The organism is Flavobacterium aquidurense, assembly GCF_002217195.1.
Taxonomy (GTDB): Bacteria; Bacteroidota; Bacteroidia; order Flavobacteriales; family Flavobacteriaceae; genus Flavobacterium; species Flavobacterium frigidimaris.
Genome location: NZ_MUGR01000037.1, coordinates 1 through 57,671 on the forward strand (window position 1 = coordinate 1; position 57,671 = coordinate 57,671).

Sequence of the window (57,671 nt, forward strand, 5' to 3'; positions counted from 1 at the left end):
TGTCCAGACGGTAGGATAGAAGTGGAAATCCTTTTTCTGGCTTCTTTAGCCAGGAAAAGATTGAAACGGATAGCGGGAAATAGCTCCTGAAAAAAACTGAAATTCTAATTTAGAAATTTCTAATTCTATAATACCTAACAGGTTTTAAAAAACCTGTTAGGATATGTTATTCAATATATTACTTCTTCGCAACAAATCTTGGATCAGATTCCATTACAGTGCCACAATTATCGCAGGTTCTAAGTTCTAAGGAATTATAGAAATGTTCGAAATGCGGCAGGAAATCTTTCTCGATATTGTGCAGTTCAAACAACACTTCATAAAGCTTATGATTGCAATTGTCACAATGCCAAAGTAATCCGTCTGTATATCCTTTTCCGACACGTTTTCGTTCGATTACCAAACCTATAGAACCTTCTGAACGAACTGGAGAATGGGGAATTTTTGCGGGATGCAGGTACATATCGCCGGCATTTAATTCCATTTCTTTACGTTCGCCATCTTCCTGAATGACCACTTTTATGCTTCCTTCTAATTGATAAAAAAGCTCTTCTGTTTCGTTATAGTGATAGTCTTTACGGGCATTTGGTCCTGCAACAATCATCACGATATAATCGCCTGAATCTACATAAATATTCTTATTTGCAACTGGTGGTTTCAATAAATGACGGTTTTCGTCGATCCATTTATTCAGGTTGAAAGGTTTTGCTATTGACATCTTAATTGGTACTGGGTTTCTATGAAGCTAAGTTAGTAAAAAGTGATCAGTTTACAGTCACAGTTTACAGTTACAATATTCTGAAAACTGTGACTGTAAACTGAAAACTATTGCATCTCTTTTATCAAATAAATATAAACAGGGAAATGATCGCTAAAACCAACTTCGGTTAAACTGTGCCGTAACGGATAACCTTTATATTGTCCTGAAGTCTGAATCAAAAATGGCCTGTTGAAAATGCCTGCTTTCCAGAATTTGAAGGTAGAAAAATCGGGTTGTATAAGAGACTCCGTGATTATAATCTGGTCAAAAATATCCCAGGAATCCCTAAAGGCAATTGTTCCCATGCCTTTTTTTGCCATTTCTTCGAACGGATTAAAAACTCCGAATTCGGGAACTTCACTCTTTTTTGCCTTTGCTCCCAAGGCTACTTTTACACTTCGGTTGAACGGACCGTCATTTAAATCTCCCATTGTAATCACTTTTGCATTAGGGTTTATACGCTGAAGCGAGTCGATAATTCTTCTGTTTAGATTTCCTGCCGCTTCACGAAACGGACTGCTTTTCTTTTCTCCTCCTGATCTCGATGGCCAGTGATTAACGATAATATGAATCTCTTCCCCTTCCAGAAAACCGGTTATTAGAAGTTGATCTCTTGTAAAAATTCGATTATTATTTTCTGTCTTTATTTCGAGTTCATCGTCTGTCTCTTCTTTATTTTCCTCTTTTACAATGGCGTTATTTTTATAGAGATACAAAGGTATATTCGAATAAGAAGTTGGTTTGAAATATTTCTTTTGGTACAATAATGCCACATCGATTCCGCGTTTATCAGGCGAATCAAAATGAATGATTCCATAATCAAAATTTTGCAATTTGGGTTCTTTGATCAGGTCCTCCAGAACGCCACGGTTTTCTATTTCAGAACCTCCGATTAATGTTGGCGCATTAGGATTTTCCGGAGTTCCTATTGCTGATAAAACCTTTGAAAGATTTTTTAATTTTTGCTCATACTTTTCTTTTGTCCAATGTTGCGCTCCGTCTGGTGTCCATTCGTCATCATGGGTTATAGGATCATTTATCGTGTCGAAAAGATTTTCGAAATTATAAAAAGCTACGGTATGAATCGTGTACTTTTTAGACTGCGCTTGTAAGGATGAAAAAAAAAGAAAGCCAACAAAATAAAACTGAAATCTGATAAACCTCATAAACTTTACTATTTTAAAAAGTTCAATTTAAGCAAATTAATCTATTTGTAGGATTTTTCCAATTATTTTATTTTTAAAAATCTCTATATTTGTTTATAATTAATAATGAATAAGCAAAAAAATATGAAAGCGAGTCAACATCTACACTTCAGAAAACACTTTTCTTTTTGTAAATTCCTATTTCTTATTTTTGCTTTACAATCATTCAACTGTCAATCCCAACAAAACATGATAACACCACCTTATTTACAAAAAGGAGATACTGTAGCTATTGTAGCCACTGCGAGAAAAAATATCGAAGACAACCTTAAACCAACGATTGACTTATTGCACAGTTGGGGTTTAGAGGCTGTCGTTGGCACCTCAATCGGGCTTGACTTTAATCAACTGGCAGGAACTGACGAACAACGCGCTGCTGATTTCCAGCATCAGTTAGACAATCCTAATATTAAGGCAATCTGGTGTGTTCGTGGCGGATATGGAACGGTGCGAATGCTTGATCTTTTAGACTTTACTAAATTTAAGCAGCATCCAAAATGGGTTATTGGCTTTAGTGATGTTACGGTTTTGCACAATCACCTGAATACTATGGGCTATAAATCGATTCATGGCATAATGCCCGTGACGATTCCGCGTGCTACTCCGGCAGCTATCAGCTCAATGAAATCGAGCTTATTGGGCGAACCCTTATCTTATACTATCGCACCGGACAAAATGAACCGTTTCGGGAAAGCAACCGGAGAATTAGTGGGCGGAAATTTATCTATTTTATACAGTTTATTAGGTTCACCATCAGCTATAGATTGCAAGGATAAAATTTTATTCATCGAAGATTTAGACGAATATCTGTATCATATTGACCGTATGATGATGAATCTGAGACGCAATGGATGCATTGAAAATCTAAAAGGAATCATCGTTGGCGGTATGACCAAAATGAAAGACAACGAAGTTCCGTGGGGCAAAAATGCTGTTGAAATCATTGATGATGTTACTAAAAAATACAATATTCCGGTAATCTTCAATTTTCCTGCCGGACATATCCAGGATAACAGAGCTTTGATAATGGGAAATACCATTTCGATTGATGTTAATTCGTCAGGAAGTACCGTTTCTTTTCAAAAATAATAATTTCTCGTTTTCTTCCAATTAAGAAGAATCCAAATACCACATAAAAATCTCGCAAAGACGCAAAGTCGCAAAGAATTAAATAAAACTTTGCGACTTTGCGTCTTTGCATGCAAAACAAACTCATAACTAATAACTCAAAACTCATAACTTAAAAATGGCTGAACATAACGATCTGGGCAAAAAAGGAGAAGAACTTGCCGTGGAATTTCTTGAGAAAGAGGGCTATACAATTTTAGACCGAAACTGGACTTTTCAAAAGGCCGAGATTGATATTATTGCGCAAAAAGAATCTATTTTGGCCATCATTGAAGTGAAGACAAGATCGAGTCTGGATTTTGGTTTGCCACAAGATTTTGTCAAACCTAAAAAAATTCAGCTTCTAGTAAAAGCAGTAAATGCCTACATAAACGATAGGGAAATAGATTTTGATGTAAGATTTGACATCATCGCCATTCATAAAAACAACGAATCATTTGCAATTGAACATCTTACGGATGCTTTTTATCATTTTTAACATAATTTTTTATTGTTATATTTGTAACAAATTGTTTTTTTATTTATATTTGTCGAGATTTATAACATCACTATTAACTAAACCAACACAATCAAGTTACAAAAAAAAGAAAAAAAGCTATGAAAACTGTTTCTTCAATCGTCGAAAATTACATCAAAACAAAACCTTTTTTATTAAATGCGCTATCGCTTGGAATCATCAACCTGACGTCGCTCTCCCGGAACATTATGACCGAACTGGAAAGTGAATTTGGCAAAGAAGTGAAACAAGGTGCTGTTGTAATGTCACTGAAACGACTCACGGAAGAATTAGATTTTAAACTGAACCATAAAATCAATAAAGTAATCAAGAATATTGGTGAAATCACGGTTCGTTCTGAATTGACAGATTACACTTTTGCAGCTTCTGAAACTGTTTTAAACAAACAAGCTGATTTAATTTCTGATATTAATGCTTTATCTGACATTTTCTATACCTCATCCCGTGGTGTAAATGAAACCAATATTGTGGTGAGCAGTAGTGTAAATCATTTAGTTGAAAAACATTTTATTCGCGAAAAACTAATTCAGAAATTAGACAATCTGGCTTCAATTACGGTAAAATTACCAAAAGAAAATATCGTTGTTCCTGGAATTTACTATTTCATTTTTCAACGTTTGGCCTGGGAAGGAATTATCATAAACGAGGTAATTTCTACTTCAAATGAGTTTACTATTTTAGTTGGAGAAGATCAGGTTGATGTTGCTTTTAAAGTAATCAAAGACTTGAAAAACTAATTCATATTAAAAATTACAAAGAATCAATTGTCGATTCTTCCTTATACAATCCTTTTATCATTTCTTCCGGAAAAGATGAAAGGATTTTTTTTACGCTTTCATTTATAAAATCAACATTGTTTATAATTCAAAATAAGAATATTCTTGACAAATGATTATCCGGATGATTTTTTTAAATAATACCCGTTAAAAACACACTTGCCTGACAAAAGGGCTATTCCCAAGACGTTTGGAGCTATATTTCATAAATTTTATTAAAAAAGACAGAATTAAGTTTTTTTTAATAATATTTGTTGCGAATAATATTTTTATATATTTGCTAACCAGTCAGGGAATCAGAGTATCAATTTTGATAGTATCATAATATAATTAGATTTAAATACGGACTAATTAAATTAATGTTAGAAGCGAAGAACCATAGCGACAAATTATTGGTGAGTGAGCTCAGAAATGGCAACGAAAAAGCATTTCGTCAGCTTTTTGATTTATACCATCAGGATATTTATGGTTACAGCATTAGTTTATTAAAATCAAAAGAAGCTGCAGAAGAAAATGTTCAGGATGTTTTTATGAAAGTTTGGCAACATCGCGAAAACTTAAATCCGGAACAATCTTTTAAAGCCTATATTTTTACAATTGCCAGAAATCAGGCATTTAATTCTTTGAATAAAGCAGCAAATGATGCATTACTAAAAGAAGCCATTTTTTATGAAAGCCAGAAATCTCATGATTATGGCGATTATTCGATTCGTGAAGCCGATTGCAAGAAGTTACGAAAAGAAGCCATGGGGCAATTGCCACCAAAACGAAAGAAAATTTTTAAGATGTCAAGAAAAAAAGGAATGACTTACGAAGAAATCAGTCAGGAACTCGGCATCTCTATCAATACAGTCCGGAATCAAATGAGCAAAGCATTAGAATCGATGCGGGTCTTTTTTCAGGTTCATGACGAGATTATCTAAACCAAAAAACCATTTAACCATTAAAATCACTCTTACCGGGTGATTTTTTTTTGGTTTAACCGCAAGGGACGCAATGGGTTTATGCAAGGTTCGCAAAGTTTAAGATCTAAAAAAAGCGTAATATAAAGTCGTAAATGCTCTGAATCCGAATTTACCTCAATCTTGTCTTTTCGACGAAGGAGACCCGAGTGATTTGTTTCTTCAAAAAAAAATTAAAAATTCAAAAAAATATTTTTTGTACAAACATCAACAAATTCAATACTTAACGAGTTTTTCACCTTCTTCCAAATGTTAAAATTCAAAAATTTATAACGTTTGAGTAGTACTCAACTTGCTTTCAACTGTATTATATAAAACCAAGTCCTAAAATCAATTCGTAATGAATTCAAATTCTGAAATAAGAGATCTTTTACAAAAGTTTGTTTTGAACCAATGCACACCCGAAGAAACAAACGAGGTAATTGCCTACTACAAAAAAAATAAGCTAACGGATGATTTTCCTTCTGTAGAGGATATTCAAAATCTTCTTGGCGAAATGCCTAAAATGGATCAACAAACGGCTGATTCTATTTTTGCTTCTATTTTAGCTAATACAAAAGAAGAGGAGACTGTAATAGAAATCAGTCCTAAGAAATCAAACTTCAGAAAACATATTGCAATCGCCGCTTCGGTTGTTGTTTTATTAGGAATTGGTTTTGCTTATCAAAAAAATGCTTTTAAAACTCAAACAGAGCAAAAATTCGATTTTAAAAGCACGGATATCGTATTGCAATTAGAAAATGGAAATACGCAAATTATATCTGAAAACAATAAAGTTGAAGTTAGAGACGCAGATGGAAACATAGTAGGAAATCAGGATGGAGACAAAATTGTTTACGACAATAATTCAGATTTAGAGAAAATAACCTACAACACGATTAAAATTCCGTATGGCAAAAAATTCCGATTACAATTGTCTGATGGAACAATGGTGCATTTAAATGCTGGAACAACTCTAAAATATCCGGTGAAATTTATTGCAGGCGAAAACAGGCAGGTTTTTCTGGATGGAGAAGCTTTTTTTGATGTTGCCAAAGACAAGAAACATCCTTTTATAGTAAATGCTGATGCTTTGAATATTCGTGTATTAGGAACTCACTTTAATGTTTCTAATTACCCTGAAGATGCTGCCACAGATGTTGTTTTGGTTGAAGGTTCTGTTGGAATGTATCGTTCAAACGAAGAATTTGATGCTACTACCAATACCATTTTAAAACCAGGATTTAGAGGAAGTTTTAATAGAGAAAATGCCCAGATTTCTACCAAACCTGTTATTACAGACATTTATACTTCATGGATCAATGGCGGTTTGACATTTAGAAATATGACTTTCAAAAATATCATCACAAAACTGGAAAGACGCTACAATGTTACGATTGTAAACAAAAACGAAAAACTGGCTAACGAAAAATTTAACGCGAGTTTTAGCGATGAATCGATAGAGAAAGTAATGAGTTATTTCAATGACATTCACGGCATCAATTACACCATAAAAAACAATCAAATACTAATTAAATAACCACTAAAACCAATGAAAAAATATGAGAGAATAAAAGTACAGGAATAAAAAAATCGGAAAGAGCTGCGAACAATTTCCGATTAACTAAGTGATTGAATATAACGAATTAACTACAATCAATTAACAAAATTATGAAAAAAAAATCAAAGAATGTTGGGTTTAAATACCCAATGTTCCAATATGACCTAAAATTGAAACTAACTACACTACTTATTTTGGTCGCCATGTTTAATATTCGAGGAAATACTTATGCCCAAAAAACAAAAGTAACCCTTGAATTAAACAATTCAACAATCGAGAAGGTTATTGAGACCATAGAACAAAAAACGGATTTCAGGTTTATTTACAAACTGAACGATATCGACTTAGACCGAACGATTTCTATTTCTGTAAAAGACCAGCCGATAAATGTTGTTTTAGATAAACTTTTTAAAGGAACCCCAACAGAATTTAAAATTCGGGATACTCAGATTATCTTAAAAAAACCGGAACTAAAAACACAAAACATTCTCTATCAAAAACAAACTGTATCCGGAATTATTACGGACGAAAATGGTTTGCCTTTACCCGGAGCTTCAGTTACTGAAGAAGGAACAAAAAATGGTATGGTTACTGATTTTGACGGAAAATATAAACTTACTGTAGAAAGTCCATCTTCTGTAATCATTGTATCCTTTGTAGGTTATAAAGAGAAAAAAGTAGTGGCCAGTCAAAATGTGATCAACATTCAGCTTATGCCAGATGCTACAGATTTGCAGGAAATAGTGGTTGTAGGTTACGGCACAACCGTTAAAAAAGATATTACCGGCGCTGTTTCTTCAATTGCTTCAAAAGACATGAATCAGGGCGCTATTGTAAACCCATTACAATTAATTTCGGGTAAAGCTGCAGGTGTCAATATTACTCAAATTGGTAACGAACCGGGTTCAGGACCTAGCGTTCGTATAAGAGGAATTGGCTCTTTGATTGGAGGAAATGATCCTCTAGTAGTCGTAGACGGAATTCAGGGAAATCTGGATTTGTTAAATCAGGTTCCGCCAAGCGAAATAGAAAGTATTGATGTTCTTAAAGATGCTTCAGCAACTGCTGTTTATGGTTCAAGAGGAGCGCCCGGAGTAATTATCGTAACCACCAAAAAAAATAAGGCAGGAAGAACAACATTGGAGTATACCGGATCTACTTCTTTAGATTTTATTCCAAAAAAACTAAATATGCTGAGTGCTGACCAATGGTGGCAAACTGCTCAGGCTGTTGGCGTTCCGGCATCTGCAAACCATGCTTCAGATACTGATTGGTATGGTCTTTTGACTCAAACCGGTGTAACACAAACACACAGTTTAGCATTTGGCGGAGGAACAGATAAATTTAGCTATAGAGCTTCTATAACAGCTATTTTACAAGACGGAGTAGTAATAAACACTGGGAATAAAAAATATATTGGCCGTGTTCAGGCAACACAAACAGCTCTTGATGATAAATTAAAATTGTCATTTAATTTAACTAACGGAATTAACAATACGGATAGCAGCATTGGGAATATTGGAACAGCTGCTTATATGTCAAATTTGATAACAAATGCTTATTTAATGCGACCAACAGATCCTGTTTTTAATCCTGATGGAAGTTATTTTACCGATCCAAATGTGTTTCAATATTTAAATCCTTATGCAGCTGCACAAACAGTTACTAATGAAAGACAAGAAGACAATTTATTTGGAAGCCTGAAGGCTGATCTGGATTTAGCTAAAGGCTTAACCTTTGGCTGGTTTGGCAGCTGGAGAAAAACAAACAGTTCTGTTGGATATTTCCTTCCGGTAGAATCGACAAATGCCTATGCAGTTAGTCAAAATGGATATGCTAACATTAAAAATGAAAAGCAAAACGAAAGATTGATGAATGCAAGCCTTACTTACAAGAGAACATTTGGCATTCACAGCATAAATGCATTGGCTTTATACGAATGGCAAAACCAAGCTTATCAGGGTAATTATACTCAGGCAAAAGGTTTTATAAGTGATAAAACTACTTACAATGCATTGCAGTTAGGTGATTTATCGAAAGTTACATCTGGAGATATAGAATCATATAAAAATGACAGAACATTAGTATCCTTTTTAGGACGTGTAAATTATTCATTACTGAATCGTTATTTATTTACCGGAAGTTTTAGACGAGATGGTTCATCTGTATTTGGTGTAAATAACAAATGGGGAGATTTCCCGTCTGCATCTGTAGCGTGGCAAATAAACAAAGAGTCCTTTATGGGAACCCAAAATTTATTTAATGAACTTAAATTACGTGTTGGATACGGTGTTACAGGTAACCAACAAGGTCTTTACCCTCAAAACTCTCTTTCATTAGTAGGCAGACAGGGATCAGCTTATTTTGGAGGTTCCTTAATTACTAATTTCGGTATTAGTCAAAATGCGAATGCTGATTTACAATGGGAAACCAAAAAACAAACCAACATTGGTCTTGACTTTGCTCTTTTAGACAATAGATTAAGAGGAACTGTAGATGTTTATGATGCTACAACAGATAATTTATTACTTGATTACACAGTACCACAGCCACCTTATGCCTATAATACCATCAAAGCAAATGTTGGAAGTATCTCCAATAAAGGTTTAGAGGTTTCTTTGGCATATGATCTTATCAGAACAGAAAACAGTACACTTACATTAGGCGGTAACGTTTCGTTTATGAAAAACAAAGTACTTAATTTAAGCGGAAGTATTAATGGCGTTCCTTTAAATACAGATTATGTGGGATGGGGAGCTCCAAACTCTTTCCTTGTTGAAGGAAAACCTGTAGGTGCGTTTTATCCTCTGCAACACACAGGCGTAAATTCTAATGGAGTAGAAACTGTATTGGATCGTAACGGAGATGGCGCAATTGATCAGGGTGTTACAAGCGCCGATCGTTATTATGCAGGAACTGCGTTACCAACTTATACGTTTGCTTTCAATCCAACCTACAGATACAAAAATTTTGATGTTTCTATGTTATGGAGAGGTTCAGGAGGAAATAAAGTTTACAATCAGCTTAATCAAACCCTAAGCATGCTTGAAAATACAGGTAAATCAAATCTTTTACAAAGCGGTGTTGATAAAGGCATTCGTACTTCACCATACGCATCAGACATATGGTTAGAAGACGGTTCATTTATACGATTAGAGAATGTTACAGCAGGTTACAGCTTCCGTTTTACGGATAAATATGTCGATTCGATCCGACTTTCACTTACTGGAAATAATTTATTACTAATTACTGATTATACAGGTATTGATCCGGAATTAAATATTAGCGGAAGCGGAAAATCTGAAGACAATTTTGGAGGTGATAAAGGAATTTATCCTCGTACCAGAAGTATTGCATTTGGTTTAAGTGTAAAATTTAAATAGTAAAAGAAATGAAAATTAAAAATATATTGTTGGCAGGTGTCTCTTTACTTGCCTTATTTAGCTGTACTGATGTTGATGAAAATGTATACGACAAATATGCCGCAGATGACTTTTACTCCACTCCTGAAGGAGCCAATAGTGCCTTAGCAGGTATTTATGCACAGATTCCGGGAGAATTTACAAGAGATGGAGCTACCGGTGTTGGTTATGCGGGTGCAGATAACGGCTGGTATGATATGAACTGTATGGCATCGGATGAACAGGTTATCCCACACAGAACAGATGGTAACTGGCAGGAAGATTATGCCCGTTTGCATAAACACACATGGTTACCAACAGAAGGTATTATAAACAATACCTGGAATTGGTTGTACAAAGGTATTTTCAATGCCAATTTAGCAGTAGGATTATTAGAAAAATCAAATGCCGAAACAGCAAAAATTGCAGAAGCTAAAGTATTGCGTGCTTTTTTCTATTATTTATTAATAGATGATTTTGGAGATGTTCCTTTTTATACAGACAACAATGTTACTGTAGATAAAATTCCGCAAGCCAGCCGTAAAGAAGTATATAACTTTATTGTAAAAGAACTTACTGAAAATGTAGAATTACTTTATGGTACAAAAGGAGGTGATTTTTATGGCCGTTTCAACAAATGGGCAGGATATACCTTATTGGCGAAAGTGTATCTTAATGCAGAGGTTTATACTGGTGAAGCAAAATGGAGTGAGTGTTTAGCAGCTTGCAATAAAGTAAGCGATGGTGGATTTTCACTACACTCTGGCGAAGCAAGTGCCTCTAGCCCACTTGGAAATAAATACTATGAGTTATTTGGGGATGTATCGCCACAGGATGAAACTATTTTATCCATTTTTGCAACTATAGATATTTTATCACGTAATGTTTATGCGGTTAGAAGTCTATCCGGACCAAACGCAAAAGCTTTATTTGGATATGACGGTTGGAACGGTACTATTGTTCCCAAAGAATTTTACCTGAAATATGCTGACAATGATATTCGTAAAAAACAATTTTTAGTAGGCGAACAGCCAGGTGGCGTTAATTATACATTAGATGTTCCGTCTTTAGATAATCCGGGAGCACCTCCACAAGCTGGTGTTCGTAATATTAAATTTTATCCGGCCGGATCAAATACGGGAGGCGGGGCTTCAAATGATTTTCCAATTTACAGATATGCCGATGTTATTTTAATGATGGCAGAATGTAATGTTCGTTTAGGAAATACAGGAACTGCAAAACCTTTTATAGACCAAATTCGAGTACGTGCGGGATTAGATCCATTAAACGCAAATCCAACTCTTGATGATGTTTATAACGAAAGAGGTTTTGAACTAAACTGGGAAGGACACAGAAGACAGGATATGATTCGTTTTAACAAATTTTTACTGCCAAATCAGTTCAGAGGGGAATCTCCTGCTTTCAGAAAATTATTCCCAATTCCAACATCTGCCTTAAATGCTAACAGAGGGTTAAAACAAAATCCAGGTTATCCGGGATAATAAAAAATAAACTATTATGAAAAAATATATAAATAAATTATTTGTATTAGGCACCCTGCTTTTTTTAGGTGCCTCCTGTGAAAGTGATGCAGAATTAACGACCTTAAAAACGGTACCTTTTCCAAGTAATATTGAAGCTTCTTCTACCACATTGGTTCTAAATGAAGAGACAGAAGATCAATCTGTAGAATTAATTTCATGGCCTGCTGTTGCATTTCCTGTTGGTACTCCTGTTACTTATGCATTGCAAATTGATATAATTCCTGACATTACCGGACCAAAGGCGTGGTTAAAATCGAAACGAATAGAAGCCGGTGAAGATGTTTTAAGCAAAGCTTTAATAGGGAGAGACTTAAACAAAATTGCTATAGACTTAGGCATTTTGCCTAATGTTGCGGGAAAATTAGTGGTTCGTGTAGAAGCCAGTGTAGATCATAAAGTGTACTCAGATTACATCACATTAACGGTTACTCCTTATGAAAAAAGTGTCGTTTTTGGTGAAATTTACATGCCAGGATTTTATCAGGGAGAATTTAATGTAGGAACTGCTGCGGCCTTAACTGCTATTTCAAAAGGTGTTTATCAGGGTTATGTTACACTTCCTGCTGGTAATGGTACTGATTTTAAATTGAATACTGCCAGAAACTGGGATCAATATTATGGTGCAGGAAATAGCAATAATGATTTAAAAAACGGAAGCGAACCCAATTTTCATCTGCCTGGAGCAGGTTCATACCAGATCAAAGTAAATTTAAATACATTAAAATGGACTTCTACTCCGTATGCTTGGGGAATTGCAGGAGATGCAACACATGCACCAACACCTGAAGATAAAGATTATGGATGGAATAACGCTATTCCGATGTCATATGACCATCAAACCAAAACATGGAAAATTACTGCCAATTTATTACCCGGAAGTGTAAAGTTCAAATTAAATAATAATTGGTCAGTTAATTACGGACCCGCAGATTCATCTACAAATACCGTTAATCTTGACAATGGAGGTGCTTATGGTATCAGCGAAGCAGGAACATATGAAATCACTTTTAAAATTGATGAAGTTGATCCTGTCTCAAACGGTTATCCGGCAACTGCAACATGTACAATAGTTAAAAAATAATCTATATCAGTATTTAAAATTACAGTTTAGATTAGTTTGAGTTGATACCTGCCTTTTTTGAGCGAAAGGCAGGCTATCTTAAAATTTTAGAGGTTATCATCTCAAAACAAACTCTGGACGTATTAAAAAAATTAAAATTATGAAATCAAATATAAACATCGTTTATGCACTACTGCTTACGTTAGCGTTTGTTTCCTGTAGTTCATCTGATAACGATTCAGATTCAAATACACCTCCTCCTTATCCGCAATACGGCGCCTCATTCGATAAAATGCCTAATAAAGAAGATGCCATTATTTATCAGGTAAATATCCGTTCTTTCAGTCAGGCCGGAACATTAAAAGGTGTTCAGGATCGCCTAACTCAAATTCAGGAATTGGGTGTAAATGTTATTTATTTAATGCCGGTTTTTCCGGTTGGAAAAGAAAAAGTTGCGGCAGGACTGGGTTCTCCTTATGCTGTAAAAGACTATAAAGCAATAAATCCGGATTTTGGAACTTTACAAGATCTTCAGGTGCTGGTTGAAGAAGCGCACAAAAAAAATATGGCTGTTATTTTAGACTGGGTTGCCAATCATACTGCATGGGACAATGCCTGGATTACCCAACATCCTGATTGGTATCAAAAAGATGCTGACGGAAAAATCATTATTCCTCCGGGAACCAATTACAATGATGTTGCCCAATTGGATTTTACCAATAGAGAAATGAAAAATGCTATGATTGATGCTATGGAATACTGGGTTTACACTGCAAATATTGATGGTTTCAGATGCGATTATGCTGATTTTGTCCCACAGGATTTTTGGACTGAAGCCGTTTCAAAACTAAGAAAAATTAAAAAAAATCAGAAAATATTAATGTTGGCAGAAGGTACAAACGTGAATCTATTTAGATCTGGTTTTGATTATACTTTTGGATTTAATTTTTTCAGCACTTTAGAAAAAGTATTTAAAGAAAATTTATCTGCAAGTACCATACAAAATGCAAATGCAGCAGAATATTCAACAAATTATAACGAGGAAAATAAAATTGTAAGGTACACCAGCAATCATGATGTCAACCTTTCAGAAGGAACTCCAATTGAGCTTTTTGGCGGTAAAAAAGGATCTGTAGCATCATTTGTTGTTGCCGCTTACATGAAATCTGTTCCGATGATTTATAACGGACAGGAAATTGGATATGCACAAAGAATTAATTATTTCGAAAAAACTCCAATTGACTGGTCAACTGCAGATCCGGAAATGCTGGCTCAATACAAGAAAATAATTGCTTTCAGAAACTCAAGTACTGCTATAAAAAAAGGAACTTACACCGGATACAGCAACGATGCTGTAAGTGCTTTTACAATGGTAAAAGATGCTGAAAAAGTTTTAGTCCTTTCGAATTTAACTAATAATGATGTAAAATATCTTGTATCTAATTCATTAAAAGGAACCTGGAAAGATGCTTTTACAGGAAATACAGTAACTGTTGGCAGTGAAATTACATTACTTCCTTTTCAATATTTAGTATTGAAAAACTAATACCAGTGCAACTTAAAAAAACAAAGTTAAGTTGGCTAAAAAACTAAAAAACATGAATTTTAAATTTCAAAAATCCCTTTTCCAAATTCGTTTGGGCAAAAAAATCGCGCTGTTACTTTTTGTCTGTGCCAACTCATTATGGCTTCAGGCGCAGGAAATAACTTCGCCAAACAAAAATCTTTCTTTAAAATTTGAATTAAAAGAAGGCGGAATTCCGTCTTACCAATTATCATACAAACAAAAAGCAGTTATAAAACCAAGTTCTTTGGGTTTAGAATTAAAAGATCTGCCTTCGTTTATGGATGGTTTTACCATTACAAATACAGCACAATCCTCTGTTGATGAAAATTGGAATCCTGTTTTAGGTGAAGAAAAAACAATTCGCAACAATTACAACGAATTGGTTGTCACTTTAGCACAGGCAAAAAATAACAACCGATATATTCGCATTCGTTTCCGTTTATTCAACGACGGATTGGGTTTCAGATATGAATTTCCAAAGCAAAATGATTTGAATTATTTTGTAATAAAAGAAGAACGTTCTGAATTTAATCTGGCCGGAAATCATAAAATTTTCTGGATTCCGGGAGATTATGATACCAATGAATATGCGTATACGACTTCGAAGATTTCTGAAATTCCTTCGCTGATGAAAAAAGCAACGATCGAAATCAATTCGCAATGGCCTATTAAGGAATTATCGGTACAAACTCCTTCGATGATGAAATCTGATGACGGTTTGTACATCAACATTCACGAAGCTGCTTTGATCAATTATCCGGCAATGTACCTTGAGGTTGATGCTGTAAATAACAAAATGCGCAGCCATTTAGCACCTGATGCCGTTGGAGCAAAAGGTTATATGCAAACTGATGCGCAATCGCCTTGGAGAACTATTGTGGTAAGCGATAAAGCAACTGAGATTTTGGCTTCAAAACTAATTTTGAACCTCAACGAACCAACAAGTTACAAAGATGTATCGTGGATAAAACCGGTAAAATACATCGGAATTTGGTGGGAATATTTCGTTGCCGGAAAAAGCACCTGGGCTTTTGGAAAAGAAACTAACGTAAAACTAACAGATGATTTTACCAAACTTACGCCAAACGGAAAACACGGGGCTACAACAGAACGCGCAAAAGAATATATTGATTTTGCTGCTAAAAATGGTTTCGATGCAATCCTGATCGAAGGCTGGAACATTGGTTGGGAAGACTGGATCAACAACTGGAAAGAAGAAGTCTTTGATTACGTAACTGCTTACCCTGATTTTGATGTAAAAGCGGTTCATGCTTATGCCGCTTCAAGAGGGGTAAAAATCATCATGCACCATGAAACTTCAGGATCTGCAACCAATTATGAGCGTCGTTTAGACCGTGCTTTTCAGTTTATGAATGACAACGGTTATGATGCTGTAAAAACAGGTTATGTAGGTAAAATTATTCCACGTGGTGAACATCATGACGGACAATGGATGGTGAATCATTACATTAATGTGGCCAAACGTGCTGCCGATTATAAAATCATGATTGACAGTCACGAAGCAGTGCGTCCAACGGGTTTAAACCGAACTTTCCCGAACTGGATTGCTCAGGAATCTGCTCGCGGAACTGAGTTTGAATCTATGGGAGGTTTAGCACCTGATCATACAACGATTTTACCATTTACAAGATTAATGGGCGGACCAATGGATTATACACCTGGGATTTTCCAAACGGATCTTTCGTATTACGGAACCGGAAGTTCTCAGCGTGTCAACACAACTTTGGTAAAACAATTGGCGTATTATGTTACGATGTACAGTCCGTTGCAAATGGCGGCAGATATCCCAGGTAATTACGAACGTTTTCCAGATGCATTTCAGTTCATCAAAGATGTTGCTGTAGATTGGGACAACAGTTATATTCTCGAAGCTGAACCTGGAGATTATATCACGATTGCCCGTAAAGCAAAAGGCAAAAACGAATGGTTTATTGGCGGAATTACCGATGAAAACGCAAGAACGGCAAACATTACTTTTGATTATTTACCTGCCGGAAAAAACTTTATCGCTACTATTTATGCTGATGCAAAAGAAGCGAATTGGAACGTAAATCCACAAAAATATACCGTGACTAAAGTTGTAGTAAATTCTAAAACAATTCTAAAACAGTATTTAGCTCCGGGTGGTGGCGTTGCCATTAGCATTAAAGAAGGAAATCCTGCAGAATTAAAAGGATTGAAGAAATTGTAAATTCTCTCTAAAAAAACCCTGTCTGAGCTTCAGCAAAATGGCACATGAAACAATCATGTGCCATTTTTGATTTCCTTCATTATCGTTTTGCTTTAGAAATAATGCTAAAACTGAATCTAAAATTACAAAAGTAAACCTCTTAAAAAGAGTACGTACAAGCAAATCCAAAACCAGATTGCATATTTTCACTCTTGAAATTCACTGAAGGTTTAAAAGCTAATTTCTCGCTTACATTAAATTGAGACAAAGCTGCATCGATATTGGCATCAATGATATTTAAAACATAAAAACCAACAATAAATAAAGCCGATAAATCTCTATTTCTTTGAAATTGTTTTTGTGCAGAGACCAACTGACTTTCGCTTAAGTTCGCCAAATACTCAGAGCTACTTGCGCTTCCTGCAAGTCTGCTTTTGTATTCGTTTCTGTAAATGTTGTAGTTTTTCTGACTGTCGATATAAAAATAAGTACTCGTACCGATTGCGCCATAAACCAAAGGAAGTTTCCAATATTTTTTATTATAAATCTGTCCTAAACCAGGAAAAATAGCCGAATAAAAAGCTGCTTTTGCAGGACGTAAAGGATCAATTTCTTGTGATTTCAGCGTATCATTTACAACGATTTGCTTGCCTTCCTGTGCAAAAGCGGAGGTTAATCCAAAAAATAAAAAGAGAACAATAAATTGATATTGCATAGAAAAGTTTGCTTTAAAATTTTTCTCAAAGGAAACTTTTTAATTCTAAGCATTTTCTTAACTAAAAGATAAATAAAACTTAATAAATAACAATGATAAACTATGATTATACGTCTCATTAGGAATGATAGGTAAATAATATTAATAATATTTTATTATTCAACATTTTAGAAGTTTCTTTGTAAAATTAAACCTACAATAGAAAATAAGGAGTCCGTAAAAAAAGCAATCATCAAAATGAGAGATGATAAAGTGGCTGTACGCTCTTTTTTGCAAGGCAAAACTTCTATTGAAACCTTAACTTCAAAAGGTATCAAACTTGTTAAAACAATATAATTATACTTTTCATCCTAATTTTGGTTATTACAGTTTTCTTACAAAAAGACAAATTGAATATCGAGTTGCTCTTTATGAGGACTTTACACTTGCATCTTGTGTAGCTAATGATGTTGAAATTGGACAAGTCTATCAAATAACAATAGATAAAATAAGTAGTGAACCTGCTCCGTTTGATGCTTGTGTTTCTGAAACAATTAGAAATATTGTCTCAGCTTTTTTTAAAAACATTCAGGATGCATTAATTTATATTTACGATGATAATGATAAAAAAGCTTATCAAAGATTTTATGCTTTTGATAGATGGTATAATAACAGTAAAATGACAGACTCCGTCACAAAACTTAATAATATTATCGAATTTGATAATGATGAAGGATTTCTTAAACTTCACACCTCTTTGATGTTTCACAATGATAATAACAATGTTGATAACATCAGATTAGCCTACGATAATTTAAGAAATGTAATGAACGGAGACAAACCGTAATTATCTTAAATCATTAAGACATTATTGAATATCTTATCTAAATAATTATTGAAAAAGGTGAACTGAATTACTAAACTTCTCGCCTAGCCCCGATAGCACTGGGAATCCTTTTGTGCCGGGGTTCGGCACAAAAGATTGAAAGGTATAGCGGGATTAATGGTCTTTTGAAACGAAATTGATCTGCTCCTAAAAAAAATTACTCTCCCAATAATTCCATTAATTCCAAAGCTCGTTTGGTCGATTTTACATTCTCAAAAGTCAAGAGAAGGCGTAGACCGTTTGGCGTTTGTTTTTCTTTCATTGTACAAAGTGAGCTATATTTTTGTACAAATTGCAGCACTTTTCTAAACTTAGACGATTGATAATAGTCAGATTGCTGATCCGAAACAAAATAGCCAATCATTTTACCTTTTTTCATCACCAGTTTCTCAATACCTACGTTTGTAGCAATCCATTTGATGCGAATACTGTTCATCAAGGCATTGGCGCGCGGAGGCATTGGCCCGAAACGGTCAATTAATTTGTTTTGGAAAATAACCAGTTCTTCTTCATTTTTGACAGAACCCAACTCGTTATATAAACTCAAACGTTCGGTAACATTATTGATATATTCATCAGAAAACAACAACTCAAAATCAGTATCGATTTGTAAATCTTTTACGTATTCTTTGGTCTCAATATCGTTCTCTTCCGGATAAAGATCTTTGAATTCGTTTTCCTTTAATTCTTCGATCGCTTCGTTCATGATTTTTTGGTACGTATCAAAACCAATTTCATTAATGAAACCGCTTTGCTCTCCGCCTAATAAATCTCCGGCACCACGAATTTCAAGATCTTTCATGGCGATGTTGAAACCGCTTCCGAGTTCGCTAAATTGTTCCAAAGCCTGAATACGCTTTCTGGCATCTTCGGTCATGGATGAATATGGCGGACAGATAAAATAACAGAATGCTTTTTTATTGCTTCGTCCTACACGTCCTCGCATTTGATGCAAATCTGACAATCCAAAATTATTCGCGTTGTTGATGAAAATCGTGTTGGCATTGGGTACATCCAAACCACTTTCGATGATTGTGGTGGCAACCAAAACATCAAAATCTCCGTTCATAAAACCCAACATCAATTCCTCGAGTTTGGCGCCTTCCATTTGTCCGTGACCGATCCCAACTCTTGCATTTGGCACCAAACGCTGAATCATTCCGGCGACTTCTTTTATATTTTCGATTCGGTTATTGATAAAGAAAACCTGTCCGTTACGCTGAATTTCATACGAAATCGCATCACGAATTATTTCTTCATTAAACCCAACGACATTCGTTTCTATTGGATAACGATTTGGCGGAGGCGTTGTAATTACAGATAAATCTCGTGCCGCCATCAACGAAAACTGAAGCGTTCTCGGAATTGGCGTTGCCGTTAATGTCAGCGTATCGACATTTGCGGCAATCGTTTTTAGTTTATCTTTTACGTTTACACCAAACTTTTGTTCTTCATCAACGATCAATAAACCAAGGTCTTTAAAAACTACATTTTTATTGACCAGTTGATGTGTTCCAATGACGATATCCAGTTTTCCTTCGGCTAAATCTTTTAGGGTTTGTGCTTTTTGTTTCGCGGTTCTAAATCTATTTAAATAGCCAATAGAAACGGGCATATCTTTTAATCTTTCGGTAAAAGTTCTGTAATGTTGGTACGCCAAAATAGTTGTGGGAACTAAAATCGCCACTTGTTTGCTATTATCAACGGCTTTAAAAGCGGCACGAATCGCAACTTCTGTTTTTCCGAAACCAACATCGCCACAAACCAAACGATCCATTGGGCGATCGCTTTCCATATCGGCTTTTACTTCCTGTGTCGATTTGGTCTGATCCGGTGTATCTTCATAAATAAACGAACTTTCTAATTCGTTTTGCAAATAACTGTCCGGTGCAAACTGAAAACCTTTTTCCAATCGGCGTTTTGCATACAACTGAATCAGGTTGAACGCAATATGTTTGACGCGCGCTTTGGTTTTTTGTTTTAAAATTTTCCAGGCGTTCGATCCTAACTTATATATTTTTGGAGGCGTTCCGTCTTTTCCGTTGTATTTGGAGATTTTATGAAGCGAATGTATGCTTACATAAACAATATCATTATCAGCATAAACCAGTTTTATGGCTTCCTGCGTTTTGCCTTCGACCTGAATTTTTTGCAATCCGCCAAACTTCCCGATTCCGTGATCGATGTGGGTTACATAATCACCAACAGAAAGTGCGGTTAATTCTTTAAGCGTGATATTTTGCTTTTTAGAATAGCCGTTTTTGATATTAAATTTATGATAACGCTCAAAAATCTGGTGATCTGTATAAGCTGTTATTTGGTTTTCTTCGTCGATAAAACCCTGGTACAAAGGCAATACAATCGTATGATATTGCTTTCTGATATTTTCTGAATTGGCTTCATCCAGACTTTCGAATATATCATGAAAACGTTTTGCCTGTGTTTCATTCGAACAGAACAAATAATTTTTGTATCCGTTGAAATGATTGTCGCTCAGATTATTCAACAACAAATCAAATTGTTTGTTGAAAGAAGGCTGCGGCTGAATATGAAAATCAAATGTTTTTGTTGTTTTAAAAATAGGCTTTGAAGCCAATTCTACAACCGAAAAATCTAAAGCTCGTTTGATAAACGAACTCTGATTTAAAAATAATTGTTCGGGTTCTGCGTGTTTTATTTCTTTGGATAATTTCTCAAAAGCTTCTTCGGCTCTGGCAAATTGTTTGTCTAACTGACTTAAAAGTCCCTCTGTATTTTGAATAAAAACAACTGTTTTTTCAGCAATATAATCTAAGAAACTTTCGCGGTTTTCCTGAAATATCTTATTCTCAACATTTGGAATAATCGTGATTTTTTTATGGGTTTCTACCGATAATTGTGTTTCAACATCAAAACTTCTAATACTGTCTACTTCGTTACCAAAAAACTCAATTCTATAAGGATGATCGTTTGAAAATGAGAATACATCGACGATTCCTCCACGAACCGAAAATTCGCCGGGTTCTGTAATAAAATCGACTCTTTTGAATTCGTATTCAAACAAAACTTCGTTGATAAAATCGATCGAAATCTTATCGTTGACCGCCACTTTCAAAGTATTCTTATCCAGTTGTTGTCTGGTTACTACTTTTTCGAAAAGTGCTTCCGGATAGGTGACAATTATCGCTGGTTTTTTACGGGAATTAATTCGGTTTAAAACCTCAGCACGAAGCAAAACATTCGCATTATCAGTCTCATCAACCTGATAAGGACGGCGAAATGATGCGGGATAAAACAAGACATCCTGCTCTCCGATCATTTGTTCGAGATCGTTCAGGTAATAAGCGGCTTCTTCTTTATTGTCTAAAACAACCAAAAATGGCAACTCTGTTTTTTTGAAAACGGCGCGCATCACAAATGAAACTGCAGACCCTAACAATCCGTTAAGATGCATTTTTATCTGATTTTGTTCTAGTAACTGTGCGGCAATCTGCTGATTTTTTGGCAGATTATCATACATGGTATATAAGGCGTTTTTACTCAACTTTTGGTAATTTTTTATCTATGTTTTGTGCCTGAATTGGAACTGCAACTGCATTCGGAATCGCACGTGTTGTGTCTAACATTTTTAAGAAATCCTCTTCTCCCTGTTCTTTCGGAATTTTACTTTTTATAATAATATTATCCATTTGTCTTTCCAGAGAAACTAATTCTTTGTTGATATCTCCCACTAAAAAGGTCACTTTTTCAGCCGGAATTTGATTTAAATGAATAAACAAATCCAGCATTTTGACTTTAGTGATCAAAACAGAAATTCGGCTTTTTATTGCAGGAACGTTAAACTCAGCAGGAATATTGTCGTTTAAAGCCAGTGCTTTTTTCGAAATAGCTGTTGATTTTTTTTGAAACGCTCCTATTGTTTTTCTCGGTTTGTCTGCGATTTCTTTTAAGAATTCACGCCATTCATTCCATGAACTTACCTTTTGTTCTGAAATTTCATTAATAGGTTCGTCAATAAACTCCCAGCCTTTATTGATAGTATTAAAAATAATTTCCTTTTTTTTGGCTTCTTTTTCATTTTCAGCACGGCGTTTTTCATCTTCATTTTGACATGAATTCAATACAAAAACAAAAAGCAGAAAAAGAGATATTTTATATTTCATTTGGTAAAACATTAAGCTACAAAGTTACAAAGTAAATTTACAATTACGAATTCTGTTTTGGGCTATAAATGATGTAGATTAACATATTATTATTTGCCACAGATTTCACAGATTAAAAGGATTTAATTCTAAATAAACCAGTCTTATTGGAATAGGTACTTTGAAAATTTAACTGCAAAGCACGCAAGTCTTTTTTACCAGTATGAAATAATCTCGCAAAGGCGCAAGGGCGCAAAGTTTATATTTCTTGTAACTGCTGCATCTTAGCAAAATTAAAGACCAAATAAGATCATAAGCTTAAAAAACTTCGCGCCTCTGCGCCTTTGCGAGATTAAAAAAACTTGCGTGCTTTGCGGTAAATCATAACGCTTCAACGGAGAATAATCCAAAAAAGCATCTTTATCGTTGTTATATTTATAATTTGTTGTTATGAAAAGTAAAAATATTTGCGAAAACGTTATATTTGTACATCTAAAAAAACATCACAAATGAATCCAAAAATATTGATCATTGGCGCTTGCGGTCAAATTGGGACAGAACTGACTCAAAAACTTCGCAAGTTATACGGAACAGAGAATGTAATTGCTTCTGATATCCGAAAATTAAATACTGACGTTGTTAATTCAGGTCCGTTTGAAGTGGTCAATGCTTTAGATTTCAATCAGATCGAGCATCTTGTCGAAGTGCATAAAATTACCGATATCTATTTGATGGCGGCACTTTTATCGGCTACAGCCGAGAAAAACCCTGCATTTGCCTGGGATCTGAATATGAATTCATTATTTCACGTTTTGAATTTAGCGAAAGCAAAAAAAATAAAAAAGATTTTCTGGCCATCCAGTATTGCGGTTTTTGGACCTACAACACCAAAAGAAAACACACCTCAATACACAATAATGGAACCTTCTACTGTTTACGGAATTAGTAAACAAGCCGGAGAAAGATGGTGCGAATACTACCATAATATTTATGGCGTTGATGTTCGAAGTATACGTTATCCTGGCTTAATTAGCTGGTCAACACCTCCTGGTGGCGGAACTACTGATTATGCGGTTGATATTTTCTATAAGGCAATTGCCGATAAAAAATACGAATGCTTTTTATCATCAGAAACAAAAATGCCAATGATGTATATGGATGATGCGATCGATGCGACGATTAACATTATGAAAGCGCCGGTTGAAAAAATCAAAATACATTCTTCATACAATTTAGCGGCGATGAGTTTTACGCCAACTGAAATTGCGAATGAAATCAAAAAACATATTCCTGAATTCACCATTACTTATGAGCCTGATTTCCGTCAGAAAATTGCGGACAGCTGGCCGGCAAGTATCGATGATTCTCAGGCAAGAGAAGACTGGGACTGGAAACATACTTTTGATCTGGAATCGATGACAAAAGATATGATTGAGCATTTGAGCTAATTTCAATTGCCTATGAAATAAAAATGCCCGTTTATTAATTTAAACGGGCATTTTTTTATGTATTAATGTTTAGGGTGAAAATTACTTCACTTCAAAAACATTATTTGCAGCTTTTACATCCGCCATTAATCCGTTTGGATCTATGGTGATTTTTTTGATCGCTGATTTGTTTTTGTCTATCGTAAAACTATAGTTAGATTGTGCCCAGGCCCAATCTTCCAGAACTGTTCTTTTTACTTCAGGATTTGGATTTGGCTTAATAAAATTCATCATTCTTAACGGAATATAGAAAGTTTCAGAAGTTCCGTCAGTGTATTGAACTGTCAGGTCTATTGGCATTGGCATTCTGCCGATTCTTTCTAAACTTACAGTAGTTTTTCCTGCATTATCTGCCACATCTTTGATGCCGTAATCAATTGTATTTGTTGTTTCTGTCCAATCGATTAAATACCAGTCTAACTCCGCTCCTGAAACTCTTTCAGCTGTTCTTTTGATATCGTTTGGAGTTGGATGTTTGAATTTGAAATCGTTAAAATATCTTTTTAGAGTAGCATCTACATTTTCTTTACCAATTACATATTCTAATTGTGATAAAAAGATACTTCCTTTTATATAAGCTGAAATACTATACGGTCTGTTTTCGTCATAACGATCACCATGAGTTCCTTGTGGCTGTTCTTTTCCTGAATTTACTAATTGGTAATAAGCTGCATAATTTCCTTTAAACGGATTTACTTCTTTTTTATCTCCTTTTAATTCATTCAAAGCACTGTCTTCGATATAGGTTGTAAAACCTTCATCCATCCAAGGGTGTTTTGATTCATTTGAAGCCAGAATATGCTGAAACCATGAATGTCCTAATTCGTGCGTTGCTGTTCCCAGAATTCCCTGAAGGGTTCCGTTTCCTAATATTAACGTACACATTGCGTATTCCATTCCGCCATCTCCACCCTGAATAAACGAGTATTGTTTGTACGGATATGCTCCTACTCTATTGTTGTAATACTCCATAACTTTTACCATTAAAGGCTCTAATTGTTTCCAATTTTCAGTTGTTTTCGGATTGTTTTTGTAGAAGAAATGTAAATCGACATCATTTGGTCCTTTTACAATATCATGCGTGTATTCTTTGTCCGCTGCCCATGTAAAATCATGAACATTTGGCGCAATAAAATGCCATGTCAACGTTTTTGTTTTCTTTGGATAAGTAACTGTTACACCTGCATCCTGATATCCGTGTCCAATTTCGTTCTTGTCCTGCAAATATCCTGAACCACCAATCGTATAGTCTTTATCAATTGTAATTTTTACATCAAAATTACCCCAAACTCCATGAAACTCTCTTCCTATGTAAGGATCTGCATGCCAGCCTTCAAAATCAAATTCAGCTAATTTAGGATACCATTGCGACATCGACAATTCGACTCCTTCAGAATTATTACGTCCTGTACGACGAATCTGAAGCGGAACCTGACCATCAAAATCCAGCGTAAAAGTAGTTTTCGAATTCGGCAAAATTGGTTTTGCCAAAGTCACTTCCATTATTGTTCCTGAAACTCTGGTTTGAGCCGTTACACCATCTTGTTTCAGATTGGTAATTTTCAGGAATCCAATTTCGTTAGGTTTTAATGTTTCAATTCGGCTTTGTTTTACCTCTTTTCCATCGGCACCTTTTACTTTGGTTACCATTCTTCCGTCAGGGTCTTTTATGGTATGCAAACGCGCATCCATTTCGCTCCCTGGCTGAAATGCATTTAGAAATAAATGATAGTAAACCTTTTTTAAAGTATCCGGAGAATTATTGGTGTAGACCAATTCTTGTTTTCCTTTGTACTGATAGTTTTTTACATCCATGGAAACTTCCATTTTGTAATCAACGTGTTGTTGCCAATATGGTGCATTTTGTGCAAATGCAGGGCTTAAACCCAAACTCAAAAAGGAAAGTAGTAAAATTTTTCGCATCATCATGTTAATAAAAATGGAAGAGCTGCCACTCTTCCATTGGATTAGTACTGTATATTATTTTTATTTCTTAGACATCTTTTCTGCCATCAATAAAGCATTATAAGCATTGACCATTTTAGCTGTTCTTGAGGATTCTGCAGCAGAAACTGCTACGGGTTTCTGTTCCGGATTTGGATTCTCACCTAAAATTATCATGGAAGGAAGTGCTACTCCTGAATCCATTAAAATTTGTTTTACCTGAGCGGCTTTCAGTTTCGGATAGTAGGAACGAATTAATGCTGCAACTCCTGCCGCATTTGGTGATGCCATTGATGTTCCTTGCAAATACTTGTATTTATTATTGGGAACCGTTGCATAAATTTCTTCACCCGGGGCAAAAACATCAACGTTTATTTTACCAAAGTTTGAAAACGGCGCTACTACATTTTCTCCATACTTATTGTTTATGGCTCCAATTGTGATCACGTTATTAGCAAATTCTTTTACATTATCTTCAGAATCATTTGGGTAATTAATGTTTTCTGTTTTATCGATATTGTATCCGTCATTTCCTGCTGCGTGTACAATTAAAACATCTTTTTTGGCCGCATATTTTATGGCATCGTAAACCCATTTTTTGTGTGGAGAAAAACTTTTCCCGAAACTTCCATTAATTACTTTTGCTCCGTTATCAACTGCATAACGAATGGCCAAAGCGATGTCTTTATCGTACTCATCTCCGTCAGGAACTGCTCTCACTGTTAATATTTCGACATTGTTTGCAACACCATCGCCACCTAAATCATTACCACGAATTTGGGCAATAATTCCGGCAACGTGAGTTCCGTGCAATGCTTTTTCTTTGTCTGGTCCAAAAACAACATTGTTGCCATAATATTTGTCTTTGATATCTTCCGGATTGTCACCTACGATTTTTCTTCCGTCATAATCCTTATTCAAATTATAATTGAACTGATCGTAAACAGATTCCCTGTAGTCTTCTAATTCTGCCTCAGGATCAAAAGTTGGTCCTGCATTAGTCAAAATTTGAGTCATGATCATTTTAGCTCTGGCAACTTTTGGATCTACTGACGAAACTTTACTTAAATCTTCTAACTTGTAAGTTGTTTTATTTAACTCTTTTTTTATAGTATTATGCACATCTAGCAAGAAGTCTACTTGTTGTTTGTCTTCTATAACTTTTTTAGATTTTTCTTCGTATTGTGCTAAAGCCGCTTTGTATTGCGCTGATCCATCATCTCCTTTTTTGACAATACGTGTCATTTCAAGATTTTCATGAACGGCATCACCAAGAAAATTCCATCCGTGAACATCATCAATAAAACCATTTTTATCGTCATCGATTCCGTTACCCGCAATTTCTTTAGGATTGGTCCAGATCATTCCCTGTAAATCCGGATGTTCGATATCGACACCTGAATCTACAATACCTACAATTACTTTTACGCCTTTTTTTCCTTGTAATAATTCGGCGTAAGCCTTATCAACACTCATTCCAGGAATTGAATCTTTGATTAGATCAAGATGGCTCCATCTTTTTAATTCATTTTCACTAAGCGGTGCTTTTTTAACCACTGCTAAAGGAGCAGTAATTATTTCTTTAGAGGTAGAAACCTGTGCCTGCAAAGTAGCACTGCAACCTGCTAATACAAGTAATGCAAAGGCAGATAATGTATTTAATTTTATAGAACTCATCTATCTATTTTTAATAAAGTTAAAATATGGGTCTAAATTATGATTTTTTGTTACATAAAACTAACGATTAACACTGTGTTATGATTTTTACCTTACTATAAAAGAGAACTTAAATCTTTATTTAAGACTTTAAAAATAAAGATTTTGATTAAATCAAAAGTAAATTTCTTACCTAAATTATTTCAATGTAAAATATGTTAAAAAAGAACGATGTTCTTACGTCTTCCCGTAATGAAATCTGAATTCTAATTTGTACACTTGCGCGACCTAATCATAAATCTTATCTATGAAAACAAAACTACTCTTATTGCTGTTTCTGGCAAATTTTTCTATTTATGCACAAACCAATTTAGTCCCAAATGGGGGGCTTAATCTTTGGGCAGGAAATACACTTCAAAATTGGACTGCCACAAATGGTATCAGTTTCTCCACTGCTAATTATGAAGGGAGATTTAGTGCACAATTATCCTATATAAACTCCTCTCCTAAAATTACTGCACAAGTTCCGTTGCAGGCAGGCGTTACCTACACCATAAAACTTAAGTACCAATACCTCGATAGTAATTATAGCGGGAATCATCCAATTTCATTAAACATATCAAAAAACGGAAGCGCTACTACTTTATCTTCAAGTACTCTCGCCAAAAATAATTCCTGGAATGAAATAGAAGCAACCTTCACTCCGGACGCAAATCTGTCGTACGACTTATCAATTGCCACTTTTAGTTTTGATAATGCCGCTTTCAAGGTTTTAATTGACCACGTTCAGGTATATGTAGCAGGAACAGAAAAATACACACAAATTCCGGATATCAATTTTGAAAATAAATTAATCGCTTTGGGTATTGATTCCGGATTGCCTGACGGAAAAGTACAGACAAGTAACATCGCTACAATAACATCGTTAGATGTTTCAAGCAGCAACATTACTAATTTAACCGGGATTGAAGATTTCGTCTCTTTGACTCAATTATATGTAATGGGCAATAAATTGACAACACTGGATGCATCTAAGAATATTGAATTAACAACACTGCGATGCGATTCTAACTACACTATTACAAGTCTGAATGTTTCTAAAAACTCTAAACTCGTTAATTTATATTGTCCTAACAACAAAATTTCGAGCTTAGATCTTTCTAATCTTCCGGAGTTGATAGAATTATATTGCAGCGGCAACCAGTTGAGCAGCTTAGACCTTTCTGCAAATAAAAAAATAATAAATCTGTATGTAAACTCAAATCTTTTGACTGCATTGGATTTAAGTAAAAATACGGCTTTAACTACTATACAGTGTCATGAAAACGCAAGACTTGAAACATTAAATCTTCAGAATGGAAAAAATACTTTACTACAAAAAATAAACCTAAACTACACTCCAAGTTTATATTGTATCCTAGTTGATGATCCTGCCTATTCTACCAATAATTGGAACACATTCAAAGACAAAAATGTTAATTTCTCAATAACCTGCCAAACCCCTGAATATATCTTAATACCGGATCCGGAATTTGAAAAAGGTTTAATAGCGAGTAGTGTTGATGGTATAATTGACGGTAAAGTAATGAAATCTAAAGCCTTAAATGCTGAAAGACTAAACATTAACATAGCTGCTGTAACTGATTTAACAGGAATAGAATATTTTACCAACTTAAAATCATTAGAACTTACAAATGGAGCCAATAGTAAGATAACAAAAATTGATCTGAGTCCTTTTACTCAACTGTCGACTTTTTCCTGCTGGAGTAACAATTTTTCAGAAATTGATGTTTCTAAGAATTTAAATCTTAAGGAATTAACTTTAACTAATAATAAGTTAACCAAAATTGATGTAACCTCAAATCTGGCTTTAGAAAAATTATTAATTTCTACAAATAAAATTACGGAACTTAATGTTACAAAAAACACGGCATTAAAAACGTTAAGCTGTGATCAGAATCCTTTAGCAATAATAGATATTTCTCAAAACATTGCATTACAAAGCCTTGAATGCAAAAACACAGAAATCAAAACTTTGGATGTTACCAACAATCCGTCATTACAATATTTAGACATAGAGAGTAACGATATAAAATTACTGGATCTTTCTAAAAATCTACAATTATTGAATCTAAACTGCGATCAAAACGCACTGAAATCATTAGATGTTTCTAAAAATACTTTATTGACTAAAGTTACTTGTGGCTATAATTATGACTTATCTTATTTAAACCTTAAAAATGGTAATAATAAAAATTTCATAACCAACACCTCTAATTATAGAGGTTTTATATATGCAAAATTAAGCTGTATCGAAGTAGACGATGTCGAGTATTCTAATACGAATTGGTCAAAATTAAAAGATGCGGCTGCTACTTATTCCAATTCTTGTGATGTAGTCTTAAGCTACACCTTAATTCCCGACTCAAATTTTGAAGATGCATTAATTTTACAAGGAATTGACAAAGATGGTAAAAATGGAAAGGTTTTAACCTCCAGCATACTTAACCTTGCATCCTTAAATGTATCTAACAGCAACATTAAAGACCTGACAGGAATTGAAGATTTTGTGTCTTTAACTTCTTTAGATTGTTCTAAAAACAGTTTGACTGCACTGAATGTTAACGACAATACATTTTTAACACAACTAAAATGCAACAACAATAACATTCCTGCACTAGACGTATCCCGCAATACTAAATTAACCCATCTAAGCGCAAGTTTTAATAAAATAATAAACCTCGATCTTTCTAAAAACAAAAATCTAAAAGAGGTAGATTGTGCTTCTAATAACCTGCACAATCTAAACGTGAAAAACAGCAATAACGCCAATATGCAACGTATGATTTTTGGCAATTTTACCCAAAACCCAAAATTAGTATGTATCGAGGTTGATGATGCCGCATTTGCTGACGCAAACTGGATTGCAAAAGATGCAACTGCAAATTATTCAATTCAGGCTTGTCCGCTAAACGAACAACAAACATTAATTCCTGACCCAAATTTTGAAAGAATACTAATCGCCCAAGGGATAGATAAAGATGGTGAAAATGGAAAAGTACGTACTTTAAGTATATCAAAATTAACCAATTTAGTCTTAAATGACAGTAGTAATAAAATTTCTGATTTAACAGGTATTCAGGATTTCACGGGTTTGAAGACATTAAACGCAGGAAATAACAAAATCGAAACAATTAATCTTTCTCAAAATACTGAATTATTTGTTCTGAATCTTGATAATAATAAATTAGCAAATATTGATTTATCGAACAATACTTTAATATGGTCCCTGTCAATTAGCAGCAATCAACTAACAAATCTTGATGTTTCTAAAAATACACAATTAGATTTCCTCAATGTTGAGAACAATCAATTAACGACTTTGGATATTTCTAAAAATGTCAAACTGACTGACTTGCTTTTAGGTAATAATAAATTTAAAGATATCGATTTATCTCAAAATACAAAATTGAGCTATTTCTCTGTTTATAAAAATTCACTAACTTCTTTAGATCTTTCGAATAACTTAGTTTTAACCAGACTAGTGTGTTACGAGAATCAAATCAAAACCTTGGATTTATCTAAAAACACCAAATTGTCTTCTGTAAACGTGTCCTCTAATAAACTATACAAACTAAATTTAAAGAACGGAGCCAATAGTTTAATAACGAATATCAACAATTCTAATTTCAAGAAAAACCCTTATTTAACTTGTATTCAGGTTGATGACGCAGTTTTTTCAAATGCAACATGGAGCGCAATAATAGATGCGAACACAAGCTTTTCATCAGAAGCTTGTCCAAATGAAGAACCTTACACTTTGATTCCTGATGTTAATTTTGAGAACAAATTAATCGCTCTTGGCATTGATAAAGATGGTGTAAACGGAAAAGTTGTTACATTCAGCATCGATACTGTAACCTCTTTAAACGTATCAAAAAGCGCTATTACTGACCTGACAGGTTTAAAAGATTTTGCTGCATTGACTTCATTGGAAGCTGCCGATAACAAATTGACAACAATTAATGTTGACAATAATCTATTGCTGACAAATTTAAATGTAAGCAAAAACCAATTGACTGCTGTAAATGTTTCTAAAAACAACAAATTACTTACTTTGAACTGTAGTTCAAATACTCTTACAGTTTTAAACATTTCTAATAATATGTCATTAAGCAATTTAAACTGCAGTAACAATGCCATTACAGCATTAGATGTTTCGAACCATTTACAATTAAGCAATTTAAACTGCAGCACGAATGCTCTTACCGTTTTGAATGTTTCTAAAAACACTAAACTAACGGTCTTAAGTGCGAGTATCAACAAACTAGAAAATTTAGATATTTCTAAAAATTCTTTATTAAAAGAAATCGACTGTGCCGGTAACAACCTGTATAACCTGAACCTGAAGAACGGAAACAACGTTAACATGGAAAGAGTAATTTTTGGAAATTTCACTCAAAATCCAAATTTACTTTGTATTCAGGTTGATGATGCTGCATTCTCTAACGAAAAATGGATTGCTAAAGATGCAAAAGCGACTTATTCGTCACAACCGTGCGAAACAAACTATCAATACACACTTATTCCTGATGTTAACTTTGAAAAACGTTTGATTAGTCTTGGAATAGATTCCGGTGCAGTTGATGGAAAAGTTATAACTTCAAAAATTTCGAACGTAACCTATTTATACATTCCTGCGTCCACAGAAAAAATAACAGACTTAACAGGTATAGCAGATTTTATTGCTTTAGAAAGATTTTACTGCTTTGGTCAGGCTCTTACAAATATCGATCTGTCTGCAAACAAAAAACTAAAGCTAGTTGATGTATCCGGTAACAATCTTAGTACTTTAGATCTGTCTGCAAATACGGCTGTAGAGGAGGTAGTTTGTTATTCTAATAAGTTTACAGCGTTGGATTTTTCTAATAATACAGCTTTAAAAAACATCAATGCTTCAAGTAATCAGCTAACAACGATTAATGTATCAAAAAACACTTTATTAAGCACATTAATTCTGTATACCAATAAAATTGCGAACATTGATCTTAGTAATAACACAGCTTTAACAGATCTTACTATTAATAATAATAAATTAGCAGCAATAGACCTATCTAAAAACTTGTCTCTTAAAACATTAAATATTAATTCAAACTCACCCTTGACAGGTTTAAATATTTCTAAAAACACAATGCTTACTTATCTGGATGCATCAGGCTGCTACCTAAAAACTCTGGATGTTTCTAATAATAAGGCCTTAATAACATTGGAAGCCTCTGGAAGTATGCTTGAAGCATTAGATATTACAAAAAATCCGGCATTGACTTCATTAAGGGTAAATTCGAATCAATTGACGAGTTTGAACCTTCAAAACGGGAAGAATACTTCTCTTGTACTCAACAATCTGTTATTTACATCAAATCCAAAATTATACTGTATTCTTGTTGATGACGTAAATTATGCTAATACAAACTGGTTAAGCAAAAAAGATGGAATAGCAACTTACAACACAGAATGTACAGGCGAAATGACTTTACCGGTAAACAATTTTACAGTAGAAACCAAAAGCGAATCTTGTCTTGGCGAAAACAATGGAGAAATCAGCATCGTTGGAAAACAGGCTTTTGCTTATCAGGCAAGTATAAATGATAAAACCTACACTTTTACCAACAACAGCTTAAAAGTAGCGAGTTTAGTTCCGGGTGTTTACAAAATCAAGATTACAATTCCGGAAATGATTTTCGAACAAAACTTTACCGTTACTATTGCAAAAGGTGCGATTATAACAGGAAAATCAAGTGTTACGAGCAAAACCGTTGATGTTGAAATCACAGCAGGAACTGCACCATTTACTGTTTTTGTTGACGGAGCTGAGCAGTTTCAAACCACTGATGCAACATTTTCTGTAGATGTTAACAAAGCGGCATTAGTCGAAGTAGCCACTGCAAAAGCCTGCGAAGGTATTTTCTCTAAAAAGGTTGCTGTTTCAGATTTCGAATCACAAATCTTATCTGCTTACCCTAACCCTACTTCAGGAAGTTTTGAAATTGAAATTCCAGCCGCTAAAAATGAAGTTAAAATAGAATTATACAACTTCTCAGGGCAATTGGTTTCGACTAAAACATATACTATCGAAAGCGGAAAAGCACAATTGAATCTTGAAAACCAACCTTCAGGAATTTATGCTGCCAAAATCTATTTGGAAAATCCGGAATACATTAAAATTATAAAAAAATAAAAATGAAGAATTTTATATACCTATCCATCATTGGTTTTTTATTTGCAGCTTGTGGCGGAGGCGGCGGAGATGATTCAGATCCTGTTGTTGTCCCACCAATCGTAAATATAGCACCAACTGTACCGGCACTAACAGCTCCGGCTGATGGTAAATTATGCCTGGACAAGATTATTGCATTTCAATGGGCTTTATCTACTGATGAGAATAAAGATAATATCACTTATCAGATTCAGATTGCAAAAGATAATTCGTTCTCTCAAATTGTAAAGACCCTGGAGGTAACAACCAATAGTACATCTGCAGAATTAGAAAAAAACACTGCTTACTATTGGAGAGTAAAAGCTACTGACAGTAAGGGTTTGTCAAGTAATTATACGGCAACTTATAAATTTTATACTACCGGCGATGCCGTAGTGAATCATTTGCCTTTTTCTCCGGAATTGGTACAGCCGTCAATAAATTCTGTGTCGAATACGACGACTGCAACTCTAAAATGGACAGCAACAGATGTTGACACAAAAGACGTTCTGACTTATGATGTTTATTTTGGAAAAACCAATCCACCTACAGCAAAAGTAAGCGAGAATACAAGTGCAATTTCTTTTGATGTTACACTGGAACCTGCAACACAATATTTCTGGCAAGTTGTTGTAAAAGACAATAAAGGAGGAGAAACTGTTGGTCAGGTTTGGAAATTTAAAACCAACTAGAATTTTAGAATTATAATTTGTTCAACCAAAAAATCTCATTTTCGACATACTGAAAATGGGATTTTTTTATAATTTAATTTTTGTTTTAAAGAATCTCTTCACAAGTAAAAACGTCTTTCAGCCTTACTCCTCTTTCTGTATGTTCTACCGTTATAATCTGATTGTGTGCATCGTGTTCTAAAAATAAATAATAATTTTTATCTGCTGCTTCATTCAAAAATTTTGATTTCTCAGGCATTGTCAATAATGGTCTTGTGTCGTAACCCATAACATATGGCAGCGGAATATGTCCTGCTGTTGCCAGTAAATCAGCACAAAAAACAATCGTTTTATCGTGGTACTGAATATGCGGAATCATTTGCTTTTCGGTATGGCCATCGACATAGTAAATTCCGAAATTCATTTCGTGAGAAAAACCAAAATCAGATTCAGGACGTTTTATAAAATTCAATTGTCCGCTTTCCTGCATGGGCAATATATTCTCCGAAAGAAAAGATGCTTTCTCACGCGCATTGGGTTTTGTTGCCCATTCCCAGTGATTTTCATTACTCCAATATTTAGCATTTTTAAAAGCCGGTTCGTATCCTGTTTTATCAGAATTCCACTTTACACTTCCACCACAATGGTCAAAATGCAAATGCGTCATAAAAACATCGGTAATATCATCTCGGCTAAAACCGTATTTTGCCAAAGATTTATCGATAGAATGCGATCCCCAAAGCGAATAATAACCAAAAAACTTTTCAGATTGTTTGTCCCCCATTCCGGTATCAATGAGAATTAATCGATTTCCGTCTTCGATAAGTAAACATCGCGCGGCAATATCAATTAAATTATTATCATCTGCGGGATTGGTTTTGTTCCAGATTGTTTTAGGTACAACACCAAACATAGCGCCACCATCTAACTTAAAATTTCCGGATTCTATTGGGTAAAGTTTCATAAGAGTACATTTCTAGTATTGAAAACAAAGCTAGGAAATCCAATCTCTTTATACTAAGTATTCTTTAAATAATGTTTTTTATGTATATAAAGATTGCCCACTGGTTAAACTGATTTACACTGATTTTTTAGTTTAATCAAATTTTCAAATTTTGGTGCAAATAAAAAAAATCAGTGTAAATCTGCCAGATCCGTAATCCCGATAGCTATCGGGAGTGGGCTAAAAGTCGGCCATTATTATTCCAGCGTAATCGAAGTACTTCCCATAATTTCTTGTTTGTCGAAGAAATTGACAAAATAAGTTCCTTTTTGAAATCCGTTTTCGTCAGCGTTTAAAACCCCATAAACATTCGCAGCTTTTCCCTGAAAGTCAACCGCAACTATAAAACTATAAACCAAGGCCTTATTATTTCCAAACTCGATCAGTTTGTTCACGCCTAGAACCTTATTTTTCTGATCTAAAACCTGAATATAAAAAATTCTTTTTCCTGTTTTGGCAACGGTATTTCCGTTTAGAGAAAAGCTCATTTTAAGTTTTTTAGTGTTTTTTGCCTTTACCGTTTCCAGCTCTTGTCCGGTTTTTTTCTCCCGGAGAGCGATCACACTAAAGTTGCCCGGAACTAACTTTGAAGCATCTTTTAAAGTCGATTCCAGTCTTTTTTGTTTAGAAACCAAAGTATCATTTTCAGTCTTTTGTTGATACATCACAACATTCTGACTTTCGATTTCAGTAAGTAAATTTTTATTTTGAGATTTTAGTTTTTTAACTTCTGCAACTTTAGATTCTAATGCGATTTTGATATCAGAAAGTTGTTTTCTATAGACCTTAATTTGTAAAGGCGAAGGATTTTTAGACGCTTTAATGATTTCCATCAGGTTCTCGATGTTTTTCTTTTCAAGTTCTAATTGTTGAGATAAAGAAGTTTTCTCCAGAATAGCCACATCATAAGCCAGTTTTAAAGTGGTCAAAGAATCTAAAATGTTTTTCTGAGAAAGGGATTCAGGATTTGAGTCACTCAATTTCTGCTCTTTTATTACCTCTTTAGTTTTTTCTTCAACTTCATTTGGCTCTCTGCTAAAAATAAAGAATGTAGCACCTAATCCAAAAACAAAAAACACTGCTAAAAGTGCTTTTACCCACTTAATTTTGTATTGTTTTTTCATAATTACTCACAATTTTCTGCAAAAGTAATAATAAAAAATTGCCTGCACCCCGTATAAATACGCTTTTTTAACACTTAAATACAGCTATTGATAAGCAAATCCCACAAAATTAGTAGATATTTAAATTTTTGATAAAAACGCTATCAAACAAATAAATGAGATAAACAATGATATTTGTTTTATTAATATAACTATTATCTATTTTAACATTTGTTATAATAATGTGAAGCGTTATGGAAAAAGGTTTTTAAGTCGTATCTTTGCAGATAATTTCATTTCAACATTGAAAGACAGCACTTTAAAATGTAATATTTTAATTACTGTTTTTAATACGATTACAAATGAATGCAAAAATAAATACCATAAACAATGATAAAAGTTTCTGATACAGCCAAAAAGAAAATCATCGACTTGATGAAAGATGATGGTTTTGATGCTGCACACGATTACGTAAGAGTAGGCGTGAAAAGTGGCGGATGCTCTGGTTTGTCTTATGATTTAAAATTTGACAAAGCCAAAGGCGACGACGATAAAATATTTGTAGACAACGACATAACAATTGCAGTTGAAAAAAAATCTTTTCTATATTTAGCCGGAACAATTCTTGAATTTTCAGGCGGATTAAACGGGAAAGGTTTTGTATTCAATAATCCAAATGCAAGCAGAACTTGTGGTTGTGGAGAATCATTCTCGTTATAAATTAAGAGTCCTAAAGCAAAAATTTAAACGCTTAAAATTTAAAACTTTAAGCGTTTTAAAAAACTAAAAAATGTCAAAATATACTGAAGACGATTTAAAAATCGAACTCGAAACTAAAGAATACGAATACGGATTTTATACTGATATTGAATCGGAGACATTTCCTATTGGCTTAAACGAAGATATCGTAAGAGCTATTTCTCTTAAAAAAGAAGAACCAGAATGGATGACCGACTGGCGCATTGAGGCTTTTCGTGCATGGAAAGAAATGATTGAGCCGGAATGGGCAAATGTTCATTATCAAAAACCGGATTTTCAGGCCATTTCTTATTATTCAGCTCCAAAACAAGTAGATCCAAACAAAACTTTGGATGATGTGGATCCGGAACTTCTTGAAATGTACAAAAAGTTAGGTATCTCTGTAGACGAACAAAAAATGATGAACAATGTCGCTATGGATATTGTGGTCGATTCTGTTTCTGTGGCTACTACTTTCAAAAAAACATTAGGAGAAAAAGGAATTATTTTCTGTCCGATTTCAGAAGCGATAAAAGAACATCCGGAATTGGTTCGTAAATATTTAGGAACTGTTGTACCTCAAAAAGACAATTTCTACGCAGCATTAAACTCAGCAGTTTTCTCTGACGGAAGTTTCTGTTATATTCCAAAAGGCGTTCGTTGCCCAATGGAACTTTCAACTTATTTCAGAATCAATCAGGCAGGAACCGGACAATTCGAAAGAACTTTGGTTATTGCTGATGCAGGAAGTTACGTTTCGTATCTTGAAGGCTGTACTGCCCCAAGCCGTGACGAAAACCAATTGCACGCTGCCGTGGTTGAATTAATCGCTTTAGACGATGCAGAAATTAAATATTCTACCGTTCAAAACTGGTTCCCTGGAAATAAAGAAGGAAAAGGTGGAGTATATAACTTCGTAACCAAAAGAGGTTTATGCGAAACCAACGCTAAAATTTCATGGACACAAGTAGAAACAGGTTCAGCTGTAACCTGGAAATATCCTTCTTGTGTACTTAAAGGGGACAATTCGGTAGGAGAATTTTATTCAATTGCCGTTACCAATAATTACCAACAAGCAGATACCGGAACAAAAATGATCCATTTAGGAAAAAACACTAAATCGACTATTATTTCTAAAGGTATTTCGGCTGGTAAATCACAAAACAGTTACCGTGGATTAGTGCAGATTAGCCCAAGAGCTGAGAATGCAAGAAACTTTTCGCAATGTGATTCTCTTTTAATGGGGAACAATTGCGGGGCGCATACTTTCCCTTATATCGAAAGTAAAAATCCATCGGCTAAAATAGAGCACGAAGCAACTACAAGTAAAATTGGAGAAGATCAGGTTTTTTATTGCAACCAAAGAGGTATCCCAACTGAAAAAGCGATTGCCTTAATTGTAAACGGTTTCAGTAAAGATGTATTGAACAAATTGCCAATGGAATTTGCTGTTGAAGCGCAAAAATTATTAGAGATTTCTTTAGAAGGATCTGTAGGTTAATTAAGAAATGGAAGGGAAGAAAGTGATCATTTTAGGTTCATCCAGAAAAAACGGAAACACAACCAAAATTGTGAATGAAATTGCTAAAGAAACCGGAATAGACATAATTAATTTAAGTGATTATAATATTTCTCATTATGATTACGAAAGCAAAAACAGAGAAGACGATTTTTTGCCTTTAATAAAAGGAATATTAGAGAAATACGAAACTTTGATTTTTGCAACGCCCATATACTGGTACAATATGAGTGGAATCATGAAGGTTTTCTTTGATCGCTTTTCGGATTTAATCCGAATTGAAAAAGAAACCGGACGAAAACTTAGAGGAAAGAAAATTGGTGTGATATCAAATTCACACGATAATGAAATCGAAGATAGTTTTTACATTCCGTTCAAAAAAACAGCCGATTATTTAGGCATGGATTATTTAGGTCATGCGCATTTTAATGCCAATATCCTAAACCAGACAACAAAAATAGAATTGACATTTATATAAAATAAAAAAAACAATGTTATCAATAAAAAACCTTCACGCCTCAATTGGTGATAAAGAAATCCTAAAAGGAATTAATATAGAAGTTAAAGCTGGCGAAGTACACGCGATCATGGGACCAAACGGTTCCGGAAAAAGTACCCTTTCGGCTGTAATTGCCGGAAACGAAAACTACGAAGTTACTGAAGGAGAAGTTTTCCTTGACGGAGAAGATCTTGCTGACTTAGCTCCCGAAGAAAGAGCACACAAAGGAGTTTTCCTTTCGTTTCAATATCCTGTAGAAATTCCCGGAGTTAGCGTTACCAACTTCATGAAAACTGCCATCAACGAAACTCGTAAAGCAAACGGTCAGGCTGAAATGCCTGCGAACGAAATGCTAAAAGTAATTCGTGAGAAATCTGAATTATTAGAAATCGACCGTAAATTTTTATCCCGTTCTTTAAACGAAGGTTTTTCTGGTGGTGAGAAAAAAAGAAACGAGATTTTTCAAATGGCAATGTTAGAGCCAAAATTAGCTATCCTTGACGAAACTGATTCTGGTCTTGATATCGATGCTTTAAGAATTGTGGCTAACGGAGTAAACAAATTAAAAAGCGAGAAAAACGCCATTATCGTAATCACGCACTACCAACGTTTGTTAGATTATATCGTTCCGGATTTCGTTCACGTTCTTTACAACGGAAGAATCGTAAAATCTGGCGGAAAAGAATTGGCTTACGAACTGGAAGAAAAAGGATACGACTGGATTAAAGCAGAAAACTAAAAAATAGTCTATAAAGTCGAAAGTCATAAAGTCAAAAGTAGAGCATGAGTAAATTTAAATCTTTTGAAGAAATAAATTCCTGGCAAAAATCAAGAATCTTCAACAAAAGAATATATCTGATTACCGAAAATTCTAATTTCAAAAAAGACTTTGATTTCGTTAGACAAATTAGAAGAGCATCAATTTCTATATCATCAAATATAGCAGAAGGTTTTGAGAGAAACACAGACAAAGAGTTTATTTACTTTTTATATGTAGCAAAAGCATCAGCAGGAGAAGTTCGTTCTCAATTATATTTAGCATTTGATCTAGAATACATTATTAAAGAAGAATTTGAAATACTTTTAGAATCGATAACAGAAATATCGAAATTATTAAGTGGTTTCATTAAATATTTGAGCCAAAAGTCATAAAGTCGAAAGTCATAAAGTTGCAAACTTTATGCTTTAAATTTTTGACCATTGGCAAAACGGTCGACAATCCGGAGTCTTTCGACTTTCGACTTTCGACTTTAAGACTAAAAAGAACAATGGATTTAAAAGAAAAATTAGTATCGTCTTTTATGGCTTTTGAAGAGCGTGTCGATGTACATTCAGATTTGCATGACATACGCACAAATGCCTTAAAAAACTTCGAAAATAAAGGTTTCCCAACCAAAAAAGAAGAAGCTTGGAAATATACATCGCTAAACGCCATCTTAAAAAATGACTTTACGGTTTTTCCTAAGCAGGAAAATGCAATCGAATTTAATCAGGTAAAAAAATACTTTTTACACGAAATTGACACTTATAAATTAGTGTTTATTGATGGTGTTTTCAGCTCGCATTTGTCTTCTACTACGCATGACGGAATCGATGTTTGCTTGATGTCATCGGCACTGACCAAACCAAAATATAAAATGGTTATTGACAAATACTTCAACCAAATTGCCAGTAAAGACGAAAGTTTGACTTCGTTGAATACTGCTTTTGCAAGTGAAGGCGCTTTTATCAATATTCCACAAAAGAAAGTTGCTGACAAACCTATCGAGATTATGTATTTCTCAACAGGAAACGAAGCTGCTTTATTGGTTCAGCCTAGAAATCTGATTATTGTTGGAGAGAATTCTCATGTTCAGATTATCGAGCGTCACCAAAGTTTGAATGAAAATCCCGTTTTAACCAATTCGGTTACAGAGATTTTTGCTCAAAAACGCGCAATTGTAGATCACTATAAAATTCAAAACGATAATATCGAGGCGAATTTAATTGATAATACTTACGTTTCGCAACAACAGGAAAGTCACGTTTATGTGCATACTTTTTCGTTTGGAGGAAATTTAACCCGTAACAATTTAAACTTTTATCACTTTGGTGAAAGATTAACAAGCACGTTAAACGGAATCACTATTATTGGCGAAAAACAACACGTTGATCATTATACTTTGGTAAACCACGCAACGCCAAATTGCGAGAGTTTCCAGGATTATAAAGGAATTTTCGCTGATCGCTCAACAGGCGTTTTCAACGGAAAAGTTTTGGTAGAAAAAGAAGCTCAAAAAACAAATGCTTTCCAAAAAAGCAACAACATTCTATTGAGTGATAAAGCTACAATCAATGCAAAACCGCAATTAGAAATTTTTGCTGATGACGTAAAATGTTCTCACGGTTGTACCGTAGGACAACTTGACGAAACTGCAATGTTCTATATGCAATCTCGTGGAATTCCTAAAAAAGAGGCTAAAGCTTTATTGATGTACGCATTCTCGAATGCTGTTATCGAAAGCATTAAAATACCGGAATTGAAACAAAGAATTACTAAAATCATTGCCATGAAATTGGGCGTGAATTTAGGATTTGATTTGTAGATTTTCTTAACCGCAATCCCGATAATATCTGGAGCTAAGGTTTACACAAGGTTCGCAAGGTTTTTATATAAGCTTTGCGAACTTTGCGGTTTTATACTTTGCTCCCGATAGCTATCGGGATTGTGGTTTATTTTTATTTTTTTACTGCAGAAATGACATCTTTCAAAAACCCATTAAAATCAAATCCCTGATCTTCTTCTTTCAATCCCATTCTCACAATTACCATATCCAGAGACGGAATAATCGCCACCATTTGTCCCTGATATCCGCTGCAATAAAACATATCACGAGGAACATCCCGAAATTTTCCTCCGGCGTTTAGCCAAAATTGTGCTCCATAAGCTCCTTTAGAAGTATTTGTTGGCGTTGCAGAATATTTTACCCAGCTTTCGTCCAGAATTTGTGCTCCGTTCCAATTTCCTTTATGAAGATATAATAATCCAAATTTTGACCAGTCTCTGGCCGTTGCCCAGGCATATGATGAACCTACAAAAGTTCCGGACATATCCTGTTCAACGATCATAGAATTCATTCCGATTTTATCGATTACGGCGCTGTACCAGAAATCAAGATATTCCTGTTGTGTTTTAAACTGACTTTTTAAAATTCCTGATAATAAATTGGTTGTTCCTGAAGAATAATTCCAATGTGTGTTCGGCTTAAACTGAGCCGGTTTTTCACGCTGTACTTTTGCCATATCTCCAGACTGAAACAGCATTATTGTCGCATCACAAATTTTGCTGTAATTCTCTTCCCATTCCAAACCGGAATTCATGTGCAGCAAATCGTTTATAGTAATGATTTTACGCTCGTCATTTTGCCACTCAGCAATTGGTGCCGGTTTATAAATATCAATTTTTCCTTGTTTTGCCAAAACGCCAAAAGCAGAATTGGTAATACTTTTTGTCATCGACCAGCCTAAAATTTTACTGTCTTTATTAAATCCTGTATCATATTGTTCAGCAATCAATTTATCTTTATACAAAACCACAACTGCTCGGGTACGTTTTACATTTTCGCCATTTTTATCAAAAGAATTATCAATAGATTTTTTCAATTTCGAATAATCTACATTCGAAAGTAAGGTGTCTTTTGGTTCATTATTCCCGTAAGGAAAAGGCAAATTATTGACTAATTTTGTTCGGTTAGGAAGTAAATAAGGCTTCGAAATATCATAATCATCATCTATTAAAGTCGCACCTAAACCTTCGCGGTAAATTGCTTTTCTTTCTTTTAAACCATAAACAGAAGATGTCGCAAATTTTCCGGCTTCATCAATTGTATTTGTTGCCAAATCCATTAACTTAATATCATTATCGCCTTTTTCAATCAATTCTTTCGATCGATGATCTAAGAAATGTCCCGAAGCAATACTTTTCGCCGAGAAGCCAGAGATCAGTTCAAGCTTTGGATAAGTGGTAAATCCAAAATAAAAAACTACAATTAGTAAAACAAGCGCAAGTAATTTGATAATTTTCCTCATGATATTTGACTGTTATTTTTACTGCAATATAAATAATTTACAATCACGATATTAGTATCCGATTCACATTTTGAATTTCAAATCATTTACAAACCTTAAATTAAGGTTATAGAATCAATATTCCCTCCTTAGATTGATAGTACCATAAAAGGAAATTATAGTTTTGATGGATAAACCAATTTAGTTTTAGTACTTTTGTAGATAGAATTTTTCTAAATAAGACATGTTAGACATCCAAAAAATAAGAGCTGATTTTCCGATACTTTCGGAAAAAGTAAACGGAAAACCTTTAGTATATTTCGATAACGGAGCAACTTCACAAAAACCTCAAATTGTGATTGATGCTGAGGCAAAATACTATCAGGAAATAAACGCCAACATTCATCGTGGTGTTCACACCTTAAGTCAATTGGCAACTGATGCATACGAAATATCAAGAGTAAAAATCCAACATCATATCAATGCGAAGTTCTCCCATGAAGTACTTTTTACTTCGGGAACAACACATGGAATCAATTTAGTAACCAACGGTTTTGCATCCATTCTAAAACCTGGTGACGAAGTTGTGGTTTCTTCTTTAGAACACCATAGTAATATTGTGCCGTGGCAAATGTTATGCGAAAAAACCGGAGCAACGCTAAAAGTTATTCCGATGAATGAAAACGGTGAACTGATCATGGAGGCTTTTGATGCTTTGCTTTCAGCAAAAACCAAAGTGGTAACCGTAAATCATATTTCGAACGCATTAGGAATCATTAATCCTATCAAATATATAATCGAAAAAGCACATGCTGTTGGCGCTGCTGTTTTAATCGATGGTGCGCAGGCTGTTCCGCATTTAAAACCGGATGTTCAGGATTTAGATTGTGATTTTTATGCTTTTTCAGGTCATAAAATGTGCGGTCCAACAGGAACCGGAATTTTATACGGGAAAGAAGACTGGCTAAACAAACTACCTCCTTATCAGGGCGGTGGAGAAATGATCAAAGAAGTTACTTTCGAGAAAACAACTTATGCTGATCTTCCTCATAAATTTGAAGCCGGAACGCCAAATATTGCGGGCGGAATTGTGTTAGGAACCGCTGTTGATTATTTAAACAATATTGGTTTTCACAACATTCAAAAACAAGAAGAAAAATTACTGGAGCATGCTACAAAGCGTCTTCTAGAAATTGAAGGTTTGAAAATTTACGGTACCGGAAAAAATAAAGCTTCTGTAGTTTCGTTTAATATTGACGGAATTCATCCTTATGATATTGGTTCTATTATCGATAAATTAGGGATTGCAGTTCGAACCGGACATCATTGTGCACAACCTATCATGAACTTTTTCTGCATTCCCGGAACCATCCGTGCTTCATTTTCTTTTTACAATACCATAGAAGAAATTGATGTTATGGTGGAAGCGGTGAAGAAGGCAAAAACCATGTTAAGCTAAAACTATTTATGAGAACATTATCCTTATTACTCTTAACGATTTTCATTGGCACGAGTTGTGCCAGTCAAAAAGCAAACGATATAACATCAACACAAATAGAATATTCTGCAGTTTCAAGAGGTATTTATAAAGTGATACTCGTTCAGAATAAAACAGTTTCGGTTACGAATGGCAGAAACACTCCAGCGGTAGAAAATAAAATAAGCGATGCTAAATGGAAACAGATTGTTGCAGAGTTTTCAAAAATTGATTTAGAAAGTATTCCAACATTAAAAGGACCTACTGAAAAACGTTTTTACGACGGTGCTGCAATTGGAAATTTAAAGATAATTTACAACCAGAAAACATATGAAACTCCGGGTTTCGACAATGGTTTTCCTCCAAAGGAAATAGAAAAATTGGTAAATTTGCTGGTTGATTTTACGAAAGAATAATTATGACAATAAAAGAAATACAAAACGAAATAATAGACGAATTTTCGATGTTTGATGATTGGATGCAGCGTTATGAATACATCATCGAATTAGGAAAAAGTCTTCCGTTAATCAAAGAGGAATACAAAACAGACGAAAATTTAATCAAAGGCTGTCAATCAAAAGTTTGGCTGCAAGGCGAACAAAAAGACGATAAAATTGTATTCACTGCTGATAGTGATGCGATTTTGACCAAAGGAATTATCGCCATTTTAATCCGCGCTTTCTCTAATCAAAAAGCAGAAGATATCATAAATGCCGATACTCAGTTTATTGATGAAATTGGTTTAAAGGAACATTTATCTGCCACTCGTGCAAACGGATTGGTTTCGATGATTAAAAACATCAAAATGTACGCTTTGGCTTTTGATGCTAAAAACAGAAATTAATTAGCCGATTTTTAACCATATAAGTTATATAAGAAATTATAAGCTTGTTGGTCAATATTACAGAAGAAAAACCATATTGAACTGAGAAAATATAAGCACATTATTTTTAAATGAACTTATATAACTTATATGGTAGAAAAAAAACAAAAAACAAAAAAATGGAACAAGAAATAGACACAAACGAATTAGGAGAATCAATTGTAAAAGTTTTAAAAAGCATTTACGATCCGGAGATTCCTGTAGATATTTATGAATTAGGATTGATTTATGACGTAATGGTAAATACTGATTACGAAGTAAAAATCCTGATGACATTAACCTCTCCAAACTGCCCGGTTGCGGAAAGTTTACCCAGAGAAGTAGAAGAAAAAGTAAAAACAATCGAAAACATAAAAGATGTTGATGTTGAAATTACTTTTGATCCGCCATGGAGTAAAGATTTAATGAGCGAGGAAGCAAAATTAGAATTAGGAATGCTTTAATAAAATTTGTTTCGGGTTTCAGGTTTCAAGTTCCAACAACTTGAAACCTGAAACCCGAAACTAACTTTTCATATGGAAGAGATAATCAATAAAGTTGCCAATAGTGCCTTAGAAGTTTTTGATCTTGAGGATTATTATCCAAAGGGAATGCGTGTGCAAATTGACATTTCGCAATGGCTTTTGGAAGGTTTTTTATTAAAAGAAAAAGACTTTAGGGACCACTTAAAAAATCACGATTGGTCACAATACCAAGACCAATATGTAGCTGTAAATTGCAGTACAGATGCTATCGTTCCTGCCTGGTCATCTATTTTGGTAGCGATTCAACTTGCTCCTTATGCAAAAAAAGTAGTCAACGGAACTATCGAGGATCTAGATGCCAGTTTATACGAAGAGCTCTTAAGCAAGCTCGATTATTCTGAATATAAAAACAAACCCGTTATCATAAAAGGCTGCTCTAAAAAACCGGTTCCAACGCGTGCTTATATTTTAGCAGCAACTTATTTGCAACCTTTTGCACGAAGTATCATGTACGGAGAAGCCTGTTCTGCAGTACCTTTATACAAAGAAGCTAAGAAATAACTTTCTTACAACATCAATAACGCTCTGCCTTTTAACGCTTTTTTAGTATATTTGTTCCTACACATTTAAACTATACATCATGAGAAAGCTAGCGTTACTACTTTTTATTTTAACGAACTTAACTTTTGTTCAAGCCCAAAATTCAGAAAAAGAGCTGATTCAGAATACTGAAAAAGCAGTTAAAAAAATAAACGACACAATCGAAGGTGAAGGCTGGAAAGCAAAAGGAACCGTTTCGCTTTTACTAAATCAGTCAAGCTTTAATAACTGGATTGCGGGAGGGGAAGATAGCTTTTCAGGAACTTTAGGAATCAACTACGATTTCAATTATAAAAAAGACGATCTTACCTGGGACAATAAAGTCTTAGCGTCTTACGGCCTTTTGCAGACTAAAAATGCCGACTATGAAAAAAAGACTGATGACCGTCTTGAATTCAATTCGATCGTTGGAAAACGCGCTTTTGGTCAATGGTATTATTCTTATTTTCTAAATTTCAGAACTCAGTTTACGACGGGTTATTTATATGGTAAGGATGCAAACGGAAAAGAAATCAGAACTGAAAACACCAAATTTATGTCTCCTGGTTATCTTACTACTGGTCCTGGTATTTACTGGACAAAAGATGATAATCTTAAAATAAACTTCGCGCCTTTAACTTCAAAATTCACTTTTGTAGATGGTGCTTATACATCTGGAATAGATCAGGCAACTGGTTTACCCTATGTTGATGGTGCTTATTTTGGTGTAGACGCTAACAAAACGATGCGTTACGAATTGGATTTCTATGCTTCTGTTTATTATAAATTAGCCATTATGACGAATGTAACAGCTGAAAATACCCTGAATTTATATTCAAACTATCTTGAAGATCCTCAAAACGTAGATATCAACTACTCTTTGAATATTATCATGAAAGTAAATAAGTTTTTATCTGCTAACCTATCATTTCAGGCAATTTATGATGACAATGCTTTTCAGGGATTTCAAACGAGAGAAGTATTTGGTTTAGGAGTTAATTTCGGATTCTAACAAATTAATTTTACCGCAAAGAACGCAAGTTTTTTTTACTGGGCTGAAATAATCGCGCAAAGCCGCAAGGACGCAAAGTTTATATTATGAATACTTTTGCATCTTAGTGAAATTAATCCCGGCATAAGAACACAAAGCTTAAAAAAAGTTCGCAAAGCTAAATCTATATAGCTTTGCGAACTTTGTGTTTTCCTGAGATACTTAATATAAAATCTTGGCGCTCTTTGCGGTAAAATTTTTATTCTACATCTTGTTCTTCTTCTTTCTCGATTGCATCCTTATAATCCGGATACAAGAACTTATTATAAGGAAATCTTGTGATATGAATCTGGCGAACTGCTTCATAGACCACTTCTCTGAATTCCTCAAAATTTTCTTTATTTGTAGCCGAAATAAACAATGCTTTATTCTGACCAACATTACTCATCCAGGTTTGTTTCCATTCCTCAAGTGTATAATGTCTTCTTGTTTTCTCTGTAATCAAATCATCTTCGTCGATAGTCAAATGTTTGTAGGCATCAATTTTATTGAAAACCATAATTGTTGGCTTATCATTGCTTTTGATTTCTAACAAGGTCTGATTTACAGATTCGATATGATCTTCAAAATCGGGATGCGAAATATCTACAACATGCAACAGCAAATCAGCTTCGCGAACCTCATCTAATGTACTTTTAAAAGAATCTACTAACTGAGTTGGCAGCTTTCTGATAAAACCTACTGTATCTGACAATAAGAATGGCAAGTTTTTAATCACCACTTTTCGCACTGTTGTATCAAGAGTTGCGAATAATTTGTTCTCAACAAAAACATCACTTTTACCAACTGCGTTCATTAATGTCGATTTTCCAACATTGGTATATCCTACCAGAGCAACACGGACCATTGCGCCGCGATTACTACGCTGCACGCCCATTTGTTTGTCGATCGTTTTTATTTTTTCTTTCAGGAGTGCAATTCGGTCACGAACGATACGTCTGTCTGTTTCAATCTCAGTTTCTCCGGGTCCACGCATTCCAATACCCCCTTTTTGACGCTCCAGGTGTGTCCACATACCGGAAAGTCTAGGCAATAAATACTGGCATTGCGCCAATTCTACCTGAGTTCTTGCGTAAGATGTTTCAGCTCTCTGAGCAAAAATATCCAGAATAAGGTGCGTTCTGTCTAAGATTTTACAATCTATGATTTTAGATATATTTTTTTGTTGAGATGGCGATAATTCATCATCAAATACTAAAGTCGATATGTCGTTTTCTTTTACAAAAAGATTGATTTCTTCAATTTTCCCCGTTCCAACAAAAGTCTTGGGATTTGGGCGTTCCATTTTTTGAGAAAAGCGCTTTATCACTTCACCTCCGGCGGTAAAAGTCAAAAACTCCAGTTCATCCAGATATTCGTTAAGTTTTTCTTCACTTTGGTTTTGAGTTACGATACCAACAATGGCCGTTCTCTCAAAATTTATAATTTCTTTTTCTAACATAGCTTTGAATAAGGTGCAAATTTAATGATTTGTAAGGTACTAACACTTATAGAATTTCGTTTTTAAGTTCCATTTGGGAAATTAATAGCCCTATAAACAAGCAAACCATTTAAAAATTAAGAATAATAAGAATTTAATCTTAACAAAACTTAATTTCTAAATGGTTTGAGGGCACCTTAAAAAGATTGTTTTTATTCGTAAATAAAAGTCTTTTCTGTTTTTACAATCCCATTTTCTTCAATCTGGGAACACGAAATTGGAAAGTTTAATTTATTGTATTTGTATTTTCTACTCACACCAACTAAGACAGTGGATGACGGGCTAAAATTCATTTCGTTGTTATACGATATGGCTTCAAAACTAAACTCTTCTTCGTGATACGAAATCATGGGGACGATAACTTTATAATTGTCGCCAAACAAACTCTGAACAATTAATTGATCTACTGATTTTTTATCATCAAAAGTATAAGTTCTGGAAATTTTATCCCCAACCAGACCTTTATGTTTAGCAACATTGTCATTGATATAAACATATTCAATTTTACCAATTATTGCTTTGTTTCTATCTCTCGTTGTACGTCTTACAATTATACCGTTTTCTACGATATATTCGACATCATCAACCACATTCTGGTGATTCGTACTTTTTTTAGTAATTACTTTTACTCTTGCTCCCTCGTAACCAAAAGTTACTGTTTTGGTAATATAGTCGTTACCTTCCTGATATTTTTTAATAAATTTTGTAATGTTATTATCTGCATCATAAGAGTAATTCACAACTTCTTTCCATTCGCTTCCCACTTTGTCTTTTACGGTTTTATCCAACAATCCTTTAGGGTTATAAAAAAAATGCTGAACCACATCTGAAGTAGTAATAGTTTGAAGTTTCCCGTCTTTAAAAACAACTGTTTTGTTTACAATTTCACCGTCTTTAGAATTTTGGTAATTTGTTTTTACAATGTTGATTTGTTTTAATCGTACAGGCGCATTTTGATCCTGACTGTGCAAAATGCATGGAAAGACCATCATCATGATGGCGGTAAAGTAGGTTTTCATGTGGTATTTGTATTGATTTGGGATGACCAAAATACAAAATTCAATTAAATTTTAACAGTTTAAAACTTAAAAACAACCTACTATTAAATTATCAGCTAAAAATCCATACTTTAATTTCACATTTCACCTATCTGTGAGTAAAATTATAATACTAAAGCAAAATATTTTTCTTTAATAATTTCATTTTAATAAACTTCAAATTCTGCTTCTCCTTTTGGTATATAGAAATATCTATTGCAAAATAAGGTTTCAATTCCTTCTCCTCTGTCAAATTTTGCCCATAAAGAAGTATTTCCTCTTACTCTTGAATCTTTTGTGTTTTGCATTAAAGCAACCAATTTACCATCTGCCAAAAACACCACTTTATAGTTTTCAATGGGTTGCATTTCAAATGTTGGTAGTTTGTAGGCATCCATAAGCATCGTCCAAACATCATCTATATATTTACGATCTTGATATTCAGACACAAATTGATTTTTTAAATTATCGTAAGAGATTCTAGCAATGTTACGGTAATCTTTTTTCTGGTAAATCTCTTTTATTTTATTATACTCCTGCAATAATTTTTTATGTAAAATTTCTTTATCCCATTCTCTTAAATCTCGTGCATTTTCGAATCCTTCAACTTCATAAGGTATTTTTGCCTCAAAAGTAAAACTGGCTTCATAATATGTTTTTCCCGCAAATTCAAATTTACCTTCTTCATATTCTTTAGTTATAACAAGCGGTGTAATGTAAGAAGCTATTTTTTTTTCCGTCACCATTCCTTTCATTATTGTCAGATTCTTCAACCTCAATTTTCATATCTGTATTGTCTACTAAAGTAGGAAAATCAAAGTCTTTATTTTTACCTACTGGATACAATCTAAAAGTTACTTTTTGGATACCACTCTTAAAAATGCAATTATTGATTGGCACAGTTCCTCCATCTCCAATTTCTTGAAAATTTTTATTATCAGGAATATCATTAACCAGTATTTCTGAATAACAAACGTTCTGGACATATGTCAAATAGTACATGGGTTCATAATCATAATGTTTTATATTGGATGCTAATTTATCGACAATGTTTTTTTCTGTTATTTCTGGGTTCTGCATGGTGATTGTTGATTTATTCTGAGAGCAACCACAACAAGAAACCATCAACAAGCAAAAAAATAAATAATTCTTCATGATCACTTACCTTAAAATTTTAAGCTCCGTTTCACCTTCTGGTATATACAAATAATATCTTCTGAAAATTGCTCTTAATCCATCTCTTTGCACTTTCCCCCAAAAAGCTGATTTCCCTCTGAATTTTGACTCAAGACTTGTAAGTTCTAAGCAAACTATTTTACCATCTCCTTAAATTTTAAGTTTAAAGTTTTCTAAAGGCTCTAGTCTAAATTTTAAATTAGTAAAAGGTTCCATATAAGTTTGAAAGTTTTCTTCTAATTCGGCTCTTGAACTATAAGTACTTTGGGATAATTCCTTTTCTTTTAAAAACAAAAAAGAAAAAAAGTCATCAGCTCTTTTTTCTTTTATAATATCCCATTGATTTTTGTAAAATGCTATCACTTTATTTTGTAAAACTTCTTGTTTTAATTTACTTAAATCCTGAGCATTATTCAAGCTATCAAATGAATAGGGCACGGTGGCATTAAATGTAAAACTAGCTTCATAATATTTTTTTCCTGACCCTTTAAATTTATTTTCTTCGTCAGTAGGATCTTTTTTTTCAATAAATGGAGTAATATAGTTCACTATAGTTTTTCCGTCTACATTTCGATTATTATTATCAGATTCTGATATTTCAATTTTCATCTCTGTATCATCTGTCAATGTAGAAAAATCAACATCTTTATCTTTTCCTACAGGAAATAATCTAAAAGTTACTTTTTGAATACCACTCTAGTGGTGAGTTGTGTTATCGCAGAATTTTGAATACTTATCACGACATTCTCAAGAGGATTTTGTGTCTTTGCATCGATCACTATTCCTTTAAAAATAGTTTCATCTTGCGCAAAAGTGACTCCAAAAAACAATAAAAGACAAACCACCATATAATTTCTTCTCATAAAAATCCAATTTATTTTTGATAAATAGTTTTCAGATTGATGTGTCTTGATTTTTCAAAACATATCAATTCCGGATCAAAAAATTAAATTGGTCTTTGGAAAAAACTTGTGGCAGATTTTAAATTCAAATATAAACAAAAAATAATATGAAAATATTTTCTTGTTAAATTTTATTAAATAAAAACACTTTTTTGCTAAGCTAATTTTCAATAAGCCTAATTATTATACGTGAAGTGAAAAAGAATTTATTATGTTGTTCTAATTTTCGAAACCATAAAGGCAATCAAAACGCCAAAGATTCCGATAAAAGCAAAAGAGAACTGAAGTCCAAAAGCCTCAGCAATATGCCCAATAACAGGAGGTCCCATCAGAAAACCTAAGAAACTTACACTCGAAACAATGGTTAAGGCTTCGCCCGGCGGAACGCTTGGATTTTTTCCTGCCATACTATAAACAGTAGGCACGATTGTAGCCACTCCCAGACCAACAAGCATAAAGGCAAGTGTACAGGGAATGATATAAGGAAGAAAAACTGCGGTAAAAAGACCCGCAGAAATCATGATTCCACTAATTTGCATCACACGTTCACGGCCAAATTTATTGATCAGGCCATCGCCTAAAAATCTGCCGCTGGCCATCATAATCATAAAAGAAGTATACCCTAAAATAACCAAAGGTCCGGGTGCCTGTACAATATCTTTAAAATAAACTCCGCTCCAGTCAAACATTACACCTTCGCTCGCCATACTGCAAAAACCAATAACTCCAAGCCAGAGTAAAGAACTGTCCGGTTTTACGAATAACTTTTTCTTTTCGGTGCTTTTATTTTTTATTTTTTCTTTGGCTTTTACTAAAAATTTAAAATTAAAAACAACCATTAAAAGCACAATTCCGCCCACAATCAAGAAATGATGAAAGGGAGTCAGCTTTAAAGTTAACATTCCTAAACCTACCAGCGCTCCCGTAAATCCGGCAAAACTCCACATTCCGTGAAAAGAAGACATGATTGTTTTTTTGAAAAGTACTTCGGTATAAACTCCCTGGGTATTAACGGCAATGTTGGCCAGATTCCCAAACACTCCAAATAGAAATAATCCCAGGGATAACTGCAATGCCGATGTTGCCAAACCTAAATTAGCCAGACATAAAACATACATGATCAGAGAGAAAACCAGAATTCGATGGCTGCCAAACTTCGTTACCATTTTTCCTGAAAAAGGCATAACAATTAATTGTCCCACCGGAAGGGCAAAAAGAATAGAACCTAAATCGCCTTCGGTCAAATGCAAAGCCGTTTTAATATCCGGAATTCGGCTTGCCCAGGTCGCAAAACTTAAACCCATTCCGAAATAGAACATTCCTACGGCAAATCGAATTCGGTTTAAATAAGACGCTTTTGCTTCTCTATAAACTTTCTTAATTTTTCCTTTGGTCTGGAATAGCGATAATGGATTGAAACTAAACAAATTGATGCTTTTTGAGTTTTATACTGCAAAAGTACTAAAAAGCAACTTTACAGACTACAGAACCCTACTAGTTCCTAAATTTATAACGTTATATGTTTATAAATTTTTAAAAAGGGACTAAGGTTCTGAGGAATTAAGGTGCTAAGGTTTTCTATTTCTACGCATAAAAAAGACGCACTACCTGTGCGTCTTTAGGATATAATTTTAATATTAGGAATCGGTGCAAATCCGTGGGTTAATAATGCTACAAATTAATCACTTTTTGCTGTGTATTACTTGCAATTGCCGCTTCGATAATCTGCATGACTTTTACTCCATCTTGTGCTGTAACCGGTTCTGGTTTATTGTTTGCAATTGCATCATGAACGCCATCAAAGAATGAGAAATAATTACCCTGAAGTGTTGGGATTTTTTCGCAAATTTCTTTTCCTTCGATTTCCGTGTGCAAAAGTCCTTGCAATGTTTCTGATTCTGTTCCCCAAGATTCTAAGTTTGGTTTTTTACCCAATTTCAAATCATCTTCCTGAACATCTCCGCGCGGTTTCAAGAAAGATCCTTTTTTACCGTGAATCGTATAAGCAGGATTGGCTTCCCTGACAAAGAAGCTGGCTTTTAACCGTACTCTGAAATCTTCGTAAATCAATAATAAATCGATCCAGTCGTCTACCAGAGAATTCTCTCTTGTAAAACGGATATCTGCAAAAACTGACTTAGGTGAACCAAATAAACAAACTGCCTGATCTATTAAATGCGGACCTAAATCTTTCAGGATTCCGGCTCCGTCATTTACGGTTTCTTTATGTGCTTTTGGACTCAATAACGGATTGTATCTGTCAAAATGAAATTCTGCTTCGACTAAATCGCCTAAAACTCCTTCTTTAATTACTTTCTGAACGGTTTTAAAATCACTATCCCATCTTCTATTTTGAAAAACGGCCAATTTCAATCCTTTTTCCTTGGCAATTGCTGCTAATTCTTCGGCTTCTGCCACGGTTGTAGTAAATGCCTTTTCGACAACGGCATGTTTTCCTGCCAACAAAACTTTTTTGGCATATTCGAAATGTGTTCCAACCGGTGTATTTACGATTACCAAATCGACATCGTCAGCTAATAATTCGTCGATTGTTGGATAACTTTTTACTGCAGGATAATCTTCCTGAACGAGTTTTTTGCTTCTTTCCCAAGATCCTAATAATTCAAATCCGGAGTGTAGGTTTAAAAACGGAGCGTGAAAAACTTTCCCTGACATTCCGTATGATAATAATGCTGTTCTTATTTTTTGCATTTTGTATAGTATTTAGTTTTTTCGTCGCGAATTATAAAAAAGAAAAAATTAGTGATAATTCGTGTAATTATTGGCAACCTTCTTTATAAATCATTTTAATCTTGTAATCTGTTGCCAATAATTTTTATTAAATTTTAGCGCGTTCGTATTGTTTTGGCCATTGAATATCGTCGTTTAGTTCTCTTGCGAAATCTAAAGGCAAATTTGGATTTCTCAAAGAGGCTCTGGCGAATAAAACCAAATCTGCCTGACCCGTTTCTAAAATTGCTTCGGCTTGTTTTGCTTCTGTAATTAGGCCTACTGCACCGGTTAAAATTGAAGCTTCCTTTTTAACTTTTTCCGCAAATGAAACCTGATAACCCGGTTTTAATTCAATTTTCTGATGCGAAACCAATCCGCCTGATGAGACATCGATTAAATCTACTCCTTTTTCTTTTAATATTTCAGAAAGCTTTACTGATTCTTCAGGATTCCATCCGCCTTCTGCCCAGTCTGTGGCTGAAATCCGCACGAATAAAGGCAAATCCGAAGGCCATTCTGATTGTACTGCTGCTATAATTTCGAGTGTAAAACGAATTCTGTTTTCGAAACTTCCTCCATATTCATCGGTTCTTATGTTAGTTAAAGGAGATAAAAACTGGTGCAGTAAATAACCGTGTGCACCGTGAATTTCCATTACCTGATAACCGGCTTCAACAGCTCTTTTTGTTGCTGTTTTAAAATCTGAAATCACTTTCTGAATTCCTTTTTTATCTAAAGCTTCCGGAAGAAATGGCTCGTTATCGTGATACGGAATCGCACTTGCAGCAACGGTCTGCCATCCGCCCTGATCGAAACCTAACTTTTTATTGCCTTCCCACGGAATCGAAACACTTGCTTTTCGTCCGGCATGTGCCAACTGAATTCCGGGAATCGAATTTTGGGAAACAATATATTCGGTGATTGTTTTTAGTTTCTGAATGTGCTCGTCTTTCCAGATCCCAAGATCCGAAGGAGAAATTCTGGCTTCAGGAGAAATCGCTGTAGCTTCCTGAATGATTAAACCCGCTCCACCACTGGCACGACTTCCTAAATGAACCAAATGCCAATCGTTTGCAAAGCCTTCAATCGCCGAATACTGACACATAGGCGAAATCGTAATTCTATTTTTTAAGGTGATATTTTTTATAGTAAGCGGTGAAAATAATAATGAAGCCATAGTTGTACCTTTTTAATGATTATACGCTATCTATTGAGTACGATAGTGTTTAAAAAAGTAAAGTTAAAGCTTCTTGTTAAAAGTAGAAATCTAAATGTTTATTAATTAACAAACATTTAGATTTCTATTTTTATGCATCATCTGAGACATTCTAATTTGATTCAGTACAATGATTTTCAAAAAAACTCTTTTCAAAAATTTTGAAAAGAGTTTTTCTTTGGTGTAAAATTACAACTCCGCAAATTTTACGCAGCTCCAATCAAAATGCCTCCAATTAAAATCGGCGCCACATCTTTTCCTCCAACTATACTTTGTAATTCTTTAGTACTAATCTCTTCTAAATTAAAATCTTCTATTGATTTCATAATATTAACATTTAAATTTATAAAATATCTCCTTAGGACTTTACTAATTTCCTAAGGTTAAATCTATTATTAAATTTTATTTAATCCAAATTTTGTTTTAATAAACCCGAATGACCTTTTAATAAAATTACAGCAGATGCAATCAGGAAAGACCTTTTATGAGATATTTTGTAACATTCACAATAAATAACTTACTAATAGATTATGAGCAAAGAAAGCTTTGCTAAATTTATAGAGAAGCAAGATCATTTATTAACAAGAATTTAAAACCTTAAGTGTTATCTTGCGGTCTTAAATTAAAATAGAAACGCTACTTTTGTGCGTTAAATTACGAACTAAAAATACAAAATGGATATAGTTATCAAACTCTCTCAATTTCTATTGAGTTTATCATTACTTATTATTCTTCACGAATTAGGACATTTTATTCCTGCAAAATTATTTAAAACAAGAGTTGAAAAATTTTACTTATTTTTTGATGTTAAATATTCGCTGTTAAAAAAGAAAATTGGCGAAACTGAATACGGAATCGGATGGTTACCGCTTGGTGGTTATGTGAAAATCTCCGGAATGATCGACGAAAGCATGGACAAGGATCAAATGGCTTTGCCACCGCAACCTTGGGAATTTCGTTCTAAACCGGCATGGCAGCGTTTGATCATTATGTTGGGCGGAGTTACTGTAAACTTTATTCTGGCATTTATTATATATATCGGAATGGCGTTTGCCTATGGCGATACTTATGTTGCCAGTGCAGATCTAAAAGATGGTGTATTGATTGAAAATCCAATCATGCTTAAATCAGGTTTTAAAACCGGTGATAAATTCCTTGCTGTTGACGGACAAAAAATCGAAAACTTAGACAATGATATCAACATGAAAATTATCATGGCAAAAGAAGTTTTGATCGAAAGAAACGGACAGCAGCAAACCATAAAAATACCAACTGATTTTGTTGATCAGTTAGCTAAACAAAAAAAAGAGCCACTTTTTACTATGAGAGTTCCTTTTGCTGTGGCTAATGTTACTCCGGAATCAGGAAATACGGATTTAAAAGCAAAAGATGTAGTCG

At 34.3% G+C, this 57,671-nt stretch carries 47 protein-coding genes (1 of these 47 running past the window's edge); 27 read left to right on the forward strand and 20 right to left on the reverse strand.

The features are described 5' to 3' along the window. Positions 1 to 178: 178 nt before the first annotated feature. Together B0A67_RS19005 and B0A67_RS19010 are read right to left on the reverse strand one after the other, a co-directional pair. Positions 179 to 718, reverse strand: coding sequence for a 3-hydroxyanthranilate 3,4-dioxygenase (locus tag B0A67_RS19005; RefSeq protein ID WP_072964777.1), 540 nt, complete (start codon positions 716 to 718; stop codon positions 179 to 181). A 107-nt stretch (positions 719 to 825) separates the two neighbouring features. Beyond that, positions 826 to 1,926, reverse strand: a complete 1,101-nt coding sequence (locus B0A67_RS19010; RefSeq protein ID WP_072964776.1) for an endonuclease/exonuclease/phosphatase family protein — start codon at positions 1,924 to 1,926, stop codon at positions 826 to 828. Between the two features lie 228 nt (positions 1,927 to 2,154). Here B0A67_RS19010 and B0A67_RS19015 point away from each other — a divergent pair, with 228 nt between their 5' ends. The 10 genes from B0A67_RS19015 (at position 2,155) to B0A67_RS19060 (ending at position 16,672) form a co-directional block, all read left to right on the forward strand. Beyond that, a complete protein-coding gene (locus B0A67_RS19015) occupies positions 2,155 to 3,054 on the forward strand; it encodes a S66 peptidase family protein (protein WP_084074659.1) in 900 nt (299 codons plus the stop codon). Between the two features lie 157 nt (positions 3,055 to 3,211). Beyond that, the gene (locus B0A67_RS19020; protein WP_072964775.1) at positions 3,212 to 3,571 is read left to right on the forward strand and encodes a YraN family protein; all 360 of its coding nucleotides are present in this window, start codon (positions 3,212 to 3,214) and stop codon (positions 3,569 to 3,571) included. Between the two features lie 119 nt (positions 3,572 to 3,690). Next, positions 3,691 to 4,347, forward strand: coding sequence for an aspartate kinase (locus B0A67_RS19025; RefSeq protein ID WP_041516777.1), 657 nt, complete (start codon positions 3,691 to 3,693; stop codon positions 4,345 to 4,347). A gap of 398 nt (positions 4,348 to 4,745) precedes the next feature. Continuing rightward, positions 4,746 to 5,309 carry an RNA polymerase sigma factor gene (locus B0A67_RS19030; protein WP_072964774.1) on the forward strand — a complete coding sequence of 188 codons (564 nt, stop codon included), beginning with the start codon at positions 4,746 to 4,748 and terminating at the stop codon, positions 5,307 to 5,309. A gap of 379 nt (positions 5,310 to 5,688) precedes the next feature. Continuing rightward, positions 5,689 to 6,867: a FecR family protein gene (locus B0A67_RS19035; protein WP_072964773.1), complete on the forward strand. Its 1,179-nt coding sequence runs from the start codon at positions 5,689 to 5,691 to the stop codon at positions 6,865 to 6,867. Positions 6,868 to 6,998: 131 nt separating this feature from the next. Beyond that, the gene (locus tag B0A67_RS19040; RefSeq protein ID WP_072964772.1) at positions 6,999 to 10,271 is read left to right on the forward strand and encodes a TonB-dependent receptor; all 3,273 of its coding nucleotides are present in this window, start codon (positions 6,999 to 7,001) and stop codon (positions 10,269 to 10,271) included. A gap of 8 nt (positions 10,272 to 10,279) precedes the next feature. After that, positions 10,280 to 11,791 (forward strand): RagB/SusD family nutrient uptake outer membrane protein, encoded by a 1,512-nt coding sequence (locus B0A67_RS19045; protein WP_072964771.1) that lies wholly within the window; start codon positions 10,280 to 10,282, stop codon positions 11,789 to 11,791. A 16-nt stretch (positions 11,792 to 11,807) separates the two neighbouring features. Next, positions 11,808 to 12,914 (forward strand): SusE domain-containing protein, encoded by a 1,107-nt coding sequence (locus B0A67_RS19050; RefSeq protein WP_072964770.1) that lies wholly within the window; start codon positions 11,808 to 11,810, stop codon positions 12,912 to 12,914. A 139-nt stretch (positions 12,915 to 13,053) separates the two neighbouring features. Continuing rightward, positions 13,054 to 14,439: an alpha-amylase family glycosyl hydrolase gene (locus B0A67_RS19055; RefSeq protein WP_072964769.1), complete on the forward strand. Its 1,386-nt coding sequence runs from the start codon at positions 13,054 to 13,056 to the stop codon at positions 14,437 to 14,439. Positions 14,440 to 14,491: 52 nt separating this feature from the next. Further along, a complete protein-coding gene (locus B0A67_RS19060; protein WP_072964768.1) occupies positions 14,492 to 16,672 on the forward strand; it encodes a glycoside hydrolase family 97 protein in 2,181 nt (726 codons plus the stop codon). Between the two features lie 139 nt (positions 16,673 to 16,811). Here B0A67_RS19060 and B0A67_RS19065 read toward each other — a convergent pair whose 3' ends face one another. After that, positions 16,812 to 17,366 carry a DUF5683 domain-containing protein gene (locus tag B0A67_RS19065; protein ID WP_072964767.1) on the reverse strand — a complete coding sequence of 185 codons (555 nt, stop codon included), beginning with the start codon at positions 17,364 to 17,366 and terminating at the stop codon, positions 16,812 to 16,814. 319 nt (positions 17,367 to 17,685) lie between these two features. Between B0A67_RS19065 and B0A67_RS19070 the strand changes: the two genes are divergently transcribed. Beyond that, the gene (locus tag B0A67_RS19070) at positions 17,686 to 18,192 is read left to right on the forward strand and encodes a DUF6169 family protein (protein WP_072964766.1); all 507 of its coding nucleotides are present in this window, start codon (positions 17,686 to 17,688) and stop codon (positions 18,190 to 18,192) included. A gap of 196 nt (positions 18,193 to 18,388) precedes the next feature. Here B0A67_RS19070 and mfd read toward each other — a convergent pair whose 3' ends face one another. Then, positions 18,389 to 21,754 (reverse strand): transcription-repair coupling factor, encoded by a 3,366-nt coding sequence (gene mfd, locus B0A67_RS19075; RefSeq protein ID WP_072964765.1) that lies wholly within the window; start codon positions 21,752 to 21,754, stop codon positions 18,389 to 18,391. Beyond that, entirely contained in the window at positions 21,747 to 22,373 is a 627-nt protein-coding gene (locus B0A67_RS19080; RefSeq protein WP_072964764.1) for a hypothetical protein, read from the reverse strand. The genes mfd and B0A67_RS19080 overlap by 8 nt, the downstream gene beginning before the upstream one ends. A gap of 488 nt (positions 22,374 to 22,861) precedes the next feature. Here B0A67_RS19080 and B0A67_RS19085 point away from each other — a divergent pair, with 488 nt between their 5' ends. Further along, positions 22,862 to 23,800 carry an L-threonine 3-dehydrogenase gene (locus tag B0A67_RS19085; RefSeq protein ID WP_072964763.1) on the forward strand — a complete coding sequence of 313 codons (939 nt, stop codon included), beginning with the start codon at positions 22,862 to 22,864 and terminating at the stop codon, positions 23,798 to 23,800. A gap of 81 nt (positions 23,801 to 23,881) precedes the next feature. On the opposite strand, the gene B0A67_RS19090 is transcribed toward B0A67_RS19085, so the two are convergent. Further along, entirely contained in the window at positions 23,882 to 25,762 is a 1,881-nt protein-coding gene (locus B0A67_RS19090; protein ID WP_072964782.1) for a M1 family metallopeptidase, read from the reverse strand. A 63-nt stretch (positions 25,763 to 25,825) separates the two neighbouring features. Continuing rightward, the gene (locus B0A67_RS19095) at positions 25,826 to 27,460 is read right to left on the reverse strand and encodes a S8 family peptidase (RefSeq protein WP_072964762.1); all 1,635 of its coding nucleotides are present in this window, start codon (positions 27,458 to 27,460) and stop codon (positions 25,826 to 25,828) included. 286 nt (positions 27,461 to 27,746) lie between these two features. Between B0A67_RS19095 and B0A67_RS19100 the strand changes: the two genes are divergently transcribed. Beyond that, a complete protein-coding gene (locus B0A67_RS19100; RefSeq protein ID WP_072964761.1) occupies positions 27,747 to 33,677 on the forward strand; it encodes a T9SS type A sorting domain-containing protein in 5,931 nt (1,976 codons plus the stop codon). Positions 33,678 to 33,679: 2 nt separating this feature from the next. Then, entirely contained in the window at positions 33,680 to 34,387 is a 708-nt protein-coding gene (locus B0A67_RS19105; protein WP_072964760.1) for a glycoside hydrolase family 78 protein, read from the forward strand. An 85-nt stretch (positions 34,388 to 34,472) separates the two neighbouring features. On the opposite strand, the gene B0A67_RS19110 is transcribed toward B0A67_RS19105, so the two are convergent. Together B0A67_RS19110 and B0A67_RS19115 are read right to left on the reverse strand one after the other, a co-directional pair. Next, positions 34,473 to 35,330: an MBL fold metallo-hydrolase gene (locus B0A67_RS19110; RefSeq protein WP_072964759.1), complete on the reverse strand. Its 858-nt coding sequence runs from the start codon at positions 35,328 to 35,330 to the stop codon at positions 34,473 to 34,475. 236 nt (positions 35,331 to 35,566) lie between these two features. Beyond that, positions 35,567 to 36,493, reverse strand: coding sequence for a hypothetical protein (locus tag B0A67_RS19115; protein ID WP_072964758.1), 927 nt, complete (start codon positions 36,491 to 36,493; stop codon positions 35,567 to 35,569). Positions 36,494 to 36,862: 369 nt separating this feature from the next. Between B0A67_RS19115 and B0A67_RS19120 the strand changes: the two genes are divergently transcribed. The 6 genes from B0A67_RS19120 to sufD all read left to right on the forward strand — a co-directional run bounded on the left by B0A67_RS19120 (position 36,863) and on the right by sufD (position 41,813). Next, a complete protein-coding gene (locus tag B0A67_RS19120) occupies positions 36,863 to 37,192 on the forward strand; it encodes a HesB/IscA family protein (protein WP_065451634.1) in 330 nt (109 codons plus the stop codon). 70 nt (positions 37,193 to 37,262) lie between these two features. Beyond that, positions 37,263 to 38,711 carry a Fe-S cluster assembly protein SufB gene (gene sufB / locus B0A67_RS19125; protein WP_072964757.1) on the forward strand — a complete coding sequence of 483 codons (1,449 nt, stop codon included), beginning with the start codon at positions 37,263 to 37,265 and terminating at the stop codon, positions 38,709 to 38,711. A 7-nt stretch (positions 38,712 to 38,718) separates the two neighbouring features. Further along, positions 38,719 to 39,207, forward strand: a complete 489-nt coding sequence (locus tag B0A67_RS19130; protein WP_072964756.1) for a flavodoxin family protein — start codon at positions 38,719 to 38,721, stop codon at positions 39,205 to 39,207. A 13-nt stretch (positions 39,208 to 39,220) separates the two neighbouring features. Further along, positions 39,221 to 39,967: a Fe-S cluster assembly ATPase SufC gene (gene sufC / locus B0A67_RS19135; RefSeq protein WP_072964755.1), complete on the forward strand. Its 747-nt coding sequence runs from the start codon at positions 39,221 to 39,223 to the stop codon at positions 39,965 to 39,967. Between the two features lie 44 nt (positions 39,968 to 40,011). Continuing rightward, a complete protein-coding gene (locus tag B0A67_RS19140; protein WP_072964754.1) occupies positions 40,012 to 40,380 on the forward strand; it encodes a four helix bundle protein in 369 nt (122 codons plus the stop codon). Positions 40,381 to 40,496: 116 nt separating this feature from the next. Next, positions 40,497 to 41,813 (forward strand): Fe-S cluster assembly protein SufD, encoded by a 1,317-nt coding sequence (gene sufD / locus B0A67_RS19145; protein ID WP_072964781.1) that lies wholly within the window; start codon positions 40,497 to 40,499, stop codon positions 41,811 to 41,813. Positions 41,814 to 41,946: 133 nt separating this feature from the next. On the opposite strand, the gene B0A67_RS19150 is transcribed toward sufD, so the two are convergent. Then, positions 41,947 to 43,296: a serine hydrolase domain-containing protein gene (locus tag B0A67_RS19150; protein WP_072964753.1), complete on the reverse strand. Its 1,350-nt coding sequence runs from the start codon at positions 43,294 to 43,296 to the stop codon at positions 41,947 to 41,949. A gap of 223 nt (positions 43,297 to 43,519) precedes the next feature. Here B0A67_RS19150 and B0A67_RS19155 point away from each other — a divergent pair, with 223 nt between their 5' ends. The 6 genes from B0A67_RS19155 to B0A67_RS19180 all read left to right on the forward strand — a co-directional run bounded on the left by B0A67_RS19155 (position 43,520) and on the right by B0A67_RS19180 (position 47,690). Beyond that, positions 43,520 to 44,734 (forward strand): aminotransferase class V-fold PLP-dependent enzyme, encoded by a 1,215-nt coding sequence (locus B0A67_RS19155; RefSeq protein ID WP_072964752.1) that lies wholly within the window; start codon positions 43,520 to 43,522, stop codon positions 44,732 to 44,734. Between the two features lie 8 nt (positions 44,735 to 44,742). Further along, entirely contained in the window at positions 44,743 to 45,168 is a 426-nt protein-coding gene (locus B0A67_RS19160) for a hypothetical protein (RefSeq protein ID WP_072964751.1), read from the forward strand. Between the two features lie 2 nt (positions 45,169 to 45,170). Next, entirely contained in the window at positions 45,171 to 45,596 is a 426-nt protein-coding gene (locus B0A67_RS19165; RefSeq protein WP_072964750.1) for a SufE family protein, read from the forward strand. A 158-nt stretch (positions 45,597 to 45,754) separates the two neighbouring features. Further along, entirely contained in the window at positions 45,755 to 46,078 is a 324-nt protein-coding gene (locus B0A67_RS19170) for an SUF system Fe-S cluster assembly protein (RefSeq protein ID WP_055097577.1), read from the forward strand. Positions 46,079 to 46,150: 72 nt separating this feature from the next. Then, a complete protein-coding gene (locus tag B0A67_RS19175) occupies positions 46,151 to 46,660 on the forward strand; it encodes a DUF2480 family protein (RefSeq protein ID WP_072964749.1) in 510 nt (169 codons plus the stop codon). Positions 46,661 to 46,739: 79 nt separating this feature from the next. Beyond that, positions 46,740 to 47,690 (forward strand): DUF3078 domain-containing protein, encoded by a 951-nt coding sequence (locus B0A67_RS19180; protein WP_072964748.1) that lies wholly within the window; start codon positions 46,740 to 46,742, stop codon positions 47,688 to 47,690. A 238-nt stretch (positions 47,691 to 47,928) separates the two neighbouring features. On the opposite strand, the gene hflX is transcribed toward B0A67_RS19180, so the two are convergent. From hflX to B0A67_RS24815, 10 genes are all read right to left on the reverse strand, one after another. After that, positions 47,929 to 49,170 carry a GTPase HflX gene (gene hflX, locus B0A67_RS19185; RefSeq protein ID WP_072964747.1) on the reverse strand — a complete coding sequence of 414 codons (1,242 nt, stop codon included), beginning with the start codon at positions 49,168 to 49,170 and terminating at the stop codon, positions 47,929 to 47,931. Between the two features lie 191 nt (positions 49,171 to 49,361). Next, the gene (locus B0A67_RS19190; RefSeq protein ID WP_072964746.1) at positions 49,362 to 50,228 is read right to left on the reverse strand and encodes a hypothetical protein; all 867 of its coding nucleotides are present in this window, start codon (positions 50,226 to 50,228) and stop codon (positions 49,362 to 49,364) included. A 185-nt stretch (positions 50,229 to 50,413) separates the two neighbouring features. Further along, positions 50,414 to 50,992, reverse strand: a complete 579-nt coding sequence (locus B0A67_RS19195; protein WP_084074657.1) for a hypothetical protein — start codon at positions 50,990 to 50,992, stop codon at positions 50,414 to 50,416. Beyond that, positions 50,940 to 51,326: a hypothetical protein gene (locus B0A67_RS19200; protein WP_084074656.1), complete on the reverse strand. Its 387-nt coding sequence runs from the start codon at positions 51,324 to 51,326 to the stop codon at positions 50,940 to 50,942. The genes B0A67_RS19195 and B0A67_RS19200 overlap by 53 nt, the downstream gene beginning before the upstream one ends. 246 nt (positions 51,327 to 51,572) lie before the next feature. Next, the gene (locus B0A67_RS19205) at positions 51,573 to 52,031 is read right to left on the reverse strand and encodes a hypothetical protein (RefSeq protein ID WP_072964745.1); all 459 of its coding nucleotides are present in this window, start codon (positions 52,029 to 52,031) and stop codon (positions 51,573 to 51,575) included. 68 nt (positions 52,032 to 52,099) lie between these two features. Beyond that, complete coding sequence (locus tag B0A67_RS24810) at positions 52,100 to 52,285, reverse strand: hypothetical protein (RefSeq protein WP_123887431.1); 186 nt, start codon at positions 52,283 to 52,285, stop codon at positions 52,100 to 52,102. Between the two features lie 248 nt (positions 52,286 to 52,533). Beyond that, on the reverse strand, positions 52,534 to 53,751 hold the full coding sequence (locus B0A67_RS19210; RefSeq protein ID WP_084074654.1) for an MFS transporter: 1,218 nt from the start codon (positions 53,749 to 53,751) through the stop codon (positions 52,534 to 52,536). Between the two features lie 244 nt (positions 53,752 to 53,995). Beyond that, positions 53,996 to 55,036 (reverse strand): Gfo/Idh/MocA family oxidoreductase, encoded by a 1,041-nt coding sequence (locus B0A67_RS19215; protein WP_072964744.1) that lies wholly within the window; start codon positions 55,034 to 55,036, stop codon positions 53,996 to 53,998. 127 nt (positions 55,037 to 55,163) lie between these two features. After that, complete coding sequence (locus tag B0A67_RS19220) at positions 55,164 to 56,234, reverse strand: NADH:flavin oxidoreductase/NADH oxidase (RefSeq protein ID WP_072964743.1); 1,071 nt, start codon at positions 56,232 to 56,234, stop codon at positions 55,164 to 55,166. A 245-nt stretch (positions 56,235 to 56,479) separates the two neighbouring features. Then, positions 56,480 to 56,599, reverse strand: a complete 120-nt coding sequence (locus B0A67_RS24815; protein WP_123887434.1) for a bacteriocin — start codon at positions 56,597 to 56,599, stop codon at positions 56,480 to 56,482. A gap of 348 nt (positions 56,600 to 56,947) precedes the next feature. Here B0A67_RS24815 and rseP point away from each other — a divergent pair, with 348 nt between their 5' ends. Continuing rightward, positions 56,948 to 57,671 carry the 5' portion of an RIP metalloprotease RseP gene (rseP, locus tag B0A67_RS19225; protein WP_072964742.1) on the forward strand. 620 nt of this gene lie beyond the right edge of the window, so the window shows 724 of its 1,344 coding nt (coding positions 1-724); its start codon is at positions 56,948 to 56,950; its stop codon lies beyond the right edge, outside the window.

Excerpts from the sequence above, each read along its gene's own strand:
- B0A67_RS19005 (WP_072964777.1), bottom strand. The coding sequence starts at position 718 with ATGTCAATAGCAAAACCTTTCAACCTGAATAAATGGATCGACGAAAAC.
- B0A67_RS19010 (WP_072964776.1), bottom strand. The coding sequence starts at position 1,926 with ATGAGGTTTATCAGATTTCAGTTTTATTTTGTTGGCTTTCTTTTTTTT.
- B0A67_RS19015 (WP_084074659.1), top strand. The coding sequence starts at position 2,155 with ATGATAACACCACCTTATTTACAAAAAGGAGATACTGTAGCTATTGTA.
- B0A67_RS19020 (WP_072964775.1), top strand. The coding sequence starts at position 3,212 with ATGGCTGAACATAACGATCTGGGCAAAAAAGGAGAAGAACTTGCCGTG.
- B0A67_RS19025 (WP_041516777.1), top strand. The coding sequence starts at position 3,691 with ATGAAAACTGTTTCTTCAATCGTCGAAAATTACATCAAAACAAAACCT.
- B0A67_RS19030 (WP_072964774.1), top strand. The coding sequence starts at position 4,746 with ATGTTAGAAGCGAAGAACCATAGCGACAAATTATTGGTGAGTGAGCTC.
- B0A67_RS19035 (WP_072964773.1), top strand. The coding sequence starts at position 5,689 with ATGAATTCAAATTCTGAAATAAGAGATCTTTTACAAAAGTTTGTTTTG.
- B0A67_RS19040 (WP_072964772.1), top strand. The coding sequence starts at position 6,999 with ATGAAAAAAAAATCAAAGAATGTTGGGTTTAAATACCCAATGTTCCAA.
- B0A67_RS19045 (WP_072964771.1), top strand. The coding sequence starts at position 10,280 with ATGAAAATTAAAAATATATTGTTGGCAGGTGTCTCTTTACTTGCCTTA.
- B0A67_RS19050 (WP_072964770.1), top strand. The coding sequence starts at position 11,808 with ATGAAAAAATATATAAATAAATTATTTGTATTAGGCACCCTGCTTTTT.
- B0A67_RS19055 (WP_072964769.1), top strand. The coding sequence starts at position 13,054 with ATGAAATCAAATATAAACATCGTTTATGCACTACTGCTTACGTTAGCG.
- B0A67_RS19060 (WP_072964768.1), top strand. The coding sequence starts at position 14,492 with ATGAATTTTAAATTTCAAAAATCCCTTTTCCAAATTCGTTTGGGCAAA.
- B0A67_RS19065 (WP_072964767.1), bottom strand. The coding sequence starts at position 17,366 with ATGCAATATCAATTTATTGTTCTCTTTTTATTTTTTGGATTAACCTCC.
- B0A67_RS19080 (WP_072964764.1), bottom strand. The coding sequence starts at position 22,373 with ATGAAATATAAAATATCTCTTTTTCTGCTTTTTGTTTTTGTATTGAAT.
- B0A67_RS19085 (WP_072964763.1), top strand. The coding sequence starts at position 22,862 with ATGAATCCAAAAATATTGATCATTGGCGCTTGCGGTCAAATTGGGACA.
- B0A67_RS19090 (WP_072964782.1), bottom strand. The coding sequence starts at position 25,762 with ATGCGAAAAATTTTACTACTTTCCTTTTTGAGTTTGGGTTTAAGCCCT.
- B0A67_RS19095 (WP_072964762.1), bottom strand. The coding sequence starts at position 27,460 with ATGAGTTCTATAAAATTAAATACATTATCTGCCTTTGCATTACTTGTA.
- B0A67_RS19100 (WP_072964761.1), top strand. The coding sequence starts at position 27,747 with ATGAAAACAAAACTACTCTTATTGCTGTTTCTGGCAAATTTTTCTATT.
- B0A67_RS19105 (WP_072964760.1), top strand. The coding sequence starts at position 33,680 with ATGAAGAATTTTATATACCTATCCATCATTGGTTTTTTATTTGCAGCT.
- B0A67_RS19110 (WP_072964759.1), bottom strand. The coding sequence starts at position 35,330 with ATGAAACTTTACCCAATAGAATCCGGAAATTTTAAGTTAGATGGTGGC.
- B0A67_RS19115 (WP_072964758.1), bottom strand. The coding sequence starts at position 36,493 with ATGAAAAAACAATACAAAATTAAGTGGGTAAAAGCACTTTTAGCAGTG.
- B0A67_RS19120 (WP_065451634.1), top strand. The coding sequence starts at position 36,863 with ATGATAAAAGTTTCTGATACAGCCAAAAAGAAAATCATCGACTTGATG.
- sufB (WP_072964757.1), top strand. The coding sequence starts at position 37,263 with ATGTCAAAATATACTGAAGACGATTTAAAAATCGAACTCGAAACTAAA.
- B0A67_RS19130 (WP_072964756.1), top strand. The coding sequence starts at position 38,719 with ATGGAAGGGAAGAAAGTGATCATTTTAGGTTCATCCAGAAAAAACGGA.
- sufC (WP_072964755.1), top strand. The coding sequence starts at position 39,221 with ATGTTATCAATAAAAAACCTTCACGCCTCAATTGGTGATAAAGAAATC.
- B0A67_RS19140 (WP_072964754.1), top strand. The coding sequence starts at position 40,012 with ATGAGTAAATTTAAATCTTTTGAAGAAATAAATTCCTGGCAAAAATCA.
- sufD (WP_072964781.1), top strand. The coding sequence starts at position 40,497 with ATGGATTTAAAAGAAAAATTAGTATCGTCTTTTATGGCTTTTGAAGAG.
- B0A67_RS19150 (WP_072964753.1), bottom strand. The coding sequence starts at position 43,296 with ATGAGGAAAATTATCAAATTACTTGCGCTTGTTTTACTAATTGTAGTT.
- B0A67_RS19155 (WP_072964752.1), top strand. The coding sequence starts at position 43,520 with ATGTTAGACATCCAAAAAATAAGAGCTGATTTTCCGATACTTTCGGAA.
- B0A67_RS19160 (WP_072964751.1), top strand. The coding sequence starts at position 44,743 with ATGAGAACATTATCCTTATTACTCTTAACGATTTTCATTGGCACGAGT.
- B0A67_RS19165 (WP_072964750.1), top strand. The coding sequence starts at position 45,171 with ATGACAATAAAAGAAATACAAAACGAAATAATAGACGAATTTTCGATG.
- B0A67_RS19170 (WP_055097577.1), top strand. The coding sequence starts at position 45,755 with ATGGAACAAGAAATAGACACAAACGAATTAGGAGAATCAATTGTAAAA.
- B0A67_RS19175 (WP_072964749.1), top strand. The coding sequence starts at position 46,151 with ATGGAAGAGATAATCAATAAAGTTGCCAATAGTGCCTTAGAAGTTTTT.
- B0A67_RS19180 (WP_072964748.1), top strand. The coding sequence starts at position 46,740 with ATGAGAAAGCTAGCGTTACTACTTTTTATTTTAACGAACTTAACTTTT.
- hflX (WP_072964747.1), bottom strand. The coding sequence starts at position 49,170 with ATGTTAGAAAAAGAAATTATAAATTTTGAGAGAACGGCCATTGTTGGT.
- B0A67_RS19190 (WP_072964746.1), bottom strand. The coding sequence starts at position 50,228 with ATGAAAACCTACTTTACCGCCATCATGATGATGGTCTTTCCATGCATT.
- B0A67_RS19195 (WP_084074657.1), bottom strand. The coding sequence starts at position 50,992 with ATGGTGACGGAAAAAAAAATAGCTTCTTACATTACACCGCTTGTTATA.
- B0A67_RS19200 (WP_084074656.1), bottom strand. The coding sequence starts at position 51,326 with ATGCAGAACCCAGAAATAACAGAAAAAAACATTGTCGATAAATTAGCA.
- B0A67_RS19205 (WP_072964745.1), bottom strand. The coding sequence starts at position 52,031 with ATGAAAATTGAAATATCAGAATCTGATAATAATAATCGAAATGTAGAC.
- B0A67_RS24810 (WP_123887431.1), bottom strand. The coding sequence starts at position 52,285 with ATGAGAAGAAATTATATGGTGGTTTGTCTTTTATTGTTTTTTGGAGTC.
- B0A67_RS19215 (WP_072964744.1), bottom strand. The coding sequence starts at position 55,036 with ATGCAAAAAATAAGAACAGCATTATTATCATACGGAATGTCAGGGAAA.
- B0A67_RS19220 (WP_072964743.1), bottom strand. The coding sequence starts at position 56,234 with ATGGCTTCATTATTATTTTCACCGCTTACTATAAAAAATATCACCTTA.
- B0A67_RS24815 (WP_123887434.1), bottom strand. The coding sequence starts at position 56,599 with ATGAAATCAATAGAAGATTTTAATTTAGAAGAGATTAGTACTAAAGAA.